General features: G+C 71.4%; 37 protein-coding genes. 20 read left to right on the forward strand and 17 right to left on the reverse strand.

Annotation, left to right across the window (positions count from 1 at the left end):
• Positions 1 to 11 precede the first annotated feature (11 nt).
• Both P3L51_RS14510 and P3L51_RS14515 read right to left on the reverse strand, forming a co-directional pair.
• Positions 12 to 764, reverse strand: a complete 753-nt coding sequence (locus tag P3L51_RS14510; RefSeq protein WP_354605607.1) for a DNA-formamidopyrimidine glycosylase family protein — start codon at positions 762 to 764, stop codon at positions 12 to 14.
• Positions 765 to 873: 109 nt separating this feature from the next.
• Positions 874 to 5,568 (reverse strand): ATP-dependent helicase, encoded by a 4,695-nt coding sequence (locus P3L51_RS14515; RefSeq protein WP_354605608.1) that lies wholly within the window; start codon positions 5,566 to 5,568, stop codon positions 874 to 876.
• Positions 5,569 to 5,847: 279 nt separating this feature from the next.
• Between P3L51_RS14515 and P3L51_RS14520 the strand changes: the two genes are divergently transcribed.
• The 5 genes from P3L51_RS14520 (at position 5,848) to P3L51_RS14540 (ending at position 9,507) form a co-directional block, all read left to right on the forward strand.
• A complete protein-coding gene (locus P3L51_RS14520) occupies positions 5,848 to 6,696 on the forward strand; it encodes an AraC family transcriptional regulator (protein ID WP_354605609.1) in 849 nt (282 codons plus the stop codon).
• A 69-nt stretch (positions 6,697 to 6,765) separates the two neighbouring features.
• A complete protein-coding gene (locus P3L51_RS14525) occupies positions 6,766 to 7,626 on the forward strand; it encodes an AzlC family ABC transporter permease (RefSeq protein ID WP_354605610.1) in 861 nt (286 codons plus the stop codon).
• Positions 7,623 to 7,934 (forward strand): AzlD domain-containing protein, encoded by a 312-nt coding sequence (locus P3L51_RS14530; protein ID WP_354605611.1) that lies wholly within the window; start codon positions 7,623 to 7,625, stop codon positions 7,932 to 7,934. The genes P3L51_RS14525 and P3L51_RS14530 overlap by 4 nt, the downstream gene beginning before the upstream one ends.
• 111 nt (positions 7,935 to 8,045) lie before the next feature.
• On the forward strand, positions 8,046 to 8,240 hold the full coding sequence (locus tag P3L51_RS14535; protein WP_354605612.1) for a DUF3046 domain-containing protein: 195 nt from the start codon (positions 8,046 to 8,048) through the stop codon (positions 8,238 to 8,240).
• Positions 8,241 to 8,265: 25 nt separating this feature from the next.
• Positions 8,266 to 9,507, forward strand: coding sequence for an AI-2E family transporter (locus P3L51_RS14540; protein WP_435594447.1), 1,242 nt, complete (start codon positions 8,266 to 8,268; stop codon positions 9,505 to 9,507).
• A gap of 48 nt (positions 9,508 to 9,555) precedes the next feature.
• Here the strand turns inward: P3L51_RS14540 and P3L51_RS14545 are convergent, their stop codons facing one another.
• Entirely contained in the window at positions 9,556 to 10,200 is a 645-nt protein-coding gene (locus P3L51_RS14545) for a response regulator transcription factor (RefSeq protein ID WP_354605613.1), read from the reverse strand.
• Positions 10,200 to 11,576, reverse strand: coding sequence for a sensor histidine kinase (locus P3L51_RS14550; protein ID WP_354605614.1), 1,377 nt, complete (start codon positions 11,574 to 11,576; stop codon positions 10,200 to 10,202). Before P3L51_RS14550 ends, P3L51_RS14545 begins: the two co-directional genes overlap by 1 nt.
• A 110-nt stretch (positions 11,577 to 11,686) precedes the next feature.
• Between P3L51_RS14550 and P3L51_RS14555 the strand changes: the two genes are divergently transcribed.
• From P3L51_RS14555 to recX, 5 genes are all read left to right on the forward strand, one after another.
• On the forward strand, positions 11,687 to 12,451 hold the full coding sequence (locus P3L51_RS14555) for an ABC transporter ATP-binding protein (RefSeq protein WP_354605615.1): 765 nt from the start codon (positions 11,687 to 11,689) through the stop codon (positions 12,449 to 12,451).
• The gene (locus P3L51_RS14560) at positions 12,445 to 14,991 is read left to right on the forward strand and encodes an ABC transporter permease (RefSeq protein ID WP_354605616.1); all 2,547 of its coding nucleotides are present in this window, start codon (positions 12,445 to 12,447) and stop codon (positions 14,989 to 14,991) included. The genes P3L51_RS14555 and P3L51_RS14560 overlap by 7 nt, the downstream gene beginning before the upstream one ends.
• Positions 14,992 to 15,050: 59 nt before the next feature.
• Positions 15,051 to 15,410 carry a dihydrofolate reductase family protein gene (locus P3L51_RS14565; RefSeq protein ID WP_354605617.1) on the forward strand — a complete coding sequence of 120 codons (360 nt, stop codon included), beginning with the start codon at positions 15,051 to 15,053 and terminating at the stop codon, positions 15,408 to 15,410.
• Between the two features lie 162 nt (positions 15,411 to 15,572).
• Positions 15,573 to 16,712, forward strand: a complete 1,140-nt coding sequence (recA, locus tag P3L51_RS14570; protein ID WP_354605618.1) for a recombinase RecA — start codon at positions 15,573 to 15,575, stop codon at positions 16,710 to 16,712.
• A 9-nt stretch (positions 16,713 to 16,721) separates the two neighbouring features.
• Positions 16,722 to 17,303 (forward strand): recombination regulator RecX, encoded by a 582-nt coding sequence (gene recX / locus P3L51_RS14575; RefSeq protein ID WP_354605619.1) that lies wholly within the window; start codon positions 16,722 to 16,724, stop codon positions 17,301 to 17,303.
• Between the two features lie 96 nt (positions 17,304 to 17,399).
• On the opposite strand, the gene P3L51_RS14580 is transcribed toward recX, so the two are convergent.
• The 8 genes from P3L51_RS14580 to P3L51_RS14615 all read right to left on the reverse strand — a co-directional run bounded on the left by P3L51_RS14580 (position 17,400) and on the right by P3L51_RS14615 (position 23,893).
• Positions 17,400 to 17,834 (reverse strand): rhodanese-like domain-containing protein, encoded by a 435-nt coding sequence (locus tag P3L51_RS14580; protein WP_354605620.1) that lies wholly within the window; start codon positions 17,832 to 17,834, stop codon positions 17,400 to 17,402.
• Positions 17,831 to 18,454 carry a cupin domain-containing protein gene (locus P3L51_RS14585; RefSeq protein ID WP_354605621.1) on the reverse strand — a complete coding sequence of 208 codons (624 nt, stop codon included), beginning with the start codon at positions 18,452 to 18,454 and terminating at the stop codon, positions 17,831 to 17,833. Before P3L51_RS14585 ends, P3L51_RS14580 begins: the two co-directional genes overlap by 4 nt.
• Before the next feature lie 75 nt (positions 18,455 to 18,529).
• Positions 18,530 to 18,616, reverse strand: coding sequence for a putative leader peptide (locus P3L51_RS14590; protein ID WP_311605579.1), 87 nt, complete (start codon positions 18,614 to 18,616; stop codon positions 18,530 to 18,532).
• Between the two features lie 33 nt (positions 18,617 to 18,649).
• Positions 18,650 to 20,350: an FAD-dependent monooxygenase gene (locus P3L51_RS14595; protein WP_354605622.1), complete on the reverse strand. Its 1,701-nt coding sequence runs from the start codon at positions 20,348 to 20,350 to the stop codon at positions 18,650 to 18,652.
• Positions 20,351 to 20,524: 174 nt separating this feature from the next.
• Positions 20,525 to 21,457, reverse strand: coding sequence for an amino acid ABC transporter permease (locus P3L51_RS14600; RefSeq protein WP_354605623.1), 933 nt, complete (start codon positions 21,455 to 21,457; stop codon positions 20,525 to 20,527).
• The gene (locus tag P3L51_RS14605) at positions 21,454 to 22,122 is read right to left on the reverse strand and encodes an amino acid ABC transporter permease (RefSeq protein ID WP_354605624.1); all 669 of its coding nucleotides are present in this window, start codon (positions 22,120 to 22,122) and stop codon (positions 21,454 to 21,456) included. The genes P3L51_RS14600 and P3L51_RS14605 overlap by 4 nt, the downstream gene beginning before the upstream one ends.
• A gap of 104 nt (positions 22,123 to 22,226) precedes the next feature.
• Positions 22,227 to 23,069: a glutamate ABC transporter substrate-binding protein gene (locus P3L51_RS14610; RefSeq protein ID WP_354605625.1), complete on the reverse strand. Its 843-nt coding sequence runs from the start codon at positions 23,067 to 23,069 to the stop codon at positions 22,227 to 22,229.
• A 38-nt stretch (positions 23,070 to 23,107) separates the two neighbouring features.
• Complete coding sequence (locus P3L51_RS14615) at positions 23,108 to 23,893, reverse strand: amino acid ABC transporter ATP-binding protein (protein ID WP_354605626.1); 786 nt, start codon at positions 23,891 to 23,893, stop codon at positions 23,108 to 23,110.
• Between the two features lie 252 nt (positions 23,894 to 24,145).
• Here P3L51_RS14615 and P3L51_RS14620 point away from each other — a divergent pair, with 252 nt between their 5' ends.
• Together P3L51_RS14620 and P3L51_RS14625 are read left to right on the forward strand one after the other, a co-directional pair.
• Positions 24,146 to 24,859, forward strand: a complete 714-nt coding sequence (locus P3L51_RS14620) for a response regulator transcription factor (protein WP_354605627.1) — start codon at positions 24,146 to 24,148, stop codon at positions 24,857 to 24,859.
• A gap of 6 nt (positions 24,860 to 24,865) precedes the next feature.
• Positions 24,866 to 26,293 carry a sensor histidine kinase gene (locus P3L51_RS14625; RefSeq protein ID WP_354605628.1) on the forward strand — a complete coding sequence of 476 codons (1,428 nt, stop codon included), beginning with the start codon at positions 24,866 to 24,868 and terminating at the stop codon, positions 26,291 to 26,293.
• 22 nt (positions 26,294 to 26,315) lie between these two features.
• Here P3L51_RS14625 and P3L51_RS14630 read toward each other — a convergent pair whose 3' ends face one another.
• Both P3L51_RS14630 and P3L51_RS14635 read right to left on the reverse strand, forming a co-directional pair.
• Positions 26,316 to 27,317 carry a TAXI family TRAP transporter solute-binding subunit gene (locus P3L51_RS14630; protein ID WP_435594448.1) on the reverse strand — a complete coding sequence of 334 codons (1,002 nt, stop codon included), beginning with the start codon at positions 27,315 to 27,317 and terminating at the stop codon, positions 26,316 to 26,318.
• A 403-nt stretch (positions 27,318 to 27,720) separates the two neighbouring features.
• Positions 27,721 to 28,224, reverse strand: a complete 504-nt coding sequence (locus P3L51_RS14635; protein WP_354605629.1) for a cupin domain-containing protein — start codon at positions 28,222 to 28,224, stop codon at positions 27,721 to 27,723.
• Between the two features lie 145 nt (positions 28,225 to 28,369).
• Between P3L51_RS14635 and miaB the strand changes: the two genes are divergently transcribed.
• Together miaB and P3L51_RS14645 are read left to right on the forward strand one after the other, a co-directional pair.
• A complete protein-coding gene (gene miaB, locus P3L51_RS14640; protein WP_354605642.1) occupies positions 28,370 to 29,890 on the forward strand; it encodes a tRNA (N6-isopentenyl adenosine(37)-C2)-methylthiotransferase MiaB in 1,521 nt (506 codons plus the stop codon).
• A gap of 77 nt (positions 29,891 to 29,967) precedes the next feature.
• Positions 29,968 to 30,720 carry a class III extradiol dioxygenase subunit B-like domain-containing protein gene (locus P3L51_RS14645; protein WP_354605630.1) on the forward strand — a complete coding sequence of 251 codons (753 nt, stop codon included), beginning with the start codon at positions 29,968 to 29,970 and terminating at the stop codon, positions 30,718 to 30,720.
• Positions 30,721 to 30,896: 176 nt separating this feature from the next.
• On the opposite strand, the gene P3L51_RS14650 is transcribed toward P3L51_RS14645, so the two are convergent.
• Positions 30,897 to 31,157, reverse strand: a complete 261-nt coding sequence (locus P3L51_RS14650) for an antitoxin (RefSeq protein ID WP_354605631.1) — start codon at positions 31,155 to 31,157, stop codon at positions 30,897 to 30,899.
• A gap of 495 nt (positions 31,158 to 31,652) precedes the next feature.
• On the opposite strand from P3L51_RS14650, the gene miaA reads away from it, so the two are divergent.
• From miaA to hflX, 6 genes are all read left to right on the forward strand, one after another.
• Positions 31,653 to 32,591: a tRNA (adenosine(37)-N6)-dimethylallyltransferase MiaA gene (miaA, locus tag P3L51_RS14655; RefSeq protein WP_354605632.1), complete on the forward strand. Its 939-nt coding sequence runs from the start codon at positions 31,653 to 31,655 to the stop codon at positions 32,589 to 32,591.
• 107 nt (positions 32,592 to 32,698) lie between these two features.
• Complete coding sequence (locus P3L51_RS14660) at positions 32,699 to 33,136, forward strand: hypothetical protein (protein WP_354605633.1); 438 nt, start codon at positions 32,699 to 32,701, stop codon at positions 33,134 to 33,136.
• A gap of 84 nt (positions 33,137 to 33,220) precedes the next feature.
• Positions 33,221 to 34,165, forward strand: a complete 945-nt coding sequence (gene dapF / locus P3L51_RS14665) for a diaminopimelate epimerase (protein WP_354605634.1) — start codon at positions 33,221 to 33,223, stop codon at positions 34,163 to 34,165.
• A 215-nt stretch (positions 34,166 to 34,380) separates the two neighbouring features.
• The gene (locus P3L51_RS14670; protein WP_354605635.1) at positions 34,381 to 36,576 is read left to right on the forward strand and encodes a RelA/SpoT family protein; all 2,196 of its coding nucleotides are present in this window, start codon (positions 34,381 to 34,383) and stop codon (positions 36,574 to 36,576) included.
• Positions 36,577 to 36,694: 118 nt separating this feature from the next.
• Positions 36,695 to 38,140: a M1 family metallopeptidase gene (locus P3L51_RS14675; protein ID WP_354605636.1), complete on the forward strand. Its 1,446-nt coding sequence runs from the start codon at positions 36,695 to 36,697 to the stop codon at positions 38,138 to 38,140.
• A gap of 198 nt (positions 38,141 to 38,338) precedes the next feature.
• Positions 38,339 to 39,835, forward strand: a complete 1,497-nt coding sequence (gene hflX, locus P3L51_RS14680) for a GTPase HflX (RefSeq protein ID WP_354605637.1) — start codon at positions 38,339 to 38,341, stop codon at positions 39,833 to 39,835.
• 121 nt (positions 39,836 to 39,956) lie between these two features.
• On the opposite strand, the gene P3L51_RS14685 is transcribed toward hflX, so the two are convergent.
• Both P3L51_RS14685 and P3L51_RS14690 read right to left on the reverse strand, forming a co-directional pair.
• A complete protein-coding gene (locus P3L51_RS14685; protein ID WP_354605638.1) occupies positions 39,957 to 41,129 on the reverse strand; it encodes a trypsin-like serine peptidase in 1,173 nt (390 codons plus the stop codon).
• Between the two features lie 201 nt (positions 41,130 to 41,330).
• On the reverse strand, positions 41,331 to 42,557 hold the full coding sequence (locus P3L51_RS14690; RefSeq protein WP_354605639.1) for a trypsin-like serine peptidase: 1,227 nt from the start codon (positions 42,555 to 42,557) through the stop codon (positions 41,331 to 41,333).
• Positions 42,558 to 43,023 lie beyond the last annotated feature (466 nt).

Raw genomic sequence — 43,023 nt, forward strand, 5'->3', positions numbered from 1 at the left:
CCGGACGGTTCTCAGGGGACGGGGCCCAACTGGCAGCGGGGGCACCAGTAGACGGGGCGGTCGGCCTCGGTCGTCCTGCTGACGGGGGTGCCGCAGCGGCGGCAGGGGAGGCCGCCGCGGCCGTATACGTACAGATGTCGGCGTGACCGCTCCCGGTTGGCCTCCAGAAGCTTCTTGGCGGCCGTCACCAGCCGTTCGGGGGCCGGCAGGTCACCGATGGGCAGCCAGGGGGTGGTGCGGGTGAGGAAACAGGTCTCGCACCGGAAGACGTTGCCGATGCCCGCGAGATTGCGCTGGTCCAGCAGCGCTTCCCCGACGGTGCGGGCCGGGTCGGCGAGCAGATTGCGCAGGGCGGTGTCCGGATCCCAGTCCGGCCCGAGAATGTCCGGGCCCAGGTGGCCCACCACGCTCTCCTCGTCCGCCGTGCGGAGGAGTTCGAGTACGGGGAGCCGGTAGCCGACGGCGGTGCGTTCCGCGTTGCCGAGGATCGCCCGGATCTGGTGACCGGGGCCGCCGCGCCAGCGCTCCTCGGGGCCGTACACCCGCCAGGCTCCGTCCATCCGCAGATGCGAGTGGAGGGTGAGGCCGCCTTCGACGCGGGTGAGGAGATGCTTGCCGCGCGGGGTGACGTCGAGGACCGTCCGGCCGGTGAGGTCGGAGGTCGCGAACCGGGGGACGCGGAGGTCGGACCGGGTCAGGAGCCGCCCGGCGAGGGCGGTGTGCAGGCGCTTGGCGGTCTGCAGGACGGTGTCACCTTCGGGCATGCTTCCATCATGCGCGAGATGGTCCCCGTGACGGGCGGCGTACGGGGTGTGGCGTGCGGAGATGTACGGCGACGGCCCCCCGACGGGGCGGCAGGGCTCCGGAACGGCGTCAGGCCCGCAGGCGCAGCCCTCTCGGGGTGGCGTGGAAGCCCGCCGACTCCAGGACGCGGCCCACGGGCGAGGTCAGCGCCTGCTCCCCGTTGGCCCGCTCCACCGTGACCGTACCGAGCGCGCCGGCGCGGGCGGCGGCCGCCAGCGCCTCGGCCGCCGAACGCAGCGCCACGTCGTCGGCGGCGTCCGGATGCGCCGGGTCGGGCCCGGCGGCCGGGTCACCCGGCCAGGCGAGGAGGGTCTTGCCGCCGCGCTCCATGTACAGCGTCAGGGCGCCGTCGACGAGGACGACCAGGGAGCCCGCCTTGCGGCCCGGCTTGTGGCCGGCGCCCGCCGGCGGATCCGGCCAGGGCAGCGCCGCCCCGTACGCGTTGGCGGGGTCGGCGGCGGCCAGGACCACGGCGCGCGGCGAGGGGTCGGAGGCGGCGCGATCCCTCGCTGTGGAGGCCGCGCGCAGACGGTCCACCGCGCCGTCCATGGCGAACTGGGCCGCGCCGAGGCCCTCGACGACATAGCCGCGGCGTGCCTGACCGCTGTCCTCGAAGACGGACAGCACCCGGTACACGGCCGAGAACCCGCCCTCGATGCCTTCGGAGGCGACGGCGCCGCGAGTCACCACGCCGTGCCGGTCGAGGAGTGTGCGGGCCAGGGCGTGGGCACGGCGCGTGGTGTCCGGATCGGCGGCCGGGAGCAGCGACCAGCGTCCGCTCACGGTCGGCGGCCCCGTACGGGAGGCGGGCCGGGCCGCGGCGGTGAGGGTGCCGTAACGGCCGCGTGGGACGGTCCGTTTGGCGCGGTGGGCCGTCGAGCCCGCCGTACGACCGGAGCCGAGGAGGGAGCGCAGCGGCGCCAGGGTGTCGTTGGTCAGCCGCCCCGACCAGGCCAGGTCCCAGACGGCGTCGGCCAGTTGGGGATCGGTGACATCGGGGTGCGTGGTGGCCCTTACCTGATCGGTGATCTGACGGAAGAACAGCCCGTAACCGCCGGACAGGGTGGTGAGGACCGATTCGTGCAGCGCCGTCAGCTCAAGGGGGTGCGGCGGGGGGAGCAACAGCGGTGCGGAGTCCGCGAGATAGAGGGAGATCCAGCCGTCCTTGCCGGGCAGGGCGCCGGCTCCGGCCCAGACGACCTCGCCCGTGGTGGTCAGCTCGTCCAGGAGCGTCGGGGCGTACCCCGTGACCCGGGACGGGAGCACCAGCTTCTCCAGCGCGGACGCCGGGATGGGCGCGCCCTGCAACTGCTCGATGGCACGGGCCAGTCCGTCGATGCCGCGCAGACTGTGACTGCCCAGATGCTGCCACTGCGGCAGGAACGTGGCGAGCGCGGCGGGCGGCACCGGCTCCAGCTCGTGGCGCAGCGCGGCGAGCGACCTGCGGCGCAGTCGGCGCAGGACCGTGGCGTCGCACCACTCCTGGCCGATTCCGGACGGATGGAACTCACCCTGCACGACACGGCCGCCGGCGGCGAGGCGTTGCAGGGCGCCTTCGGTGACGGCGGGGCCGAGCCCGAACCGGTCGGCGGCCGCGGAGGAGGTGAACGGGCCGTGCGTGCGGGCGTAACGGGCCAGGAGGTCGCCCAGGGGGTCCTTGACCGGCTCGGTGAACGCCTCGGGGACCCCGACGGGCAGGGCCGTGCCGAGCGCGTCACGCAGCCGGCCCGCGTCCTCGATGGCCGCCCAGTGCTCGGCGCCCCCGATCCGGACCCGGATGGCGCGGCGGGACGCGGCGAGATCCGCCGGCCACCGCGGCTCGGACCCGCGCTTCACCAACTCGGCCTCGGTGAGCGGCCCGAGGACCCGCAACAGGTCGGCGACGCCCTCCACGTCCTTGATACGGCGGTCGTCGGTGAGCCACTGCAGCTCGCGCTCCAGCTCCGCCAGGACGTCGGCGTCCAGCAGCTCGCGCAACTCCGCCTGGCCGAGGAGTTCGGCCAGCAGCCGCGAGTCGAGGGACAGGGCGGCGGCGCGGCGCTCCGCGAGGGGGGAGTCGCCTTCGTACAGAAACTGCGCGACGTATCCGAAGAGGAGCGAACGGGCGAACGGGGACGGCTCGGTGGTCGTGACCTCGACCAGCCGGACCCGGCGGGATTCGATGTCGCCCATCAGCTCGGTGAGACCGGGCACGTCGAAGACGTCCTGGAGACATTCCCGGACGGCTTCCAGGACGATGGGGAACGAACCGAACTCGCTCGCCACCTGGAGCAGTTGGGACGCCCGCTGGCGCTGCTGCCAGAGCGGTGTGCGCTTGCCGGGGCTGCGGCGCGGCAGCAGCAGGGCGCGCGCCGCGCACTCACGGAAACGGGCGGCGAACAGCGCGGAGCCGCCCACCTGATCGGTGACGATCTGCCCGATCTCGCCCCGCTCGAAGGCGACATCACCGGCGCCGACCGGCGCCTGCTCGTTGTCGTACGCCGCGTCGGGCGACATCGGGTCCTGGTCGAGGAGGTCCAGACTCATCAGATCGGCGTCGGGCAGCCGTAGCACGATGCCGTCGTCGGCGTGCATGACCTGGGCGTCCATGCCGTACCGCTCGGCGAGCCGGGCGCCGAGCGCCAGCGCCCACGGCGCGTGCACCTGGGCACCGAACGGGGAGTGGATGACGACCCGCCAGTCGCCGAGATCGTCCCGGAACCGCTCCACGAGGATCGTCCGGTCGTCGGGGACATGACCGCAGGCGCGGCGCTGCTCGTCCAGATACGCCAGGACGTTGTTGGCCGCCCAGGCGTCGAGGCCGGCGGCCACCAGCCGAAGGCGGCCGTCCTCCGGGGACAGCGCGCCCACCTCGCGCAGGAACGCCCCCACCGCGCGGCCCAGTTCGAGCGGCCGGCCCAACTGGTCGCCCTTCCAGAAAGGCAGCCGGCCCGGCACCCCGGGGGCCGGGGAGACCAGCACTTGGTCGCGGGTGATGTCCTCGATACGCCACGAGGTCGTGCCGAGCGTGAAGACATCGCCGACCCGCGACTCGTACACCATCTCCTCGTCCAGCTCACCCACCCGGCCGCCGCCCTTGCGGCCCTTGCCGTCGCCGGAACCGGCACCGGAGGCCCCGGCGAGGAACACGCCGAAGAGGCCGCGGTCGGGGATCGTGCCGCCCGAGGTGACGGCGAGCCGCTGCGCACCGGGGCGGCCCGTGACCGTGCCCGTCACGCGGTCCCACACCACACGGGGGCGCAGCTCGGCGAACGCGTCCGACGGATAGCGACCGGCGAGCATGTCGAGGACGGCGGTGAACGCAGACTCGGGGAGGGAGGCGAACGGCGCCGCGCGGCGGGCGAGAGCGAGGAGGTCGTCGGCCTGCCAGGTGTCGAGCGCGACGGTCGCGACGAGCTGCTGGGCCAGAACGTCCAGCGGGTTGGTGGGGATCCGCAGCGCCTCGATGGAGCCGGTGCGCATCCGCTCGGTGACGACGGCGGCCTGCACCAGATCGCCGCGGTACTTGGGGAAGACGACGCCCGTGGAGACCGCGCCCACCTGGTGGCCGGCCCGGCCCACGCGCTGGAGGCCGGATGCCACGGACGGCGGTGACTCGACCTGGATGACCAGGTCCACCGCGCCCATGTCGATCCCCAGCTCCAGGCTGGACGTGGCCACGACGGCGGGCAGGCGGCCCGCCTTGAGGTCCTCCTCGACGCGGGCGCGCTGCTCCTTGGAGACCGAGCCGTGGTGGGCGCGGGCGAGGAGGGGCGGGGCGCCCTTGGCGGCGCCCGACTCGGCCATGATCTCGGCGGGTGAGTGCGCCTCGGGCATGGCCTCGCCCGTGGCCCGTTCGTACGCGATCTCGTTGAGCCTGTTGCACAGGCGCTCGGCGAGGCGGCGGGAGTTGGCGAAGACGATCGTCGAACGGTGCGCCTGGACGAGATCGGCGATCCGCTCCTCGACGTGCGGCCAGATCGACGGCTTGTCGCCGTCGCCGGTGCCGCCGCTCCCGCTGTCGGCCGCCGGGGAGCCTCCCAGCTCGCCCAGATCCTCGACGGGGACGACCACCGACAGATCGAACTCCTTCCCGGAAGGAGGCTGCACGATCTCGACCCGGCGCTGGGGGGACAGATAGCGGGCGACCTCGTCCACCGGACGCACCGTGGCCGACAGGCCGATACGGCGGGCCGGGCGTGGCAACAGCTCGTCGAGCCGCTCCAGGGAGACCGCGAGGTGGGCGCCGCGCTTCGTCCCCGCGACGGCGTGGACCTCGTCCAGGATGACCGTCTCGACACCCGCCAGCGCGTCGCGCGCCGACGAGGTGAGCATCAGGAAGAGGGACTCGGGGGTGGTGATCAGGATGTCCGGCGGCTTGGTGGACATCGAGCGGCGCTCGGCGGCCGGGGTGTCGCCGGAACGGATGCCGACCCGGATCTCCGGCTCGGGCTGGCCCAGGCGGACGGATTCCTGCCGGATGCCCGTGAGCGGGCTGCGCAGATTGCGCTCCACATCCACCGCGAGGGCCTTGAGCGGGGACACGTACAGCACGCGGCAGCGCTTCCGCGCCTCGGCGGGCGGGGGCACCGAGGCCAGCCGGTCGAGGGCGGCGAGGAAGGCGGCCAGGGTCTTGCCGGAGCCGGTCGGGGCCACGACCAGCACGTCCGAACCCTCGGCGATGGCACGCCAGGCACCCTCCTGCGCGGCGGTGGGCGCGGAGAAGGCCCCGGAGAACCAGCTGCGGGTCGCGGGGGAGAACGAGTCGAGTGCGGTGCCGGACATCTCCCCATCGTGCACCCGACCACTGACAATCGCCCGGACCTGCGGGAACGGCGGAGCCCGATGTGGCGGGTGAGCGGGTCGGGTGAGCGGGTCGGGGCGCCGGAGGGGGCGTTGGCCGGGGCGTCGGTCGAGGTTTGGGCCCGGGTGCCGGCCCGGTCGCGGCTCGGGCGCGGCTCGGGTTCGGGCTGAGGTGAGCGAGGGAGTACGGGTGGGGTACGGGGCGGGGCGCGGGGAGAAACCGGGAGGTGGGACGCGGCTCGGCCGGTGCAGACTGGAGCCATGGCGGCTCGGGAGCAGGCACGACACTGGCGCTACCCGGAGCTGCCCGGCGTCGACCTCCTGCGGGCGAAATACATCAGGAAGAAGTTCGTCAGGCACACCCACGAGACGTTCGTCATCGCCGCGATCACCGACGGCGTCGACGTCTTCCACCACGGGGGCAGCGACCAGTACGCGGGCCCCGGCTCGCTCGCGCTGGTCAACCCCGACACCCCGCACACCGGCCACGCGCAGGGGCCCGAGGGCTGGCAGTACGGGGCCGTCTACCCGTCGCCGGACCTCGTCGCGGAGATCGCCGCCGAGACGACACGGATCAGCGGCGCCCCCGGCTTCGTCGCCCCCGTCGTCGACGACCCGTACACCGTCCGCCTCGTTCACCAGGTCCTGCGCGCCGCCGACGAGGGGAACGCCCTCGCTGCCGACACACTGCTGCGGGTCGCGGTCACCCGCCTCCTACGGCTGAACGGGGGCACGCTGCCACAACGTACGGTGCGGGGCGCCGGCGCCAGGACGGCGGCACGCGCGCGTGCCGTGCTGGAGCGGCGGATGGCCGATCCGCCGTCGCTGGAGGTGCTCGCCGCCGAACTGGGCACCGGCCCGTTCGCCCTGCTGCGGGCCTTCCGGGACACCTACGGCATGCCGCCGCACACCTGGCTCACCGACGCGCGGGTGCGCCGGGCCCGCCATCTGCTGGACGCCGGGACGGCCCCCGCCGAGACGGCCGCTCTCGTCGGTTTCACCGACCAGCCCCACCTCAACCGGCACTTCACCCGGATCGTGGGGGTGCCGCCCGGCGCGTACCGCAAGGAGCGGACGCCGGGTACCACCCGACCGCGCGGGCGGACGTGACGAGGGCCGCCGGACGGGGCGCAAGAACGTACAAGACAGGGCCCGAGCCCGCCCCGTAACGTCCCTGACGTGCCAGAACAGACAGCATCCGCAGACAGGCCCGACGCGGCGGGGATACCCGCCCGGTCGGCCCCGGAGACCAAGAACGAGGCGGGGACGGCCGCACCGGGCGTAACTGCCCACACGGAGCCGGGGGCCGGACCCGGCGGTGAACCCAAGCCGGATTCGGCCGTCGTCCGCGACGCGCTCGGCGTCGGCGTCGCCGTCGGCCTCTCCGGCTTCGCCTTCGGCGTGACGTCCGCCGGGGCGGGCCTCACCCTCCTACAGAGCTGCGCGCTCAGCCTCCTGGTCTTCACCGGAGCCTCCCAGTTCGCCCTCGTCGGCGCGCTGGCGGCGGGCGGCAACCCCCTGACCGCCGCGGCCGGTGCCTTCTTCCTCGGCGTACGGAACACCTTCTACGGCCTGCGCCTGTCCCAACTGCTGGCGCTACCACCCTTCGTCCGCCCGTTCGCCGCCCAGTGGGTCATCGACGAGACGACGGCCGTCGCGCTCGCGCAGCCCACGCGGCGCGCCGTGCGCATCGGCTTCACCGTCACCGGGCTGAGCCTCTACGTGCTGTGGAACCTCACCACGTTGCTCGGCGCGCTCGGGGCCGAGGCAATCGGCGACACCGACGCGTGGGGCCTCGACGCAGCGGGGCCCGCCGTCTTCCTGGCCCTGCTCGCCCCCATGCTGCGGACGACGACGGAGCGCGCGGTCGCCGCCGTCGCCGTCGTCCTCGGGCTCGGCTTCCTGCCGGTGCTGCCCGCCGGCGTGCCGGTGCTGGTCGCCGCGCTCGCCGCCCCCGCCGTGCTCTGGTTCGAGGGCCGCGGCACCGGCCGCAGGACCGGCCGTGGGACCACCACCGACCGGAAGGGAACGGACCGTTGAGTATCTGGATCGCCATCGGACTGACCGCGGTCGGCTGCTACCTCGTCAAGCTGCTCGGGCTGCTCGTACCGGCAGGCGCGCTGGAACGCCCCCTCGTCCAGCGGCTGTCCGCACTGCTGCCCGTCGCGCTCCTGGCGGCTCTCACGGCGCAGCAGGTCTTCGGCGACGGCGCCGGCGCCCTGGTCGTCGACGCCAGGGTGGCCGGGGTCGCCGCGGCGGGGCTCGCCCTGCTGCTGCGCGCCCCGTTCCTGGTCGTCATCGCGGCGGCCGTCGCGGTGACCGCCGGAGTACGCGCCCTGGGCGGCTGACACCCGGCGCGTGGCTGGGCGGCCAGCCGCCGTCCTTGAGCCGCGCCCGCGAGAGGGAGCGGAGAGGGCCGTCCTCGTCGGTGAACCAGCGGCGGGCGGGATACTGGTGGCATGCGGTTGACGATTTTCTGGGAACGGATGGCGGACCACTTCGGCCCCGCGTACGCGGACTCCTTCGCGCGCGACCATGTGATGACGGAGCTGGGCGGCCGTACGGTGCACGAGGCCCTCGCCGCCGGCTGGGAGGCGAAGGACGTCTGGAGGGCGGTCTGCACCGCGATGGGTGTGCCCGCCGACCAACGGTGACGTCCGCGTACGCGAGACTGGCTCCGTGGCACTGACCGACGAAACAGCCCAGGAACCTCAGCCGTCCACCCCACCGCCGCCGCCTGCCGCGGCGGGGAACGGCGGTGAGTCCGCCCGCATGCCCCGCTGGCTGCCACGCGCCATGGTGCTCGCGCTGACGCTCGTCGCCTGTTTCCAGCTGGGCAGTTGGGCGTTCCACCAGCTCATCGGACTGCTGATCAACATCCTGATCGCCTTCTTCCTGGCCCTGGCGGTGGAGCCGGCCGTCAGCCGGATGGCATCGCGCGGCGTACGGCGCGGACTCGCCACCTTCCTGGTCTTCTTCGCCGTGCTGGTCGCGAGCGTCGGTTTCGTGGTGCTGCTCGGTTCGATGCTCGCGGGGCAGATCATCGAGATCGTCGAGGAATTCCCCCAGTACCTCGACTCCCTGATCAACTGGATCAACCAGAACTTCCGTACCGAGCTGTCACGGGTGGCCGTCCAGGACAGCCTGCTCCACTCCGACTGGCTCCAGAGATACGTCCAGAACAGCGCGAGCGGCGTGCTCGACATCTCGACCACCGTGCTCGGCGGCCTCTTCCGGCTCCTGACGATCTTCCTGTTCTCGTTCTACTTCGCCGCCGACGGGCCGCGGCTGCGGCGCACCGTGTGCTCCGTCCTGCCCCCGGCCAAGCAGGTCGAGGTGCTGCGTGCCTGGGAGATCGCGGTCGACAAGACCGGCGGCTACATCTACTCGCGCGGACTGATGGCGCTCATCTCCGGCATCGCGCACTACATCCTGCTGGAGATCCTCGGCATCCCGTACGCACCGGTGCTGGCGGTGTGGGTGGGTCTCGTCTCGCAGTTCCTGCCGACCATCGGCACCTATCTGGCCGGCGCCCTGCCCATGCTGATCGCCTTCACGGTGGACCCCTGGTACGCGGTGTGGGTGCTCGGATTCGTCGTGATCTACCAGCAGTTCGAGAACTACGTCCTCCAGCCCAAACTCACGGCCAGGACCGTCGACATCCATCCCGCCGTGGCCTTCGGCTCGGTTGTCGCCGGTACGGCGCTGCTCGGGGCCGTCGGCGCGCTGATCGCCATCCCCGCGATCGCGACGCTCCAGGCGTTCCTCGGGGCGTACGTGAAGCGCTACGACGTCACGGACGACCCGCGCGTGCACGGGCACCGGCGCCGTGGCAGCGGGCGCACGCTGGCGCGGATACGCCGGACGCTGCGACGCGGCACCGCGCGCGTGAGGCCGCCCCGCGCGGAGGGCGGTGCCTGACGGCCACGAAGGAGCCCTTCGCGTGAAGGCCTCTTTGGAAGGCGGACCTCAGCCGCGCAGGTAGGCGAGCACGGCCAGGACGCGGCGGTTCGTCGCGTCGGTCAGTGAGAGGTCGAGTTTGGTGAGGATGCTGCCGAAGTGCTTGCTCACCGTCCCCTCACTGACATGCAAGGCCGCGGCGACGGCCGCGTTGGACCTGCCCTCCGCCATCAGCGCCAGTACTTCCTGTTCGCGCGGTGTCAGCCTCGACAGAGGGTCGCGCCGGTGCCTGAGCAACTGCCGTACGACCTCGGGGTCCACCACCGTGGCCCCCTCGGCGACGCGGCGGACGGCGTCGACGAACTCCTCGACGTGCCCGATCCGTTCCTTGAGCAGATAGCCGACGCTGGTGCCGTCGGAGGAGTCGAGCAGTTCTTCGGCGTACGCGCGCTGCACGTACTGGCTCAGCACGAGGATGGGCAGCCGCGGCTGCCGCTCGCGCATCTCCAGCGCGGCCCGCAACCCTTCGTCGGAGAACCCCGGCGGCATGCGCACGTCGGTCACCACGATGTCGGGACGGTGCTCGGCCACCGCCGCGGTCAGCTCGTCGGCGGTCCCGGCCTCGGCGACAACCTGGTGTCCGAAACGTTGGAGCAGGCCGGTGAGTCCGTCCCGCAGGAGCACGCTGTCCTCGGCCAGCACGATGCGCGACATCAGGTCCTCGTTCGGGTGGGAGTGCGGGTGGAGGCGGCGGCCGCCTTGGTCGTGGTCGCGGTCGTGGTCGCGGGCTTCGTGGCCGTGCCGGTGGGGGCGTCGCCGGGCGGGCAGGGAATCCGTACGCGGAACACGGTGGGGCCGCCGACGGGGCTGGAGACCAGCAGCCGGCCGTCGAGCACCGAGATACGGTCCGCCACCCCCTGAAGGCCGGTGCCGCCGGAGAAGTCCGCGCCGCCCGCCCCGTCGTCCCTGACCTCCATGACCAGCTCGCCGTCGGCGATCCTGCCGCACACCTCCGCGCGGCCTGCCCCACTGTGCTTGGCGACGTTCGCGAGCGCCTCGGAGGCCGCGAAGTACGCCGCCGTCTCGACCGATTCGGGCAGCCGCCCCGGCAGGTCGAACCGTACGTCGACCGGCACCGTCGACCGGTCGGCGATGTCCTCGACCGCGTCCTTCAGCCCCCGGTCGGTGAGCACCTGGGGGTGGATGCCGCGGATCAGTTCCCTGATCTCCACCAGCGCTGTGCCCGCCTCGTCGTGCGCCTTGGTGAGGAGGCCGCCCAGCGGCTCACCGGGGTTCTCCAGCCTCGCCAGGCCGAGCGTCATCGACAGGGCCACCAGCCGCTGCTGCGCGCCGTCGTGGAGATCCCGCTCGATCCGGCGGCGTTCCGCCTCGAAGGCGTCCACCAGCCGCATCCGGGACCGGCCCAGCTCCCGGATGCGGGAATCGACGGCGGCGTCACGGGAGGACAACAGCTGTCTGGTCAGCGCCGCGCGCCCGGCGGCCACCAAACCCAGTGGATAGGCGAGGACGGGCAGCAGGAGCGCACCGACCAGCGCCGCCGCGAAGGCCTGCGGATACGAGCCGGCCAGCCAGATCTTCAGTACGCGGGCCTCCTCGCCGCCGCCGACCGTGGCCATGACGACGGGCGTGGCCAGCAGGCCGCCGCAGACGACGAGCGCTGTTCCCAGGACCAGCGCCTCCAGGGGCCACAGCACGAACGCGAACAGCAGCGCGTAGCCCAACTCCCGCCACGTGGCGGGCTCTTTGAGACGGAGCCGGACCCAGGCGGCCAGGCCCGTGCCGTCCGGCTCGCGGTGCGGATCGACCAGTACGACGGGGTCGACCAGCCGCAGCCGACGACGCTCCAGCGCGGCCAGCGGGATGCCCGCGAGCGTCAACATCAGCAGCAGCGGTACGCCGATGAGGACCACCGCCAGCGCGCTTCCCGTGACCGCCAGCAGGAGCAGTGAGACCAGGGTGGCGAGACCGACCAGGACGCCGCTCAGCAGGTACGCCGCGGAGCGCCACGGCCAGGTGCCGAGGAGATACCGGGGCGACCGGAGGGCCTGCCAGAGGCTGGGGGAGTGCATGGACGCACGGTAGGCGGGCGCCGTACGGGGCGGCCACCCAGCTGGCTCCACCTTTCGCCCCCTACGCAGCTGCGATGTGCGCGGCGAGCGGCGCGGCTTGAGTGATCACCATGAACAAAGCGGCGATGAACAGCGTCACCACGGACGACACGGCGGTCCGGCTCAGTTCGGTCACTCGCTCCTACGGGAAGGGCGCGGCGGCGGTGACCGCGCTCGACCGGGTCACTCTCGACATACCCAAGGGCACCTTCACCGCCGTCATGGGGCCCTCCGGCTCAGGCAAGTCCACCCTGCTCCAGTGCACGGCCGGACTGGACCGGCCCACCAGCGGCACCGTGATGCTCGGGGACGACGACCTGACCTCGCTCAGCGAGAACAGGCTGACCCTGCTGCGGCGCCGACGCATCGGCTTCGTCTTCCAGGCGTTCAACCTGCTGCCCTCGCTCACCGCCGAACAGAACGTGGCGCTTCCGCTGCGCCTGGCCGGCCGCAGACCGAAACGGGGCGCTGTTCTCGACGTACTGGACCAGGTGGGGCTGCGGGACCGCGCGGGGCACCGGCCCAGCGAACTCTCCGGCGGCCAGCAGCAGCGGGTGGCGCTCGCCAGGGCGCTGGTCACTCGTCCCGACGTGATCTTCGGGGACGAGCCGACCGGGGCGCTGGACTCCCGGACCGGCCGGGAGGTTCTGACCTTGCTGCGGGGCATGGTCGACGGGGGCCAGACAGTGATCATGGTGACGCACGACCCCATGGCGGCGTCGTACGCGGACCGGGTGCTGTTCCTGGCGGACGGCAGGGTGCGGGACGCGCTCGACTCCCCGACCGCCGACCGGGTCGCCGAGCGGATGACCGCCCTGGCGGTGGCCTCGTGCTGAGGCTGATGCTCCCAGGGATGCGGGCCCGCTGGGTCACCTTCGTCGGGTCGTTCGTCGCCCTGGCCCTCGGGGTGGGGCTCATCGCCGCCACCGGGCTCGCGCTGGCGGCCACGTTCCAGGCCCCGCACCGGGGGCCCGAGCGTTTCGCCGCGGCTCCGGTGGTCGTCAGGGCCTCGGACACCCTGCGGGTCGTCACACCGGTCGGTGAGCGTACGCAGCGCCTCACCGATCCACGGGCGGTGCCCGCCGGGTTGGCCGCCGAACTCGCGCGGCTCGGCCGGACGGTGGAGGACCGGACGTTCCCTGTGTCGTTCGCCGACGCCTCCTTGGGAAGCGGCGCCGACCGTACGGACGATGAGGGCGACGGGGCGGTCGGGCATCCGTGGTCGGTCGCGGCGGCCACGCCGTACCGGCTCACAGGTGGTCGCGCGCCCGCGACGTCCGGCGAGATCGTCGTCGCGGTGGCGCCTCGTACGCGGGACCGCTCCGGTGGCGCGGCGGTCGGCGACCACGTGCGGGTCGTCACCCCGGCGGGGGCCGAGAGCCGCACCGTCGTCGGCACCGTGGCCGCGACGGACTTCGAGACCGCCGTGTTCTTCACCGACGAGGAAGCCGCCCAACTCTCGCCCCGTATCGACGCGTTGGTGGTGCACGCGGACGTGACCGCCGTACGAAAGGCCGTACGAAAGGCCGTACGCGGCACCGGATCCGGGATCGATGTCCTGACCGGCGACGAACGCCGCAGGGCCGATCCGGACCCGGACCGGGGCAGCGAGGCCCTGGTCTCGGTCAACGCGCTGCTGGGTACGGCGGCGGGCATCACCTGCTTCGTCTCCGTCTTCGTGGTGGCGTCGACCTTCGCCTTCGCCGTGGCCCAGCGCAGGCGCGAGTTCGGTCTGCTCCGTACAGCGGGCGCCACCGCGCGACAGATACGGCGGACGGTGTTCGCCGAGGCGGTTCTCGTCGCCGTACCGGCCTCGGCCGCCGGCTGCCTTTTCGGCCGCCTCGGCGCGCCGCCGCTGGCCGCGTGGATGGTCGACAGCGGTATCGCACCGTCCTGGTTCGCGATCGGCGACCAGACCTGGCCGCTCCACACGGCCTTCTGGACGGGCCTGTGCGTGGCGATGGCGGGCGTCCTGATGTCCTCCTGGCGGGCGGGACGGATCAAGCCCACAGAGGCGCTGCGTGAGGCCGCGCTCGACAGCCGGGCCATGCCCCCGAGCCGCTGGTTGCTCGGAGCCCTCGTCCTGCTGGCGGGCCTGGGACTGCTCGTGTGGTCGCTGGCCACCGATCCCGGCGAGGCGCTCAAGAGAAAGACCTACACGACCCGGCCGATGCTGCTGATCGTCGGATTCGCCCTGTACGCACCGGTGTTGGTGCCGCCGCTGGTCAGGCTCGTCACCTGGCTCCCCGCCCGGCTGCCGGGCGCCACCGGCCTGCTGGCGCGGGAGAACGCGGCGACCGGGGTGCGCCGTACGGCGGCCGTCGCCGCTCCCGTGCTGATCACCGTCGCGCTCGCCGCCTCCCTCCTGGGTACGACGGCGACGATCAACGAGGCCAAAGCCCTTGAGGCCGCGACACAGACGACCGCCGACTACGTCGTGGCGGCGCCGGACGAGGAGGGCGCGCTGCCCGCCCCGTTCGTGGCACGGGCGCGGAGCATCCCCGGCACGGCCGTGAGCGTCTCCCGCTCCACCACCGTGACCGTCCTCGAAGAGGGTGTCGCGCTCGTCACGTCCGAGGCCAGAGCCGTGGACCCGGCCGATCTCGCGGCGGTGTCCCGGCTGCCGGTGGCGTCCGGCCGGGTGGCCGACCTCGATGACGGCGGCATCGTCGTCAACGAGGAGTGGCTGACCCGGACGGTCGGACAGCGGGTCAGGGTCTGGCTGGGCGACGGCAGCGAGGTGACTCTGCGGATCGTGGCGGTGCTCCGGACCGGCACCGGTGGCAACGGCGTGTACGTGACCCCGCGCAACGCCCCCGGCGCCACGGTCGACCGCGTCGACGTCAAGCTGCGTGACGGCGCGGACGCCGCCGCTGTCGACGGCGCGCTGCGCGAGGCGGGACGGGCGACGGGGACGACCGTCCTCACGAAGGACGGGTGGATGGCGCGGAGCCATCCCCGCTCCAGTGAGAGCACCCGGCTGGGGCTGCTGCTGATTCTGGGGATCGCACTGCTGTACACCGGGATCGCGCTGGCGAACACCCTGGTCATGGCGACGGCCGACCGGGTCGGCGACCTCGCGGTGCTCCGGCTGACCGGGGCGACCAAGCCCCAGGTGCTCCGCCTGGTCGCGGCCGAGGCCCTGGTGGTCGTGGCCGTGGGCTCCCTCCTCGGCGCCGCCGTCGCGGGCCTGAATCTTCTCGGCCTGCGGGGCGCCCTCGCGCTGCTCTCCGTCCGGTCGCCCCTCGTCGTGCCCTGGGTGAGCCTGGGGGCGATGGTGGCGGCGAGCGCCGCACTGGCGGTGGTGGCCGCCGTCGTACCCGCGCTGACGGCGCTGCGCACGAGGCCGGTCGAATACGCGGGGACGCGCGAGTAGCCGCACCGCCGCGGGCGCCGCGATGTCGCGTCGAGTTCCGCCGGGCGCGGGAGTTGTCAGTGGTGCACGACGACAACCGGCCGCGGAGGTCCGCCCCGGCGGAGGAGTCGGCGGCCCGGACCGACGACACCACGGGCGTCGGCGCGTATCTCGACCCGGTGTCGGAGTACGTGGTCTCCCGCACGCTGGGGGACCCCGGCCGGCAGCACACCACGGTGCTGCGGGGCGACGTCCGTGACCAGGTCCGGGAGCTGAAGGCCGGGCCGGGCGGGGACGTCGTGACGACGGGCGGCGTGACGCTGCCCCGGGGCTCGTCGCGGCCGGACCGGTCGACGAGTACCGGCTGTTCGTGTATCCGGTGGTCCTCGGGCGCGGCCGGCGCAACTCACGCACGCGACACGCCCGCGGGATGCTCTTGACACCAAAATCGAACAAGCATTCTCATGGACTTCGGGCCGGTTGGCCGGGGTCCCGGAGCCGGAGTTATCCACAGGCCGGGGGGACGTCGAGGCCCATTGTCAGTGGCAGGGGATAGCGTCTTCGATGTGAAGCGATCGACACAAGCAAATCGGGTGGAACCCATGGCAGGATCCGACCGCGAGAAGGCGCTGGACGCCGCTCTCGCCCAAATTGAACGGCAATTCGGCAAGGGCGCCGTGATGCGCCTCGGCGAGCGGCCGAACGAGCCCATCGAGGTCATCCACACCGGATCGACCGCGCTCGACGTCGCGCTCGGCGTCGGTGGTCTCCCGCGCGGCCGTGTGGTGGAGGTGTACGGGCCGGAGTCCTCCGGCAAGACGACACTGACGCTGCACGCGGTGGCGAACGCCCAGAAGGCGGGCGGCACGGTGGCCTTCGTGGACGCCGAGCACGCGCTCGACCCGGAGTACGCGCAGAAGCTCGGCGTCGACATCGACAGCCTGCTGCTGTCCCAGCCGGACAACGGCGAGCAGGCCCTGGAGATCGTGGACATGCTGGTCCGCTCCGGGGCGCTCGACCTCATCGTCATCGACTCCGTCGCGGCCCTGGTGCCGCGCGCGGAGATCGAGGGCGAGATGGGCGACTCCCACGTGGGTCTTCAGGCGCGGCTGATGAGCCAGGCGCTCCGGAAGATCACCAGTGCGCTCAACCAGTCCAAGACCACGGCCATCTTCATCAACCAGCTCCGCGAGAAGATCGGCGTGATGTTCGGCTCGCCGGAGACCACGACCGGTGGCCGGGCGCTCAAGTTCTACGCCTCGGTGCGGCTCGACATCCGTCGTATCGAGACGCTGAAGGACGGCACCGACGCCGTCGGCAACCGCACCCGCGTCAAGGTCGTCAAGAACAAGGTCGCGCCCCCCTTCAAGCAGGCCGAGTTCGACATCCTCTACGGCCACGGGATCAGCCGCGAGGGCGGTCTGATCGACATGGGCGTGGAGGAGGGCTTCGTCCGCAAGGCCGGCGCCTGGTACACGTACGAGGGCGACCAGCTCGGTCAGGGCAAGGAGAACGCCCGCAACTTCCTCAAGGACAACCCCGATCTCGCCGACGAGATCGAGAAGAAGATCCTGGTGAAGCTGGGTATCGGCGTGAAGCCGGAGGAGCCCGCCGCAGGGCCCGCGGTGGACGCGGCCGGTGGCGCTGCCGCGACAGGTGCCCCGGCCGACGACACGGCCAAGACGGTGCCCGCTCCTGCCACCAAGGCCAAGTCGGCCAAGGCGGCGGCGGCAAAGAGCTAGTTCGGCGCCGTGCCTTACGCGAAGAGGCGGCGAACTGAGCGGCAGGGCGGCAGCCCCGACTCGTCGAGGGCCGAGAAGGAGCTGCCGCCCCAGGACCCGGCGGAGCGGGCGCGGGCGATCTGTCTGCGCCTGCTCACCGGGAACCCCCGCACCCGGAAGCAACTGGCGGACGCGCTGGCGAAGCGCGACATCCCCGAGGATGTCGCGGCGGAAGTCCTCTCCCGCTTCGAAGACGTGGGACTGATCAACGACGCGGCGTTCGCCGACGCGTGGGTGGAGTCCCGGCACCACGGCCGGGGCCTGGCCCGCCGCGCCCTGGCGCGTGAACTGCGCACCAAGGGTGTGGACTCCGAGCTGATCGACGAGGCGGTTGGGCAGCTCGACTCCGAACAGGAGGAGGCGACCGCACGGGAGTTGGTCGCCCGCAAGCTCCGCTCCACGCGTGGCATGGAGCGGGACAGACGGGTACGCAGACTCGCGGGGATGCTGGCACGCAAGGGATATCCGCCGGGCGTGGCCCTGCGGGTGGTCAAGGAGGCACTGGAGGCGGAGGGCGAGGACACGGAAGGACTCGACGAGGGCATCTACTGAGTCCGGGAAGCCGGGAGCAGTGGGCAGCCGGGAGTACGACGAACGAAACCCGGCCCGCGCGGGGGCGGCCGGGCTCGGGCCGCGTGACCGACCGGCTCAGTGCGAGACCGGCAGTCCTTCCGCCTTCCACGCCTGGAAGCCGCCGACGAGGTCCGTCGCGCGGTGCAGCCCCAACTGGCGCAGCGAGACAGCCGCGAGACTCGACGCGTACCCCTCGTTGCAGATCACCACGACGCGCAGATCGTGGCTCGTGGCCTCCGCGGCCCGGTGGCTGCCCTGCGGGTCGAGGCGCCACTCCAGTTCGTTGCGTTCGACGACCAGCGCGCCGGGGATCAGTCCGTCGCGGTCCCGCAGTTCCGCGTACCGGATGTCGACCAGCAGCGCACCGTCCTCGGCCGCGGCGAAGGCCTCGCGGGGCTCGATCCGGTCGAGTCCCTCGCGGACGCGGTCGAGCAGTTCATCTATCCCCACAGGCGTCTCGGGTCCCGTGGGCCGGGTCTGTCCCGCCCGCTCTGCCGGCCCGCCGCTCACTGCCACTCCTGCGGACGCTCGACCTGCTCAAGGCGGAGCACCGCGCCGGTACGGCTGTAGCGGCGCATCAGCGGCAGCGGCGGATAGTAGGCGTGCACCGATACGGCGTGCTCCGAGTCCGACTCGTTGCGCACCTCGTGCACATGGTGGCTGCCGAACGCCCTGGCGTCGCCCTTCGCCAACTTCCGCTCCCGGTCGACCCCTTCGGCCAGCTCCAGCGTCTTCCAGCCCTCGGTGGGCAGCCGAGCGGCCAGCGAGTCCTCCTGGAGCGTGCCGCCCGCCGTGGCGAAGGCGCCGTACGAGCCACCGTGGTCGTGCCAGCCGGTCCCCGTGCCGGGCGGCCAGCTGATGATCCACGCCTCGCTGCCGGCCGGGCCTTCGAGACGGATCCAGGTACGGCCCTCGGGGTCGAGGGGCAGGGTGGAGACAAGCTCGCTGTCGGCCGCCGTACGACGGACGAAGGCGAGCAGCTCGGCCTGCGTGGGAACGGCGGAGGGAGCGGGCGCCGTGCCCTCGACGGGCGCGACGGCCTCGGCGGCGACGGCCCGGGGAACAACAGCCTGCGCCGCGAGGGCAGTTGATGCCGAGGCGGGCGCGGGGGTGTCGAGAGAAGGAGACATGAGGACCGTCCTGGAAGTTCGCGGGGGCGCGCCGTCATGTGCCGACACGACGAGCGCTACGAGAAGGGGGCGAATTCAGCAGGACGGACGACACACGCAGCCCGCATAGCGGACCAGGTCCATATGGACCCTCCGCCACAGGCGTACATCGGTGTCAGTCACGCTCCGGAGTACACCATGTGATCACGACGACGGTCAATTGATGTTCGCGGTTCGATCCGGTCGGCCGGAGCGATCTTTCGCCGCAGAGGCCTCGGGAGCGCCCCCACGTGCGGCGTCGGCCGCCGCGTACAGCTCGTCGGGACGTACGCCGCCGAAGGCCGCGACCAGGTGCCCGTCGGGCCGTACGAGCAGCACCGAGTGCGCGGACGCCCCCGGGTAGCTCTCGGTGACCAGCAGCTCGGCCGGTGAGGGCAGCGCCGCCACGGCCTCGGCGAGCCTCGGCATCACGCCCGCGGTCAGCCAGTGCCGCCGGTCCCACACACCCGTCCCCGGCGCGACCAGCACCACCAGCGCCCTGCCCCTGCCGAGCCGGTCCCGCAGCCGTACGGTCATGCCGTCGGGCGCCGTCACGAGCACGTCGTCGACGGGCGCCCCCGTCCGGGTGTCGACCGTCGTGTGCGCCTCTGTGTACGGAGGCGCGAGGGGGGAGTGCGGGTACGCGGGGGGCGCGCCCAGTGGCCCGTTCCCCAGGTGCCCGTCGGCGAGCAGGGTGTCATGGCCGCGCGCGGTGCCCGGAAGGTACGTGCGCAGCCCTCCGCCGCCCCGAAGTATTGTCAGCGACTGGTCGGCCGCCCGCAGCCGTGCGGCGACGGCCGTACGGCGTTCCGCCTGATAGCTGTCCAGCAGCGTCTCCGACGCCCCGTGGTGCCAGGCGTGCGCCAGCTTCCAGCCCAGGTTCTCGGCGTCCCGCAGCCCCTCGTCCAGCCCTTGCGTGCCCAGCGCGCCCAGCAGGTGCGCGGCGTCCCCGGCGAGGAACGCCCGGCCGACGCGCCAGCGCCGCGCGAGCCGGTGGTGCAGCGTGTACACGCCGGTGTCGAGCAGGTCGTACCGCGGCGTCTCGCCGCACCAGCCCGCCAGGGTGTCCCGTACCCGCGCCACCAGCGCCTCCGGCGTGACCAGGTCGCCCCGGGCCGGCAGCAGCCAGTCCAGCCGCCACACGCCGTCGGCGAGCGGCCTGGCGGACACCTCCTGGCCGCCTCCCCGCCACGGCGGCTGACGGTGCAGCACCGCCTCACCGGGCCAGGGAAGTTCGACACGGAGCGCGGCGACCGCGTGCCGTTCCACCGCTGTACGGCCCGGGAAACGGACGCCCAGGAGCTTGCGGACGGTGGACCTGGCACCGTCGCAGCCCACCACATGGCTGCCGCGCCACCAGGTCGCCCCGGGGCCGCGGGTGTGCGCCGTGACGCCCCGCGCGTCCTGCTCCAGCGAGTCGAGCCGGCTGTTCGTCACCATCCGCACCAGGTCGTGCCGGGCGGCGGCGTCCCTGAGGCCACGCGTCAGGGCGTGCTGGGGGAGGTGTAAGGGCGAGGGGAACACCGCGTCGCCACGTTCTCCGTCACCGGCCGCGCCGCCCGCACCGGCATCCGTACCACCGGCCCCGCTCGTGCCACCGACCTCGTCGGCATCACCGAGCGGCAGCTGCCGCATCTGCTGCTTGCGCCGCAGTTGTCGCCAACCGACCCACAGGGCCCCTTCGTCACGGAGTGTGGAGCAGCCCAGCCGCGCCATCAGAGCGGCGGTGTCGGGCCGCAGCACCGCCGTACGGGCCGGGCGCGGGTCGTCGTCGCCGGCTCCCTCGTCCAGCACGATGGTGGGAACGCCCTGGGTGGCGAGGCACAGCGAGAGCGCGAGCCCCACGGGGCCCGCGCCGACGACGATCACCGGGTCCACGGCGCGACCCCTCCGGCCCGTACGGTCATGTGGCGATTGGCGGTTGGAACCCGGGGAGCGATCACAGAACGTATGCAACCTACTGCGGGTGCTTGCGTCAAGTGACGGAGGCAGCGACGCCGCGCGCCGCTGCCTCCGCCGGGTCCATCGGCCCCGTTTCCGGGACCGTCGGGACTAGCCGCCGCCGCTTCCGCCGGTGGCTTGGTCCGTCTTGTTCACCGGGTCCAGCCCCGCCGGCGTACCCGTGGCACCCAGATCATCCATGGTCGCGCCGGTCAGGACGGCCCCGGTGCTCCGCTTGGCCCGGCGCAGCCGCTTCTCCAGCCAGGACGCGAACGTCGTGAGCAGGAGATTCAGCAGGATGAAGATCACCGCGACGACGATGAAGCTCGGGATGACGTTCCCGTAGTTCGCGGCGAGCGTCTTACGCGCGCTGAGCAACTCGGTGAAGCTGAGCAGCGCGCCGCCGAGTGCGGTGTCCTTCACGATCACGACGAGCTGGCTGACCAGCGCGGGCAGCATCGCGGTCACCGACTGCGGCAGCAGGATGCTGCGCATCGTCTGGCCCTTGCGCAGGCCGATCGCCTTGGCGGCCTCCGTCTGCCCCTTGGGCAGCGACAGGATGCCCGCGCGGACGACCTCGGCCAGAACGGACGCGTTGTACAGCACGAGGCCGGTGACGACCGCGTACAGCGGGCGCATGTCGGAACTGATGTCGGTGTACTCGGAGTAGTACTGGTTCGCGAACACCATCAGGATCAGCACGGGGATCGCGCGGAAGAACTCGACGACCACGCCGGCCGGAACTCTGACCCACCGGTGGTCGGAGAGCCGCGCGATGCCGAAGAGGGCTCCCAGCGGCAGTGCGATGACCAGCGCGAGTGCCGCGGCCTTGACGGTGTTGGCGAGGCCGGGCAGCAGATACGTCGTCCACGCCTGGGACTCGGTGAAGGGGCTCCACTTCACCCACTCCAGCTGACCCTTGTCCTCCATGGCGGAGTAGACCCACCACAGGCCCAGGGCCAGGACGACCACGAACAGCACCGAGTAGATGATGTTGCGCCGCTTGGCGCCGGGACCCGGCGCGTCGTACAGAACGGAAGTCATCGCTTCACCGCCACTCGCTTGGCGACCCAGCCGAGGATGAGACCGGTCGGCAGTGTCAGGACCACGAACCCGAAGGCGAAGATCGCCGAGATGAGGATGAGTTGCGACTCGTTCTCGATCATCTCCTTCATCAGGAGGGCCGCTTCGGCCACGCCGATGGCCGCGGCCACCGTCGTGTTCTTCGTCAGGGCGATCAGCACGTTGGTGAGAGGCCCGATGACGGAGCGGAACGCCTGGGGAAGGATTATGAGGGACAGGACCTGGGTGAAGTTCAGCCCGATGGCCCGCGCCGCCTCCGCCTGCCCGACGGGCACCGTGTTGATACCGGACCGGATGGCCTCGCAGACGAACGCCGCCGTGTAGGCGGTCAGTCCGAGAATGGCCAGCCGGAAACTCAGGGCGTCGAAGTCGTCGGCCGCGCCCAGAGTGATGCCGAAGATGTCGGCGAGACCGAGGGAGGAGAAGACGATGATGACGGTGAGGGGAATGTTCCGGACCACGTTGACGTACACCGTGCCGAAGCCGCGCATCAGCGGAACCGGGCTCACCCGCATCGCGGCGAGTATGGTGCCCAGGACGAGGGAGCCGATACCGGAGAAGACGGCGAGCTGCACCGTTACCCAGAACGCCCCTAGCAGGTCGTAACCTTCAAGAAAGTCGAACACGATCTCCCGCGCTCTCGCGTTTGTTGATGGCGTGGCGCGCCACCCTCACGGGGCGGCGCGCCACATCTGCGCCGAATGAGCCGATGAATTCACGGCCCGTCGATTCAGCTGACGATGTTGCCGATCTTCGGGGCGGGCTCGTTCTTGTACTCGGCCGGACCGAAGTTGTCCGTCACGGCCTTGTCCCAGGCCTTGTCCGCGACCATCTTCTCGAGGGCGGCGTTGATGTCGTCGGTGAGCTTGGTGTCGCCCTTCTTGACACCGATGCCGTAGTTCTCGTTGCTCAGGCTGAGACCGGCGAGCTTGAACTTGCCCTTGTTCTGGTCCTGCGAGGCGTAACCGGCGAGGATCGAGTCGTCCGTGGTCAGCGCGTCGACGGCGCCGCTGGCGAGCGCCTCGATGCACTCCGAGTACGTGGCGTTCTGCTTCAGCTGGGCCTTCGGCGCGAAGTCGTCCTTCACGTTCTGCGCGGACGTGGAGCCCGTCACGGAGCAGAGCTTCTTGCCGTTGAGGTCCGCGCCCTTGCTGATGTTGTCGTCGGCGCGGATCAACAGGTCCTGGTGGGCGAGCAGATACGGGCCGGCGAAGTCGACCTTCTGCTTGCGCTCGTCGTTGATCGAGTAGGAGGCCGCGATGAACTTCACGTCGCCGCGCTCGAGTGCGGTCTCACGGTCCGCACTCGGGGTCTCCTTCCACTCGATGTCCTTCGCCTCGTAGCCGAGCTCCTTGGCGACGTACGTCGCGACGTCGACGTCGAAGCCGGTGAAGGAACCGTCCGGGGTCTTCAGCCCGATACCGGGCTGGTCGAACTTGATACCGATGGTGATCTTCTTGCCACCACCGTCACCCTCGTCGGACGAGTCGCTGTCGTCGGAACCACACGCGGTCGCGGTGAGGGAAAGGGCCAGTACGGCGGCGGCGGCAGCACTTGCTTTGCGGAGATTCATGGTCAACATCCTTCGTTGTCTCGAAAGTTACGGGCAGCTCAGTGGTGCAGGATCTTCGACAGGAAGTCCTTGGCGCGGTCGCTGCGAGGGTTGGTGAAGAACTGCTCCGGCGTCGCCTCTTCGACGATCTGGCCGTCCGCCATGAAGACGACCCGATTCGCGGCGGACCGCGCGAAGCCCATCTCGTGGGTGACTACGACCATGGTCATGCCGTCACGTGCGAGCTGCTGCATGACTTCGAGCACCTCGTTGATCATCTCCGGGTCGAGCGCCGAGGTCGGCTCGTCGAAGAGCATGACCTTGGGCTCCATGGCCAGCGCGCGGGCGATCGCGACGCGCTGCTGCTGGCCACCGGAGAGCTGCGCAGGGTACTTGTCCGCCTGGTTGGCCACACCGACGCGGTCGAGCAGGGTCCGGGCGAACTCGTCCGCGGCACCCTTGTCCTTCTTGCGGACCTTGATCTGTCCCAGAGTGACGTTCTCCAGGACGGTCTTGTGCGCGAAGAGGTTGAAGGACTGGAAGACCATGCCCACATCGGCGCGCAGTCGGGCCAGCTCCTTGCCTTCGGCGGGCAGCGGCTTCCCGTCGAGCGAAATGCTGCCGGAGTCGATCGGCTCCAGACGGTTGATGGCGCGGCACAGTGTGGACTTGCCGGACCCGGAGGGCCCGATCACGACGACGACCTCGCCACGGGCGATGGTCAGATCGATGTCCTGGAGCACATGCAGCGCGCCGAAGTGCTTGTTGACGTTGCTCAGCACGACCAGGTCGCCCGACGCCGGCCCGGCGCCCTCGGTTTCCTTGGTCACTGAAACTCCGCTCATCGGCTTCTTGCTCCGTCCTCCTCGGTTGGGGAGGACCCTAGTCACGCACTGCGACCAGCGTCATTACATCTGAGGGGAAATTGAGCATAACGATCCGGCCGCAACCGGACACACCGTGTGAAGACGGCCGGTTCGGAGTACCGGGTGGGTAACGGAAACCGCCCGTTAACGGGAAGTGACTTGACTGGTGCGGCAGCCATGGGCGTGGATGCCCTGGTACGTACTGTGACGGACACACCACGGAGGAGGGCCATGAGGCTGCTGCTCGTCGAGGACGACGACCATGTCGCAGCGGCCCTCGCCGCGGTACTGGCGAGGCACGGATTCGATGTCACGCACGCGCGCAGCGGCGAAGAGGCATTGCAGGCCCTGCTGCCGGTGACCGACGGGACGAAGTCTCCTTACGGAGTCGTACTCCTCGACCTCGGGCTGCCCGACCAGGACGGCTACGCGGTCTGCGGCAAGATCCGGAAACTCTGCGCGACCCCGGTGATCATGGTGACGGCGCGTGCCGATGTCCGGTCCCGGATCCACGGGTTGAACCTCGGCGCGGACGACTACGTCACCAAGCCGTACGACACCGGGGAGTTGCTCGCCCGGATCCACGCCGTCAGCCGGCGCAGCGTCGGCGGCGAGGAGGCCGGGGCGGTCGGCGGGGACTCACTGCGCCTCGGACCGGTCACCATCGAACTGTCCACCCGCCGCGTCACCGTGGACGACGCCCCCGTGCAGCTGACCCGCAAGGAGTTCGACCTGCTCGCTCTCCTCGCGCAGCGTCCGGGCGTCGTCTTCCGGCGGGAGCAGATCATCAGCGAGGTGTGGCGCACCAGCTGGGAGGGGACCGGCCGCACGCTCGAAGTGCATGTGGCGTCCCTGCGTTCCAAGCTCCGGATGCCGGCGCTGATCGAGACCGTGCGCGGTGTCGGCTACCGCCTCGTCGCCCCCGCCGCTCATCAGGGACCGTAGTACCAGGTGAGTAGCCGACTTCTCCCCCTGCTCATCGTCCTCATGGCGGGCGTGCTCCTCGCGCTCGGCTTCCCGCTCGCCGTGAGCCTCGCCTCGGCCCAGCAGCAGGACGTCGTCGTCGACCGGATCGACGACACGGCGCGCGTCGCCGCGCTCGCGCAGTTCGTCAGCGAGGGCGACGCGACGGCCGGGGGCTCCGGTGCGGGCACCGGCTCCGACGAACGCGAATCGATGCTGGAGGAGGAGCTCACCCGCTACTTCGAGGTGTACGGCATCCGGGCGGGTGTCTTCTACCGCGACAGAGAGGCCATGGCGCGGGCCCCGGAGGGCTGGACGGTGCCCCGGACGGGGGAGGGGCGCCAAGCCTTCCAGGAGGCCCTCCTGGGGCGACGTAGCGATGATCCTCAGCAGGTGTGGCCCTGGCAGGGCCACGGCCGGCTGATCGTCGCGTCACCGGTCGTACGGGACGGGGACGTCGTCGCCGTCGTCGTGACCGACTCGCCCACCGGGCAGATGCGGTCGCGGATCCTCGAAGGCTGGCTGTACATCGCCGCGGGTGAGGCCGCCGCCATGCTGCTCGCCGTGGGGGCGGCGTTCCGGCTGACCGGCTGGGTACTGCGTCCGGTACGCGTCCTGGACGCGGCCACGCACGACATCGCCACCGGCCGGATGAAATCCCGCGTCGCCGCCGCCGGAGGCCCCCCGGAACTCAGACGGCTCGCCCACTCCTTCAACGAGATGGCCGACAACGTCGAGGACGTGCTCGAACAGCAGCGCGCCTTCGTCGCCGACGCCTCCCACCAACTGCGCAACCCGCTCGCCGCCCTGCTCCTGCGGATCGAACTGCTCGCCCTCGAACTGCCCGCCGGGAACGAGGAGATCGCCTCCGTCCGTACGGAGGGCAAGCGGCTCGGGCAGGTGCTCGACGACCTGCTGGACCTGGCGCTGGCCGAACACGCCCCCGCGGACTTGCGGCTCACGGACGTCGGGGCACTGGCGTCCGAGCGCGTCGCGGCCTGGCGGGCGTACGCGGAGGAGAAGGGTGTACGGCTGACCGGGAGCACCGGCGCCGTCACCGGCTGGGCGGACCCGGTCGCGCTCTCCAGCGCGCTGGACGCGGTCGTGGACAACGCCCTGAAGTTCACGCCGGAGGGCGGCGAGGTGGATGTACGGGTCGCGCGGGGCGCGAGCGACCGCGCCACGATCACCGTCACCGACGGCGGCCCCGGGCTCTCCGACGACGAGATGGACCGGATCGGCGACCGCTTCTGGCGCAGCAACCGCCACCAGAACGTCAAGGGGTCCGGGCTGGGCCTGTCCATCTCGCGGGCGCTGCTCGCGGCGGGCGGCGGGACGATCGCGTACGAACACGGTGAACCGCGCGGGCTGCGGGTGACGCTCACGGTCCCGAGGTCGTCGCCCAACTCCTCTTGAGGAGGCACGGCGGCGCGGCTTTCTACGGCTTGACCGACCGGTAGTAGCGCAGCGCGCCCTCGTGCAGGCGCAGCGGATCGGTGTAGATCGCCGTCCGCAGATCCACGAGCTGGGCCGGGTGGACCTTCTTGCCGATCCGGTCGCGGCTCTTGATCACGGTGCGGGTGAAGCCCTCGGTCAGTTCGGCGTCCATCCGGTCCGTGGTGACCAGCAGATTCGCCACGGCCACCGTCGGCACCGCCGTACCGTCCTGTGCCCTCTTGTACGCGTCCGCCGGCATCACGGCGGAGCGGTAGTAGCGGGTGGCCTCCCGCGCCGTGTGGTGCAGCTTGTCGACGAGAGGGTCGTCGAGGGGCACCAGCCGTATGTCGAAGCGCTTCGACAGCTCCTGTACGGAGGCGGTGGGCAGCCCGCCGGACCAGAAGAACGCGTCGAGGTCGTCCGACTCCAGACGGCTGGGCATGGTGTCGATGCCCGCCGAGACCGCCGTGACGTCCTTCTGGGGATGCAGCCCGGCGGCGGCCAGCAGCCGGTCGGCGATCAGCCGCACACCCGAGCCCTCCTGGCCCACGCCCACGCGCTTGTCACGCAGGTCCTTCACGGACTTGATGCCCGAGTTCTTCGCCGCGATCAGCTGTACGTAGTCGTCGTAGAGCCGTGCGCAGCCGCGCAGCCGGTCGGCGCCGGGCCCGTTGTCCCGCCGGTATTTCGCGACGGCGTCGGCCGTGGCGATGGTGAAGTCCGCCTGCCCGGTGGCCACGCGTGAGATGTTCTCCTGCGAGCCCTCGCTGGTCAGCAGCTCTATGGACACGTCGGGCAGATCCTTGGCGAGATCCTCCTTGAGGAGGTCGCCGTAGCGTTGGTAGACCCCGCTCGTCACGCCCGTGCTGAACTTGACGGACCCGCTCGGTGTCTTCTCCCCGAGCGGCACCAGCCACCACGACAGCAGCCCGGCCACCACCAGGGCGGCCACGCCTCCTACGAAGGCGGAGCGGCGGCTCATACGGGGCGGAAGGGGGAACATGCGGTGATCCTGCCAGCTCACTCGCCGTAATGGCCAGGCCTTGCCTTCCCGGCTCGGGTCCCGCACCGGCCGGCGTGCCTCCGGCGCGGGAGGGGGCATCCGCGAGCGGGACGGATCGGATGGTGGGGGCACGCGCACGCGGAAGCCGGGTCAGGGCCGGACGCGGAGATGGCCCGGAACGATGATTCCGGGGCATCCGCTCGGCTGTGAGCCGGTCCCGCGAAGTGGGGACCGCGCCCCGGTCCCACGTCCTTCACAGGTCCGGGGACCGGGTTTGACCAGCGCCTCAGACCTCCCCGGGCCCGGCGCCGGGCGCAGCCCGGAGCCGGGCCCCGCAGCTTCGGCAGGCAAACCGTCCCGGACGCGGCTGCCCTGACCCCGCCGGACGCCCGGCGGGCGGGCCTCAGGCGCGTTCCTCCCACGCCTGGCTGCGCGCGTAGTGGTTGTCGTACGTCTCCGAGGAATCCTTGATGTCCCGCACGGTCGCCTCGCCGTCGTGCACACGGCCGAGCAGCCGGTAGTAGTCGAACCGGTCCATGCCCGGTGTGAAGCCGACCAGGACCTCCGCGGTCGCGTCCGGGGCGGGCGCGAAGGCGTGCGGCGTGTGCGGCGGTACGGCCAGGAAGTCACCCTTCTCCAGGGTCAGCACCTCCGTACCGACGAGCACCTGGAGCGTGCCGTCGACGACGAAGAAGAACTCGGTCGCGCGGGTGTGGAAGTGCACGGGCGCCCCGGCCGCGCCCTTCTCGAAGCGCGCGGTGTTGACGGTGAGCGCGCCGCCCGTCGTGTCCGAGTCGGCGAACAGCGTGATCACGCTGCCGGGGGCGTCGGCCAGGGCCTCGGCGGTGCCGCCTCGGGTGAGAAGCGGCTGGTGGGTGCGGTTCGCCTGGTTCGTCGTCGTGTTCATGAGTACGAATCTAGGCTCGCGGGTGACTGCTTGAAGGGGGCATTCGGCAGTCGAATCGAGGGGTCAATCGTGGGCGGTCTTCACCGGCCGCGGCACTCCGTCGGCGGGGCGACCTCGGGCACGCCCTTACCCTTGACGGGTGACCATGAGCAGTGATCGGGCCGGAGCGGTGGACGAAGTGGGCGTTGACCGGACCTACGAAGTACGCACCTACGGGTGTCAGATGAACGTCCACGATTCCGAGCGATTGTCCGGTCTGCTGGAGGGCGCGGGCTATGTCCGGGCCCCCGAGGGCGCCGACGGTGACGCCGACGTCGTCGTCTTCAACACCTGCGCGGTACGTGAGAACGCCGACAACAAGCTGTACGGCAACCTCGGCCGGCTCGCCCCGATGAAGACCCGGCGCCCCGGCATGCAGATCGCGGTCGGCGGCTGCCTGGCCCAGAAGGACCGCGACACCATCGTCAAGAGGGCGCCCTGGGTCGACGTCGTCTTCGGTACGCACAACATCGGCAAGCTTCCCGTACTGCTGGAGCGTGCCCGCGTACTGGAAGAGGCGCAGATCGAGATCGCCGAGTCGCTGGAGGCGTTCCCCTCCACTCTGCCGACGCGCCGCGAGTCCGCCTACGCCGCGTGGGTCTCCATCTCCGTGGGCTGCAACAACACCTGCACCTTCTGCATCGTCCCGGCCCTGCGCGGCAAGGAGAAGGACCGCCGCCCCGGCGACATCCTCGCCGAGGTCGAGGCGCTCGTCGCCGAAGGCGTCTCGGAGATCACGCTGCTCGGCCAGAACGTCAACGCGTACGGCTCCGACATAGGCGACCGCGAGGCCTTCTCCAAGCTTCTCCGGGCCTGCGGGCGGATCGAGGGCCTGGAGCGCGTCCGCTTCACCTCGCCGCACCCGCGCGACTTCACGGACGACGTCATCGCCGCGATGGCCGAGACGCCCAATGTGATGCCGCAGCTGCACATGCCGCTCCAGTCCGGTTCGGACACCGTCCTGAAGGCGATGCGCCGCTCGTACCGCCAGGAGCGTTTCCTCGGGATCATCGACAAGGTGCGCGCGGCGATCCCGCACGCCGCCATCTCCACCGACATCATCGTGGGCTTCCCCGGCGAGACCGAGGAGGACTTCCAGCAGACGCTTCACACGGTGCGCGAGGCGCGCTTCGCGAACGCCTTCACCTTCCAGTACTCCAAGCGCCCCGGGACGCCCGCCGCCGACATGGACGGGCAGATTCCCAAGGAGGTCGTGCAGGAGCGCTACCTGCGCCTGGTCGCACTCCAGGAGGAGATCTCCTGGGACGAGAACAAGACGCAGGTCGGCCGCACGCTGGAGGTCATGGTCGCCGAAGGCGAGGGCCGCAAGGACGGCGCCACCCGCCGGCTCTCGGGCCGCGCGCCCGACAGCAGGCTGGTGCACTTCACCGCGCCCGGCCAGGAGGTGCGGCCCGGCGACGTGGTGACCGTCGACATCACGTACGCGGCTCCGCACCATCTGCTCGCCGAGGGACCGACGACGCGGATACGGCGCACCCGCGCCGGAGACGCGTGGGAGCGGCGCAACGCGGCCCCGCCCGCGCCCGCCGGCGTGCTGCTCGGCCTGCCGTCGATCGGCGTCCCGGCGCCCCTGCCCGCGGCGACGGGCGGCTGCTCGGTGGTGTGACCCGGCGGTCGCTCCGCGTACAGGCACGGGCGCCCGTGCGCGGACGTCCCGCGCGGCCGTGACCTAGTCTGCGCAGCATGCTCGTATCCGCGGCCGTGTGCCCCTGTCCGCCCCTGCTCGTCCCCGCGCTGGCCGCCGGTGCCGCTTCGGAACTCGACGCCGCGCGGGCCGCGTGCGCCGACGCCCTCGGCGTGCTCGCCGCCTCCCGGCCCGACCGGCTGATCGTCGTCGGGCCGGCGCCGGGCCCGCGGGACCTGGAGCCGTACCCGCAGGGCACGCACGGGTCCTTCCGGGGGTACGGGGTGGATGTCGACGTCACGCTCGGCGGGACGAGCGCGGGGCCCGGGGAGCGCGACGGGCGATCCGGCGACGACGCATCGACCTCGCCGAGCCTGCCGACCTCGCTGGCCGTCGCCGCCTGGCTGCTGGCGAACGTCACGTGGTCCGCGTCGCCGATCCGAGGTCTCGGCGTGCGGGAACCACTCGACGCCGAGCGGTGTATCAAAACCGGTAGGGACATCGCGGCGGAGAATGAGCGGGTGGCACTGCTGGTGATGGGCGACGCCAGCGCGTGCCGCTCGCTCAAGGCGCCCGGCTATCTCGACGAACGCGCCGCCGCGTTCGACGCCGAGGTCGCACGGGCGCTGTCCACGGCGGACGTCGGGGCACTCGCGGCACTGGACGAGACGCTGGCGACCGAGCTGATGGCGGCGGGCCGTCCCTGCTGGCAGATCCTCGCGGGCGCCGCCGAGGGGGCGGGCCTTGGCGGTGCCCTGCTCTACGAGGCCGCGCCGTACGGCGTGGGCTACTTCGTGGCGGCCTGGTCGTAGGGCGACCGCGAGGCCGCAGGGCAGCCGGACCGCGGGCCCCGGAACCGGCACGCGTACCAGTGACGGCGGTGGCCGCGAAGCGCCGTTCAGCGCTTCGCGGCCACCGCCGTCACTCGTACGACTCGTCCCTCGCCGGGCGATCACCCGGCGGGCGTCGGCCGCGGCTCAGCCGCGCCTCAGGACGCGGGGGGCGGCGGAGGGGAGGAAGGAGGAGTCCCGGTGTCGCCTTCCTTGTGGGACATCCGCTCCAGGGCGTCCTTGGCCTTTCCGGTCCCGGACTCGATCTTGTCGCTGTACTTGCCCTTGGTCTTCTGGTCGACCGTCTTCGCGGCCTTGTCGAGGCCGTCGCCGATCTTTCCCCCGTGCTGCTGCGCGAGGTCGGAGACTTTGTCCTTGGCAGGGGACAGCTTGGCCTTCAATGAGTCAAGGAAGCTCATGGGTCACCTTCCCTCGGGCCCCCGCTGGGGGCTGACGGCTCTGCGCCGATTACTTGCGGGCGCCTTCGCCGGCTTCGTTGTCGGCCGCCTCGTCGGCGGTCTGCTGCTTCGGGATGTCAACGCCCTCGCCGGCGTCCTTACCACCGTCGGCGGCGCTTCCGCTCCCCGCGACAACCGAATCCGCATCCGTGTCCGGTGCGTTCCCGGCCGTACCCGAGGTGCCGTCCGCAGTGGCTCCGGCCGCCGAAGAGGCCGACAGGCCCTCCTCGACCGTCCGCCTGGACTTCCGACGAAACCGTGCAAAAACACCCATATCTGCTCCATATAGTACTCGTGCGGGCGAAATTCCGCGTCGCGCGGAGTGTCCCGTTGCGCCGCCCGGTGGCACCGGTCGGAAAACCGGCAGTCGGAATCTCGCAACGGCCAACGACCCCGGACAGGGGCTGTCACGTAACTCGTTCGGGAACGGGCCACCGGGTTTGCGAGACTGGGGCCGTGAGAACCGCAGCGCCAGCACCCCGGGTCATCGCCGTCGTCGGCCCCACCGCGGCCGGAAAGTCCGACGTGGGCGTCCATCTCGCCCGGCAACTCGACGGTGAGGTCGTCAATGCCGACTCCATGCAGCTCTACCGAGGGATGGACATCGGAACCGCCAAGCTGACGACCGAGGAGCGCCGCGGCGTCCCGCACCACCTCCTCGACATCTGGGACGTCACCGAGGCGGCCAACGTCGCCGAGTACCAGCGGCTGGCCAGGATCGAGATCGACCGGCTCCTCGCCGAAGGCCGTACCCCCGTCCTCGTCGGCGGCTCCGGCCTCTACGTACGGGGCGCCATCGACGCCCTCGACTTCCCCGGCACCGATCCCGAGGTGCGCGCCCGGCTGGAGGAGGAACTGAGGCTGCGCGGGTCCGGGGCCCTGCACGCCAGGCTGGCCGCCGCCGATCCGCCGGCGGGCCGCGCGATCCTCCCCAGCAACGGGCGCCGCATCGTCCGGGCCCTTGAGGTGTTCGAGATCACCGGGAAGCCGTTCACCGCCAACCTGCCGGGCCACGACGCGGTGTACGAGACCGTGCAGATCGGCGTCGACGTGGAACGCCCCGAACTCGACGAGCGCATCGCGCTGCGCGTGGACCGTATGTGGGAGGCCGGGCTCGTGGACGAGGTACGCGAGTTGGAGGCGCGCGGCCTGCGCGAAGGTCGTACGGCCTCGCGTGCGCTCGGCTATCAGCAGGTGCTCTCGGCCCTCGCCGGGGACTGCACCGAGGACCAGGCGCGCGCCGAGACCGTACGGGCCACGAAACGCTTCGCGCGGCGCCAGGACTCGTGGTTCCGCCGCGACCCGCGCGTGCACTGGCTGAGCGGCGCGGCCGTCGACCGGGAGGAACTCCCGCACCTCGCGCTGACGTTGGTCGAACGAGCGGTCACAGCCTGATCACGTGATGGCATCGGGACGCTCAGGCCGTCAATCCGGTGCCCGGGGCCGTGCCATCATCGAGCATCGATCGACCAGTGGAGTCCGAGTTGGGAGGGCGCGTGGCGATGGAAGCTGGCCCTCGCGACACGGATCAGGGGACACAGGAGCCCCAGGACGAAGCCCCACGGTTGAGTCCTGACGGGCCTGACGAAGACGCGGTGACTCCCGAGGTGGAGGTCGAGCTGCGTCCGCAGCGACGCCTGCGGATCTGGCAGCTCGCCCCGATCGTGATGCTCGCCGCCATCGGCTCGCTGATGTTCGCCTTCCCCCTCGCCTTCGGCACGGGCGACGGCGGCGCCGTCGTCGCCATGCTCGGTCTGCTGATCAGCTGCTGCGCCGCGGGCTGGGGCATGATGGCCGCCCGCCGCGTCGGCCACGCCTGGCCCGGACTGCCGGCCCGCGGGTCGGGTGAGCGCCCGGACTGGCGCGTTCTCGCGCTGTACGTGGCCGGGGGCGCCGCCCTCGTCGCCCTCGCCGTGTGGCGGGTCGCCCGCCTCCGCTGACCGACGGGTCGCGTGCCGTCCGAGCGGGATCGCCCCCCGGCCTTCCGCGTTCGCGTTGTCGGTCCCACCTCGTACGATTGATGCGTGAGTACCTACCGGCCAGCCGCGCAGTCGTCACCGATCCCTTTCCTCAAGGGCCACGGGACCGAGAACGACTTCGTGATCATTCCCGACCCGGACAACGCCCTCGCCCTGTCCGCCTCCGCCGTCGCGAGGCTCTGCGACCGCCGGGCCGGTATCGGTGGCGACGGGCTGCTGCACGTCGTACGGTCCGCCGCGCACCCCGAGGCGCGGTCCATGGCCGACCGCGCCGAGTGGTTCATGGACTATCGCAACGGCGACGGATCCATGGCCGAGATGTGCGGCAACGGGGTGCGGGTCTTCGCGCGGTATCTGCTGCGCGCCGGTCTCGTCGAGGCGGGTGACCTCGCCGTCGCCACCCGTGGCGGCGTGAAGAGGGTGCACATCGCCAAGGACTCCGAAGCCGTGACGGGGGGCGGGACCGACGGCGGGAGTGCCGGTCCGGGAGCGGTCACGACCCACATGGGCCGCGCCTTCCTTACCGAAGACGACGTCACCGTCGTTGTGGGGGACCGCGGTTGGCCCGCGCGCAACGTCAACATGGGCAATCCCCACGCCGTCGCCTTCGTGGACGATCTCGACCACGCCGGCGATCTGTTCACCGCTCCGTCCGTCAGCCCCGCCTCGGTCTATCCGGACGGTGTGAACGTCGAGTTCGTCGTCGATCGCGGCCCGCGACACGTCGCCATGCGTGTCCACGAGCGCGGCTCCGGCGAGACGCGGTCCTGCGGTACGGGCGCGTGCGCAGTCGCCGTCGCGGCGGCCCGCAGGGACGGTTTCGACCCCGCGGTGACCGGTGAGCCCGTCACGTACACCGTGGACGTGCCCGGCGGACGACTCGTCATCACCGAACGTCCCGACGGCGAGATCGAGATGACCGGGCCGGCCGTCATCGTCGCCGAAGGACTGCTCGACGCGGAGTGGGCGGAGCGGCTCGACACGCGCTGAAGTCCGAATGCCCTGGCCGAAGTACGTACGCCCCGAGTGGTTCGACACGCTCCGAAGTCCCCCGCACCCGGCCGCAGGTTCCCTCGAATGGGTGATCCGCTTCACGCTGGGGGAGAGGTGGACCGAGGCACGTGGTGGGGTCGGTAGCATCAAGCACCGGCAGGGAGGGCGCTCCTGTCATTCCCACCGCCGGTCGACGCTGCCGGAGGTGCCCCATGAGCGCAGAGGCGACCAGCCCTGGTGCCCGGAGCCGCAGGCGCGGCCGTACCAGTATCGACCTCCGCCGACTCGGCAGGGCCGCGCTGCTGGGGCCCGCGTCCAGGGACCGGCTGCCCGACGCGATCGGCCACGTCGCCGACGCCCACCGCGCGCACCACCCCGACGCCGACCTGCTCGTGCTGGGCAAGGCGTATGTGCTGGCGGAGATGTCGCACCGCGGACAGTTCCGCAAGAGCGGCGAGCCGTACATCACGCATCCGCTCGCCGTGACCCTGATCCTCGCCGAACTGGGCGCCGAGACAACGACGTTGACGGCATCGCTCCTCCACGACACCGTCGAGGACACGGACGTGACGCTTGATCAGGTCCGCGCGGAGTTCGGTGACGAGGTCTGCTATCTGGTCGACGGCGTGACGAAGCTGGAGAAGGTGGACTACGGCGCCGCCGCCGAGCCCGAGACCTTCCGCAAGATGCTGGTCGCCACCGGCAACGATGTCCGGGTGATGTCGATCAAACTCGCCGACCGGCTGCACAACATGCGCACGCTCGGTGTGATGCGGCCGGAGAAGCAGGCCCGCATCGCCAAGGTCACCCACGACGTCCTCATCCCGCTCGCCGAACGGCTCGGTGTCCAGGCCCTCAAGACCGAGCTGGAGGACCTGGTCTTCGCGATCCTCCAGCCGGCGGAGTACGAGCGCACCCGCACCGTCATCGCCGACAAGGCCGCCACGGGGCCGAGCCTGGACACCATCGCCGTCGACATGCGGCGCACGCTCCGCGAGGCCGACATCACGGCCGAAGTCGTCATCAGGCCGCGGCACTTCGTCTCCGTGCACCGCGCCCGCCTGAAACGCGGCGAGATGCGCGGCACGGACTTCGGCCGCCTGCTCGTCCTGGTCGGGGAGGACGCCGACTGCTACGCCGTGCTGGGGGAGTTGCACACCTGCTTCACGCCGGTGATCTCCGAGTTCAAGGACTTCATCGCCGCCCCCAAGTACAACCTGTACCAGTCGCTGCACACGGCGGTCGCCGGTCCCGACGGGGCGGTCGTCGAAGTCCTCATCCGTACGCACCAGATGCACAAGGTCGCCGAGGCCGGCGTGGTCGCGCTCGGCAATCCGTACGCACCCGTCGACGGGGCCGAACCGGCGGACGGCGAACGCGCCGACCCGACCAGGCCCGGCTGGCTGTCCCGCCTCCTGGAGTGGCAGGAGGCGGCCACGGACCCGGACACGTTCTGGACGACGCTGCGCGCCGATCTCGCCCAGGACCGCGAGATCAGCGTCTTCCTCACCGACGGGGGCATGCTGGGGCTGCCCGCGGGCGCGACGTGTGTGGACGCGGCGTACGCGCAGCACGGCGACGGGGCGCACGGTTGCATCGGGGCGCGTGTCAACGGCCGTCTGGCGACGCTGAGTACGGTCCTGGTGGACGGCGACACGGTGCAACTGCTGCTGGCCCACGGCCCCGTCCCGGAGAACGCGAACACCCGGGGCGGTGACGGCGACGGCATCGGCGTCAGTGGCGAGGGCGCTCGGAGCGGCGAGGGCGCTCAGGGCGGCGAGCGCGGTGCTCAGGCGCAGGACGCCGCTCCCGGGCCCTCTCCCGAGTGGCTGGACCACGCCCGTACGCCCGCCGCGCGCATCGCGATTGCCGGCTGGCTCGCCGCGAATCCGGAGAGCCTGAAGGTGCCCGCGGCGGCGCCCCGCGCCCCCGGAGCCGTCACGGCGGGACGGCGTGGCGTGGCCAACGTGGTCGTTGACGTGCCCGAGGCGACCGTACGGCTCGCCGGCTGCTGTACGCCCGTACCGCCCGACGCCGTCACCGGCTTCACGGTCCGCGGCGGCGCCGTCACCGTGCACCGCGAGGAGTGTCCCGCCGTCGACAGGATGACCGCGCTCGGCCGCTCTCCGGTCACGGTGAGCTGGGGCGACGAGCCGGAGTGCCGCGTCACGCTGTACGCGGAGTCCTTCGGCCGGCCGCGGCTGCTCGCCGACCTCACCGAGGCCATCGCCACGGCGGGCGCGGCGATCGTGTCGGCCAACGTGGAGCCGCCGAGCGAGCAGCGGGTACGGCACACGTACACGCTGCAACTGCCCGACGCGGCAGGGCTTCCCGGCCTGATGCGCGCGATGCGCGACGTGCCGGGAGTGTTCGACGTACGGCGCGCGCAGCACGAGTCGGCCTCCTGAACGGAGGCGTCACCCCGGCCCGCGCCTGGACCGGCGCCCGGTTGCCCGTCCCCCTCTTTCGGGTGGGCGTGAAGCGCGCCGCCGTCGTACGTATGCCGCGCGCTGGTAGCGGTGGTCCATGCTGCCTACCTCCCGCCGGCTGCGCGCCGCCCTGCTGGCCACCGCGTCGGCGACCCTCGTCGCCGCGACGCTCCCCGCCGCCGCCCCGGTACCGCTCGGTATCGGCGATCCGCTCTTCCCGTACCTGGGCAACCCCGGATACGACGTCCTCGCCTACGACATCGGCTTCACCTACCGCGGCGACAACACCGAGCCGCTCGACGCGGTCACCAGGATCGAAGCCCGCACGATCCGGCGTCTGGAGCGGATCAACCTCGACTTCACCCACGGTGTGGTCCGCTCCGTCGAGGTCGACGGCGCGCGCGCCGACTTCGCGACCGCCGGCGAGGACCTCGTGGTCACGCCGCGCGACGCCGTCGAGGCGGGCTCGCCGGTACGTGTCACCGTCACCCACACCAGCGATCCCACCGGCGGCAAGGGCGGCTGGGTACAGACCAGGGACGGCCTCGCGATGGCCAACCAGGCGGACGCTGCGCACCGTGTCTTCCCCGGCAACGACCACCCCGCCGACAAGGCCGCGTTCACCTTCCGTGTCACCGTCCCCAGCGAGCTGACCGCGGTGGCCAACGGACTGCCGGTGGCGAAGACCCGCCACGGCGCCACCACCACCTGGACGTACCGCACCCGTCACCCCATGGCCACCGAGCTGGCGCAGGTGTCCATCGGCGACTCGGCCGTGGTGCACCGGGAGGGGCCCCGCGGGCTGCCCGTACGCGACGTGGTCCCGGCGGCCGACCGCGCGAGGCTGGAGCCGTGGCTGGCCAAGACGCCGGGGCAGTTGGAGTGGATGGAGCGGCAGGTCGGGCGGTATCCGTTCGAGACGTACGGAGTCCTGATCGCCGGCGCCGAGACCGGTTTCGAGCTGGAGACGCAGACGCTGTCGCTCTTCGAGCGTTCGCTGTTCACCCGCCCCGAGTACCCCGAGTGGTACGTCGACTCGGTCATGGTCCACGAGCTGGCGCACCAGTGGTTCGGAGACAGCGTCTCGCCGCGCGCGTGGTCCGACCTGTGGCTCAACGAGGGGCACGCGAGCTGGTACGAGGCCCTGTACGCGCAGGAGCACGCGGACAAGCCGCTGGAGGAGCGGATGCGCGAGGCGTACCGGCTGTCCGACGGCTGGCGCGCGGCGGGCGGCCCGCCGGCCGCGCCGAAGCCGCCCGCCGCCGGCGAGCAGATCAGCCTCTTCCGCCCGGTGGTGTACGACGGCAGCGCGCTGGTGCTCTACGCACTGCGTCAGGAGATCGGCGCGGGCGAGTTCCGCCGGCTGGAGCGTGACTGGGTGCGCGACCACCGGGACGGGACGGCGAGCACGGCGGACTTCACGCGGCTGGCGTCGGACATCGCGGGGCGCGACCTGTCGGACTTCTTCCAGGCGTGGCTGTACGGGCGGAAGACACCGCCGATGCCGGGGCATCCGGACTGGAAGAGCGCGGCGGCGGAGTAGGGGCGGGAAACCCGAATGACGGTCCGGGCGGTGACGTGCCACCATCAAGGGGTCGGCGGCGCTGCCGGGACCGGGATTCCGGTACGGGGGTGCCGGGCCCGTGACGCCGGGAATCAATCCGGATCGTTACGCGTTGTGACCGATGTGGGTGGGCAGTCTCTGTCCACCACCGAACATTCTCTTCGACGTAAGGATCCAATGACCTCCTCTTCTTCCCCTTCCCAGGATGAGCAGATCTCCGCGGACACCCGCACGGACAGCCTTCGGGCCGATGCCCTGATGGAAGAGGACGTCGCCTGGAGCCAAGCGATCGACGGACAGCGGGACGGCGACCAGTTCGAGCGCTCCGACCGCGCGGCGCTACGGCGCGTGGTCGGCCTCTCCACCGAGCTCGAAGACGTCACCGAGGTCGAGTACCGGCAGCTGCGCCTGGAGCGTGTGGTGCTCGTCGGTGTCTGGGTGTCGGGGACCGTGCAGGACGCCGAGAATTCGCTCGCAGAGCTGGCGGCGCTGGCCGAGACGGCCGGCGCGCTGGTGCTGGACGGTGTCATCCAGCGCCGTGACAAGCCCGACCCGGCCACCTACATCGGCTCGGGCAAGGCACGCGAGCTGTACGACATGGTGCTGGAGACCGGCGCGGACACGGTCGTCTGCGACGGTGAGCTCAGCCCCGGTCAGCTGATCCATCTGGAAGACGTCGTCAAGGTCAAGGTCGTGGACCGTACGGCCCTGATCCTCGATATCTTCGCCCAGCACGCCAAGTCCCGGGAGGGCAAGGCACAGGTCGCGCTGGCCCAGATGCAGTACATGCTGCCGAGGCTGCGCGGCTGGGGCCAGTCGCTGTCCCGGCAGATGGGTGGCGGCGGCGGTGGCGGCATGGCCACCCGTGGTCCCGGTGAGACCAAGATCGAGACGGACCGGCGCCGGATCCGCGAGAAGATGGCGAAGATGCGCCGGGAGATCGCGGAGATGAAGACCGGCCGCGAGATCAAGCGGCAGGAGCGCAGGCGCCACAAGGTGCCGTCGGTCGCGATCGCCGGGTACACGAACGCGGGGAAGTCCTCGCTGCTCAACCGCCTCACCGGCGCGGGCGTCCTGGTGGAGAACTCCCTGTTCGCCACCCTGGACCCGACCGTGCGCCGGGCCGAGACCCCGAGCGGCAGGATCTACACGCTGGCCGACACCGTCGGATTCGTACGGCATCTGCCGCACCACCTCGTGGAGGCGTTCCGCTCGACCATGGAGGAGGTCGGAGACTCCGATCTGATCCTGCATGTGGTCGACGGCTCGCACCCCGCACCGGAGGAGCAGCTGGCCGCCGTGCGTGAGGTGATCCGAGACGTGGGCGCGGTGGACGTGCGCGAGATCGTGGTGATCAACAAGGCGGACGCGGCGGACCCGGTGGTCCTCCAGCGGCTGCTGCGGATGGAGCGGCACGCCATCGCCGTGTCGGCGCGTACCGGCGCCGGTATGGCCGAGCTGCTGGCGCTCATCGACACCGAACTGCCCAGGCCCGAGATCACGGTCGAGGCCCTGGTGCCGTACACCGACGGCGGTCTCGTCTCGCGGGTGCACGCCGAGGGTGAGGTGCTGTCCGAGGAGCACACCCCGGAGGGCACGCTGCTGAAGGCGCAGGTCCACGAGGAGCTGGCCGCGGCGCTCGCCGCGTATGTGCCTGTTCCCGCGGTCGGCTGACTGCCGCACGGTGTCCGTGCCGCGATCCGGTTGACGACGTTACGGCGGAAGGCCCGCCCCCTCGTGAAGAGGGGGCGGGCCTTCCGCCGTAACGGCCTCGCGTCTGCCGTGCCGCGGGCGCCTACCGGCCCGCGAACTTGTCACTCATCATCGTGTACAGCTGCTGGGCGCCCTCGCCGAGCCGGGGACCGGCCAGCCAGCCCGAAGTGACCGGGCCGATGGACGTGTTGGAGACCAGCACCGAGTCACCGTCGGGTCCTGCGGCGAACCAGCCACCGCCGGAGGAACCACCGGTCATGGAGCAGCCGATGCGCCACATCGTGGGCGTACCGGCGGCGATCGAGAGCCGGCCGGCGTTGTCGACGCACTTGTGCATGATCAGCCCGTCGTACGGCGGGGCCGCGGGGTAACCCCACGCGCCCAGGCTGCCGATGCCGCTCGCCTCCGGGGCGTCGAAGTCGACGTCCAGGGCCGCGCCGACGGTCTCCTCAAGCGACTTGCCGCCGTTCTCCGGCGTGACGTGCATGACCGAGTAGTCGTACGCCGCTCCGTCGCCGCCGGTCGGGCCGCCGTCGCTGATCCACTCGTTGGAGGTCGCGATCCAGTCGGCCCAGTACTGCCCGTACGGGGCGATCTCCTGCGGCTGCGCGTTCTGCAGCGCGGCGGCGGACTTGCCGGTGTTGTTGTAGGCGGGGACGAACATGATGTTCCGGTACCAGCCGCCGCCCGCGCCCGCGTGCACACAGTGGCCCGCGGTCCACACCAGGTTGGACTTGCCCGGGTTCTTCGGGTCCTTGACGACGGTGGCCGAGCAGACCATCGAACCCTGGGGGGAGTCGAAGAACACCTTGCCGACGGGCGCCGCGTGGTCGGTGTACGGCGTTTTCTCCGGCTCGGCCCGGACCGGCAGGGGCTCGGGGTCGGTGACGTCCTGGTCGCCGGAGATGTCACCGACGGAGAGGGTCTTCGTCGGCGACTTCGCCGTCTTCATCCGCTCGGGCTTCCACAGGTCCTTGATGACCGGGTTGACGAAGTCCTTCGCGCCGCGCAGCCACTTGTCCTTCTCCCAGTTCTTCCACTCACCGTCCTTCCACTTCTCCGGGTCGACGCCGTGCTCCTTGAGCCGGTCGGCCAGATCGGCGGGTATCTCCGCACCTGCCTTGTCGGCGGCGGGAGTTGAGGCGGCGGTCTTGTCGGCCGCCTTGCCCTCGCTGTCACCGCCGCACGCGGTGGCCGTCAGCGCGAGGGCCGCGGCAAGGCTGGTCGCGGCCAGCAACGGACGTATGGATCGCATGAAAACCGTTCCCCCTGAAAATACTTGAGTCACTTGCCATGAGCGTGTCACGCACAGAGGTGGCCCTCGGCGGACCACCTCGCGGCGCCCTCACCCCGTGCGGCCGTTTCCGGGCCCGCGGAGCAGGAGCGCGGCGACGTGCGGTCCACCCTCGGGCGTGTCGGCCATGCCCGACGGACACGGCCGACCGCACGCCGGGTCCTACTGGCCCGCGTACTTCTCGCTGACCGCCTCGTAGATGCCCTTGGCCTCGTCGCCGAGCCGCGGGCCGGCGAGCCAGCCCGCGGTCACCGGGCCGATCGAGGTGTTCGACACCAGTGCGGGCTTGCCGTCCTGGCCGTTGGCTATCCAACCGCCACCGGACGAACCGCCGGTCATCGTGCACCCGATGCGGTGCATCGTCGGGTCCTGGGCGTTGATGGACAGCCGGCCGGGCTTGTCGTCGCACTGGAAGAGCTTCTGGCCGTCGAACGGCGGCGCCGCCGGATAGCCGGTCGCCGTCATCGAATCGATCTCCGGCGTGGCCGGTGCGTTGAAGTCGACCGGCAGCGCGGCGCCGACGGTCTCCTCCAGCGACTTGCCATTATTGCCCTTCTCGGGCGTCACATGGATCACCGCGAAGTCGAACGGGGCGCCCAGGCCGCCGGTCGCCGCGCCCTGCGCGATCCACTCCTCGGAGGTCTGCGCCCACTTGCCCCACCAGATGCCGTGCGGGGCGATCTCCTCCTTGGGGGCGCTCTCCAATTCCGAGATCGGCAGGTCGCTGTTGTTGTACGACGGGACGAAGGCGATGTTCCGGTACCAGCCGCCGCTCTTGCCCGCGTGCACGCAATGGCCCGCCGTCCAGACCATGTTGGACTTGCCGGGGTTGGCGGGGTCCTTCACCACGGTCGCCGAACAGACCATCGAGCCTTCGGGGCCGTCGAAGAAGAGCTTGCCCGCCTCGGGCACGTCCCCGTCGTACGGCGCGTTCACCGCCGTCGCCTCCACCGGCTGCGGAGTCGGGTCGGTGACACCCGCGTCGCCGGAGATGTCCTGCTCCTCCACCGGCTGGTCGGGCTCTTCGGCGTCCCGCATCCTGTCCGGGTCCCAGAGGCCCTCGATGATCGGGTTGACGTAGTCCCGTGCCTCACGGAGCCACTTGTCCTTGTCCCAGTTCTTCCATTCGCCGTTCTTCCACTTGTCCAGGTCGATCCCGCGCTCCTTGAGGCGGTCCTGAAGATCGGCCGGAATGGTGATCTTGTCGCCGGAGGAATCGCTGGACGAACCACTCGGCTTGTCGGCCGAGTTGGTCTCCTCGGTGGGCCCGCAGGCGGTGGCCGTCAGAGCCAGGGCCGCCGCGAACGAGGCGACCGCGACGGCGGAAGAGCTTCCGCGCCGCGCGCTCCTCCCACGGCGAGTGGTGAACGGTGGGCGAATGGCTCGCATGTCGGGATCCCCCTGGGACTTCGGAACTGTTTCGCACTGACGGATCAATTGGAATGAACCGGATGAATCAACCCGGTCGTGGAGACCTGGGCCGGAAGTCGGCCCCCACTATGCCGGTGCCGTTGGGGACGGCCGACGGCAGGGCCGTGGTTCCGCCGCCGAAGGATCTTCCGATCGGCCGTGATCCCGGGCGCCTTCCGTCGTTGGTACCTACGGGGGACTCGGCGCCGGCGTTCACCACACGCACCGCGGCGTTCGAACCGCCGCGTCGACGTGTGACGTAACCGTTCCCGCGGGAGGACCGACAGCCGTGGCCGTGGCCGAACTTCCCTCACCGGTGCCGCTCGTCGCTCCCGTCGGCGACGCCTCCCACCGGTCCTGGGACCACCGCCGTGACGACCACCGGAAAGGCCACCGGACAGCGACCGCACCGGCTCTCTGACCCGGCCCCCACACAAGGAAGTCC

The organism is Streptomyces panacea, assembly GCF_040560175.1.
GTDB classification, from domain to species: domain Bacteria; phylum Actinomycetota; class Actinomycetes; order Streptomycetales; family Streptomycetaceae; genus Streptomyces; species Streptomyces panacea.

Excerpts from the sequence above, each read along its gene's own strand:
- P3L51_RS14510 (WP_354605607.1), bottom strand. The coding sequence starts at position 764 with ATGCCCGAAGGTGACACCGTCCTGCAGACCGCCAAGCGCCTGCACACC.
- P3L51_RS14515 (WP_354605608.1), bottom strand. The coding sequence starts at position 5,568 with ATGTCCGGCACCGCACTCGACTCGTTCTCCCCCGCGACCCGCAGCTGG.
- P3L51_RS14520 (WP_354605609.1), top strand. The coding sequence starts at position 5,848 with ATGGCGGCTCGGGAGCAGGCACGACACTGGCGCTACCCGGAGCTGCCC.
- P3L51_RS14535 (WP_354605612.1), top strand. The coding sequence starts at position 8,046 with ATGCGGTTGACGATTTTCTGGGAACGGATGGCGGACCACTTCGGCCCC.
- P3L51_RS14545 (WP_354605613.1), bottom strand. The coding sequence starts at position 10,200 with ATGTCGCGCATCGTGCTGGCCGAGGACAGCGTGCTCCTGCGGGACGGA.
- P3L51_RS14550 (WP_354605614.1), bottom strand. The coding sequence starts at position 11,576 with ATGCACTCCCCCAGCCTCTGGCAGGCCCTCCGGTCGCCCCGGTATCTC.
- P3L51_RS14555 (WP_354605615.1), top strand. The coding sequence starts at position 11,687 with ATGAACAAAGCGGCGATGAACAGCGTCACCACGGACGACACGGCGGTC.
- recA (WP_354605618.1), top strand. The coding sequence starts at position 15,573 with ATGGCAGGATCCGACCGCGAGAAGGCGCTGGACGCCGCTCTCGCCCAA.
- P3L51_RS14585 (WP_354605621.1), bottom strand. The coding sequence starts at position 18,454 with ATGTCTCCTTCTCTCGACACCCCCGCGCCCGCCTCGGCATCAACTGCC.
- P3L51_RS14600 (WP_354605623.1), bottom strand. The coding sequence starts at position 21,457 with ATGACTTCCGTTCTGTACGACGCGCCGGGTCCCGGCGCCAAGCGGCGC.
- P3L51_RS14610 (WP_354605625.1), bottom strand. The coding sequence starts at position 23,069 with ATGAATCTCCGCAAAGCAAGTGCTGCCGCCGCCGCCGTACTGGCCCTT.
- P3L51_RS14615 (WP_354605626.1), bottom strand. The coding sequence starts at position 23,893 with ATGAGCGGAGTTTCAGTGACCAAGGAAACCGAGGGCGCCGGGCCGGCG.
- P3L51_RS14620 (WP_354605627.1), top strand. The coding sequence starts at position 24,146 with ATGAGGCTGCTGCTCGTCGAGGACGACGACCATGTCGCAGCGGCCCTC.
- P3L51_RS14630 (WP_435594448.1), bottom strand. The coding sequence starts at position 27,317 with ATGTTCCCCCTTCCGCCCCGTATGAGCCGCCGCTCCGCCTTCGTAGGA.
- P3L51_RS14635 (WP_354605629.1), bottom strand. The coding sequence starts at position 28,224 with ATGAACACGACGACGAACCAGGCGAACCGCACCCACCAGCCGCTTCTC.
- miaB (WP_354605642.1), top strand. The coding sequence starts at position 28,370 with ATGAGCAGTGATCGGGCCGGAGCGGTGGACGAAGTGGGCGTTGACCGG.
- P3L51_RS14645 (WP_354605630.1), top strand. The coding sequence starts at position 29,968 with ATGCTCGTATCCGCGGCCGTGTGCCCCTGTCCGCCCCTGCTCGTCCCC.
- P3L51_RS14650 (WP_354605631.1), bottom strand. The coding sequence starts at position 31,157 with ATGAGCTTCCTTGACTCATTGAAGGCCAAGCTGTCCCCTGCCAAGGAC.
- P3L51_RS14660 (WP_354605633.1), top strand. The coding sequence starts at position 32,699 with ATGGAAGCTGGCCCTCGCGACACGGATCAGGGGACACAGGAGCCCCAG.
- P3L51_RS14670 (WP_354605635.1), top strand. The coding sequence starts at position 34,381 with ATGAGCGCAGAGGCGACCAGCCCTGGTGCCCGGAGCCGCAGGCGCGGC.
- P3L51_RS14675 (WP_354605636.1), top strand. The coding sequence starts at position 36,695 with ATGCTGCCTACCTCCCGCCGGCTGCGCGCCGCCCTGCTGGCCACCGCG.
- hflX (WP_354605637.1), top strand. The coding sequence starts at position 38,339 with ATGACCTCCTCTTCTTCCCCTTCCCAGGATGAGCAGATCTCCGCGGAC.
- P3L51_RS14685 (WP_354605638.1), bottom strand. The coding sequence starts at position 41,129 with ATGCGATCCATACGTCCGTTGCTGGCCGCGACCAGCCTTGCCGCGGCC.
- P3L51_RS14690 (WP_354605639.1), bottom strand. The coding sequence starts at position 42,557 with ATGCGAGCCATTCGCCCACCGTTCACCACTCGCCGTGGGAGGAGCGCG.